We start from the raw sequence: 51528 nt of genomic DNA, 5'->3' as shown, positions 1-51528 counted from the left end.
TCCGCGCGCACCTCCCGAACCCGACCTCGCCCCAACAACAAACGCGGGCTGACCGGCGTCACCAATCAGCCCGCGTTTAGCACCAGTCACCTAGCTCCTGTCTTGTCGAGCAGGGGCGCCACGTCCGGCCAGGCGATGCGGTGCTTGTGCGGGGTGCCGTTGAGGCGGCCGGGGTTGCCGGTCACGGGTACCGTCTCCACGTTCGTGCCGCCGCAGGCCCGGTAGAAGGCCTGGGCGTTGGTGTTCTGCTGCAGCACCCACAGGTACAGCGCGCCGGTGGTGGTGCCGGCGCGCACGGCCTCTGCCGCATGGGCGAGCAGCCGGCGGCCGATGCCGCCCCGGTGGTGGTCATGGGCCGCGTGCCGAGCAGCGGGATGCCGGCGGCGGTCATCAGTTGCCGGCGCTCTCGTAGCGGGTCAGGCCGCGCCTGAAGATCCAGGCGGCCATCGCCAGGCAGTAGACGGCGACCAGCGGGGTGAGCAGGCCGACCCAGGCCTGCCCGTGGCCGAGCAGGAAGGTGACCGGGAAGAAGCTCACGAAGGCGAACGGCAGGGCGAAGCCCAGGGCCGCCTTCAGGGCCAGGGGGTACACCGAGATGGGGAAGCGGGCGAGGTCCCCCGCCTGGTGGACGGCGAACGCGAAGATCGGGCCGGGGCTCTGCATCCAGAAGGCGGCGGCGTTGGTGGCCAGGTTGATGGCGACCTTGATGGCGATGGCGGACACGATCACGACGGCGCCGAGGAGGATCCGCGGGGCGGACCAGGAGACGTCCACGTGGGACAGCGCGGCGCCGAGCATGAGCCCGCCGGTCAGGATGTTGCCCAGGCCGTTGATGCCGATGTTGGCGCTGCTGACCTGCAGGACGACGGGGTAGGGGCGCACCAGCATGTAGTCGAGCTCGCCCTGGTTGATCTGCCAGGCGAGGTTCCACATGCCCTCGAAGAACAGCGAGCCGACGCCCTCGGCGATGGCGACCATGGCGAACATGGCCACCACGGCCCAGAAGGTCCAGCCGTTGATGGCCGGGACCTTGGCGAAGATGGCGGAGAGGAAGACGACGTTGACGACCTGCATCACGATGGTGCCGCCCATCATGATCCAGAAGTCGCCCTCGTACTCCAGCAGCGCGCGTATGTGCGCGCCGAGCAGGCGGAAGTACATCCTTACCGTGCGCATGGTCATCCCCCGTGTACGGTGAGCCGGCGCAGCGCGCGGCCGAAGAGCGCCCGGGCGCCGAACCAGAGCAGCAGCAGCCACGCCAGCTGGGCCGCGACCAGCAGCACGGCCTGGCTGCCCGACGCCTGGCCGACGAAGATCAGCGCGGGCGTGGACGTCAGGCCGGCGAACGGCGACCACCGGGCGGCGGTGGCGAGCCAGCCCGGGAAGTACGCCAGCGGGACGAGCGCCCCGGAGAGCAGGCCGGTGATCGCCTGGCGGGCCCACATGACGCCGACGTAGTTCTCGGTCCAGAAGCAGGCGAGCGTGCTGACGTACACCATGATGAACTTCAGCGGCACCAGCAGGACCATCGACGCGAGGAAGAGCGCGAGCTCGGGGCCCGGCGGCAGGTCGGGCGCGCCGCTGACGGCGACGGAGACCCCCATCACGACGGCCACCACGACCAGCTCGATCCAGACCCCGCCGATCGTCTCCCACAGCCGCGCCCGCTGGTAGTCGACCGGCTTGACCAGGTCGAGCGCGACGAGCCCGGAGCGGATGCGGTGCGACATGCGGAAGTCGACGAAGGTGCCGACCAGCGCGCCGGAGGCGAACGCGACGAGCAGGTAGCTGCGCATGTGCGGCCAGTCGAAGCCGCCGATCTGCCCGCCGCTGCCGCCGCCGAGCAGCACCCGCCACACCGCCAGCAGGGCGACGAGCTGGAAGGCCACGCCGCCGAGGGACAGCAGGAAGCTGCCCCGGTAGGCGAGGGCGCTCAGGGCCGTGGCGCGGGCGTACGCCCGGTAGGCCCTCACAGGGCCTCCAGTTGGAGCTCACCGGAGTACACCCGGCGGATCACGTCCTCGATGGACGGCTCGTCGACGTGGAAGTCGACCAGGTTGGTGAGCGGGGCCAGCGCCGTCACCGCCTGGCCGGCCGTCATCGCGAAGCGGTCGAAGCGCACCGAGAACTGCGTCGGCGTCTCGCCCGCCTCGACCTCGGCGCCGGGCAGGGCCGCGCGGATGTCGTCCAGCGACAGCGCGGTCTCGGTCTCCAGGTTGAGGATCCGTTCGCGGGCGAAGGCGTCCTTGACCGCCTCGAGGTCGCCGTCGAAGATGATCCGCCCCTCGTCGATGATGACCAGCCGCCGGCAGAAGCCCTCGATGTCGCCGAGGTCGTGGCTGGTCAGCATCACCGTCGTGCCCTCGTCGCGGACGGTGCGGAAGAACTCGCGGACCCGGTCCTTGACCGCGAGGTCCAGGCCGATGGTCGGCTCGTCCAGGTACACCACCGGCGGGGCGTGCAGCAGCGCCGCCGCGAGGTCGGCCCGCATGCGCTGGCCCAGCGAGAGCTTGCGGCCCAGCACCGGCAGCACGTCGCCGAGGCCGAGCACCTCGTCGAAGCGGGCCAGGCGCTGGCGGTAGGTGCCGTGGTCGATGCCGTAGATGTCGCGCAGGACCGCCAGGGACTCCGAGACCGGCAGGTCCCACCACAGCTGCGTGCGCTGGCCGAAGAGCACACCGATGCGGTGCGCCACCGCCGTCCGGTCCCGCCGCGGCGACAGCCCGTCGATGCGCACCTCGCCGGAGGTGGGCACCAGGATGCCGCTGAGCAGTTTCACGGTCGTGGACTTGCCGGCGCCGTTCGGCCCGACGTACGCCACCGCCTCGCCCGCCTCGATGGACAGGTCGACGTGGTCCACCGCCATCTTGTCGGTGAAGCGGCGCGAGAAGAGATGTTTGACGGCCCCCCGTAGGCCCGGATCCTTGTCGGGCCGACGGAAGACCTTGGTCAGCTGTCGTGCCTCAACGAGTGCCATCGCGGCGAGCCTTGCAGCCCTCGATCGATGGCCGCAACCTTATTTCTCGATCTGAACTAATGTTTGGGCAATGAGCCCGGCGATGACCACGGTTCCCGCATCGCGTGAGGACGGGCACCCCCGGCGATCAGGCGGAGGCGCGCAGGATCAGGTCCGGGTTGAAGATGATCGAGCGGGGGGAGCGGTGCGGCTCGCGGATGCGGGTCAGCAGGATCTGGGCCATCTCGCCGGCCATCTCCTCGACCGGCTGGCGGACGGTGGACAGCGGGGGGTGGCACTCCGCGGCGACGGTGCTGTCGTCGAAGCCGATCACCGCGATGTCGTCCGGGACCCGGCGGCCCGACTCCTGCAGCACCCGCAGGGCGCCGTCGGCCATGAGGTCGTTGGCCACGAAGACGCCGTCGACGGCGGGGAGTTCCCGCAGCAGGCGCGCGGCCGCGCGCTCGCCGCCGCTGCGGGTGAAGTCGCCCTCGACGTGGGAGGGCTGCAGGCCGCGGGCGTGGGCGGCCTCCTCGAAGGCGGCCAGGCGGTCCTGGGCGGCCGGCATGTCGAGCGGGCCGGTGATGGTGGCGATGGTGCGGCGGCCGAGGTCGGCCAGGCGGTCCACGGCCAGGCGCACGCCGGCGCGCTGGTCGACGTCGACGTAGCTGATGGTCACCGGGTGGCCGGGGCGGCAGGACAGCACCACGGGGACGCCGAGCTCGACCAGCTGGGCCGGGAGCGGGTCGTCGACGTGGCTGGAGATCAGCAGGGCGCCGTCGACGTGGCCCTGCCTGAGGTACCGCAGCAGATGCGGCCGGGCGGGCGGGTCGGCCAGGAAGATGACCAGGTGGATGCCGAGCGGGCGGAGCACCTCCTGCGCGCCGGCGGTGACCCGGCCCAGGAACGGGTCGGTGAACATGCGGGTCAGGAACGGGGTCGAGTAGCCGCGGTTCTCCGGCTCCGAGACCACCAGGGCGATGGAGTCGGTCCGCCGGGTGACCAGGGAGCGGGCGGCCAGGTTCGGCACGTACCCGGTCGCGGCGATGGCCCGCTCGACCGTCCGGCGAAGCTCCGGGTCGACGGTCTGCACGCCGTTGATGACCCGGGAGACCGTGGCCCGGGACACCCCGGCGTAGTTGGCGACCTGCTCGAGGGTGGGCGGTCGCGAGTCGCTGCCCGTCATGGATGCCACGGTAGATCGTGCCCCCGCGCGTTGAGGAGCCGCGGGTGGACGGAATCGGCGTCACGTCCACCCGCGGCTGGATTTGGAGGGTCGGAACCCTTACTTGTAGACGCGGACGTAGTCGACGTACATCCGCGACGGGAACGGCGTGGTGGCGTCGATCGGGCCGGGGAAGTCACCGCCCACGGCCAGGTTGAGGATGATGTAGAACTGGTGGTCGTACACCCACGGGCCCTTGGTGGTCTCGACGGTGTTCTTGTCGGCCACGAGGATCACCTGGTTGTCGACGCGGAACGTCATGTGCTTGCTGTCCCACTCGACCGAGTACACGTGGTAGTCCAGCGACAGGTCGACGGTCGTGAGCTTCTGGCCGTAGCCGCCGCCGCCGTTGTAGGCCGGGGCGTGCAGCGTGGAGTACACGTCCGTGGTGCTCCTGCCGAGGATCTCCATGATGTCGATCTCGCCGTTGTACGGCCACGGGCGGCCCTGCAGGAAGTCGGTGCCCATCATCCAGAAGGCGGGCCAGAGGCCGTTGCCCTTGGGCACCTTGATCCGGGCCTCGACCCGGCCGTACTGCGTCGAGAACTTGGCGCTGGTGTTGATGCGGCCCGAGGTGTAGTCGCGGCCGCCCTGGGTCTCCTTGCGGGCCTCGATGACCAGCGAGCCGTTCTGGATGCTGGTGTTCGACAGGTTGGTGTAGTACTGGATCTCACCGTTCTGGCCGGTGCCGGGGTCGATCGTCCACTTGGAGGTGTCGACGTTGGTGCCGGAGTTGAACTCGTCGCTCCAGACCAGGTTGGTGGCCGGGAAGACCGGGTCGGCCGGCGGGGCCGGGGGCTGGACCGGGTTGCCGCCGGTGCCGTACACCTTGAACTCCCACAGCGAGTAGCCGTAGCCGTTGGAGCGCTGGGTGCCGTACATCCGCACGTAGCGGCCGTTGCCGTCGACGTTCAGGGTCTCCTTGAAGCCCTTGCCCGTCGTGGTCGAGTAGATGTTGGTCCAGTTGGTGGCGTCGGTGGAGGTCTGGATCTGGTACGCCACGGCGTAGGCCGGGTCCCACTGCAGGACGACCTGGGTGATGTGGGCCTGGGCGCCGAGGTCGACGTAGATCCAGCCCGGGTCGACCCAGCCGTTGGTCGGGCTGGTCGCCCAGCGGCTCGCCGGGTCGTTGTCGAACGCCTTGTCGGCCGTGCACGGGTTGCAGTTGGCGTCGTTCTGGTACGTCGAGGCCACGGCCGGCTTGTTGTAGGACAGCAGCACGGCGTTGCCCGGGTTGGTGGTGGGCGTGGTGCTCGGGCTGGTGGTGGGCGTGTTGCTCGGGCTGGTCGGGACGTCGTTGGTGGTCGACGGCGCGCCGTTGACCCGCACCTGGAACTCCCACAGCGAGTAGCCGTACTGGGTGGCCCGGGCGGTGCCGTACATCCGCACGTAGCGCCCGCTGCCGGTCACGCTGAGGTTCTGCGTGCCGCCGGTGCCCGAGGTGGTGCTGTACACCTGCGTCCAGTTGGTGCCGTCGTTGGACGTCTGGATCTGGAACGCGGTCGCGTAGGCCGTCTCCCAGATGAGCGTCACGCCGCAGATCTGCTGGACCAAGCCCAGGTCGACCTGCAGCCACTGCGGGTCGCCGACCGCGCTGGACCAGCGGGTGCCGTTGTTGCCGTCGACCGCGGACGAGGCCGGGGTGCCCGCGTTCTCGGTCGAGGAGGCGGTGGCCGTCTTGCCCTGCGCGGCGTTGGCGGTGCCGCAGCTGCCCGGGGTGCTCGGCGAGCCGCCGTACACCTGGAACTCCCACAGCGAGATGCCGTACTGCGTGCTCTTGGCCGTGGCGTTGAGCCGCACGTAGCGGCCGGTGCCCGACACGGTCAGGCTCACGTTGCCGCCGGCGCCGGTCGTGGTCGAGTAGATGTTGGTCCAGGTGGCGGCGTCGTTGGAGGTCTGGATCTGGAACGCGGTCGCGTATGCCGCCTCCCAGTTCAGCGCGACCCGGCTGACCTGCTGCGGGGAGCCGAGGTCGACCTGCAGCCACTGCGGCACCGAGAAGGCACTGGACCAGCGCGTGCCGGTGTCGCCGTCGGTGGCGCTGGAGGCCGGGGTGGCGGCGTTCTCGGCCGACGAGGCGGTCGTCGGCTTGCCCTGCGACAGCAGGGTCTCGGCGGCGTTGGCGCGGGTCACGACCACGACGATGTAGGCGCACAGCAGGGCGGCCACCGCGAGCGCGATGACGCCGTAGCGCAGGGTCCGATTGCTTGCCGGGGATCTGCCGGATCGATGGCCGGGGGCGGAGACCGACCAGTCCATAGGATGACTCCTTCGTGGCGGGGGTGTTACGGCGGAGTGAGAGAGCGCTCTCTCAGAAAACCCACAATGAGCCCTCGGTCTACCCGTGTCAATGGGATGGAATAAATGGGAGAGCGCTCTCCAGGACCGGGGAGCGCTCTCTGTAACAGGTTACGAGCGGGTGGGTGAGGGCAGCGGGCCGGCGCCCGAGCGGCCCGCCCGGAAGCCGAAGGTCGTCGATCCATCCGGGGGAATGCTGCCGTTGTACGACAGGTTCTTCGCCGTCACCGAGGAGCCCGACTGGGTCACGGTAGCGTTCCACGAGTTCGTGATGCGCTGGTTGCCGGAGAAGTCCAAGCGACGGTCCACGCGCTCAGCGCCGCGGTGCCCGTGTTGGGCGTGGCTGACCCACACCATGATCTCCGCCCGTGTTCTGCCCGTCGGTGCGCGCCGTCGGGTCGAACCAGATGTCGCACGCCGCGTCCCACTGCCCCGAGCCGGGGAAGCCCTGCTCAACGTCTTGGCCTGGACCGGTCCCGAGACGCTCCCGTCCAGTGCGGCATCTGAACCCCCAACGCTCATGGCCAACTGGGCGGTTCGAAGAGCAGCGCCAGATCCTCTCGGCCGATCGTCCGGAGCAGGGCGGGCAAGCGAGACAGCAGGCCGCGCACCTCCGCCCACTCCCAGACAGCGCGGACCTCGTCGCCCCGCCGGAATCGGGTCCGCTGATACGCGGGAATGTTGAGCTCGTCGGCCAGATCGCGCCAGTCATCGGCCAAACGGCGGCAGAATTCCCGTTTCACGGCGGGCGAATACTCCGCCGGTGATCCGGACGCGGCGGGCTCGTCCGAGGCGGCCGCGCCGAGCCCGCCGCCGAGGGCGATTGGGTGATCGGTCAGCAGCTCACGTAGCGCCAGGGCGGCCACCTCCAGATGCCAGAGCCGTTCGGCGTGGCGCAGTTCGGGACGGCCCACGGTTCGTAGCGCAGATGCCACGAGCACCAGCCGATGCTGCCGGGCGAATTCCGCGACGACTTGGCGCCGGCGGGCCCATGCCTGCGCCGCGGTATAGATGTACGTGGCGCAGGCGTACCGTCTGTCGGAAGTCGCCGCAGGTGCAGCCACCGCCTCGGCGGCTGGGGAGTTCGCCCCCGGATCGGCGGCAAAGTCGACGCTGGCGGCGACCGCGGACAGCGCCAGCTTCACCGGGTCCCGCGACACCGGCATGCTTGACGAGAACCGCCCGTAGTCGATGAGACGGAACCGGTCGGCCCGCACGCAGTCGTCGACCGGCACCAACACGTTGCCAGGGTGCAGATCGCCGTGGCCGTTGCCGCGGAACACCACCACCTCCGGCTGCGACGCCTCCGCGTCGAACAAGGCCAGCGGGTCTGGAAGCGTGTCCTGGCGGTGGGCGAACCGGATGCCCTCCGCCGGCTCGACGCCCATGCCGGCCGCCGCGACGAATGCTTGAACCTCACGAGCCCGATTGCCGAGATCATCCCGTACGAACTGGCCGGCGTTCACCAGCACTGGCGCCGAGTCGTCCGTACCTGGGTTCCAGCCGTTGACGATGCCCTCTATGACTGTCGCGCAGTAGTTGCCGAACGAGGCATCCCCGGAAAGCCGATCGAGGGGCCGGACGTCAGCCAGCTCGGCCTGCCCCATCTCCTGCAACTGCACCCACCACCGCTCGGTGCCGGCCAAGGGTCCCGTGTACCACGACCGCACGAGGTGCGCGGCGGCGAACGGCTTCGGGCTGAGCTGCCAGGCCAGATTACAGGCTCGTGCCTCCCGGCTGGCCAGGCTTGGAGGCAACAGCTTCAGTACGGCGCCGGTCACGCTGCCCCGCGCCGGGTGCACCAGCACCAAAGCCACGTACGACCCGCTGTGGCCGTCGGTCAGCCATCGCCGGTGCATCAGGTTGAAGCCCTGCCCCTGCACCCATTCAGACAGCCCGGCGAAGACCGCGGGCGGCAGCATGTCACGCCATGGGCGCTCGTCGGTGAACGCCCCGAACTCAGCCGTCGTCATCGCAGCCGCCTCTCCTTCGGTTTTCGCTGATGGTGGAACGAGACCGCTACGCTGGCGGCAGACGAGGAGGGGCATTGACTGACGCCATTGATCAAACAGTCGAAACGGCTGTCCAGCCGGCGCCTGAAGAGGCGCCTGCGGCGGCGCCCGCCAACAATGTAGAGCTGCTGCGGTGGCACCTCGACCGCTACGACCGGCTGCGGTCGTCGACCGCGAACCGGGCATCGGTGATCCTGAGCGCGGCGGCGATCCTGTCGGCGGCTAACGCGGTCGTTCTGTCGCAGCTGCTCTCCGGCCCGATCCTGGACCGCCGTTGGCTGTTCGCAGCTTTCGGTGCGGCCTTGGTGGCCAGCTCGACGCTCGTCGTGCTGTCGCTGATTCGGGCCGCGGGTGTGCTGGTGACCGGCCGCGACAGCCGGGAACTGTTCGGAGGCAGGGAAGAACTCCCGCCGGGCCTGGTTTTCAACGGCACCGACACGGTTCGACGGCTGCATTCCTTCGCCGAGTTCGCCGCGGTCGTCGACCGGCAGCAGGAGATCGATATCTATCGGGCGGCGCAGGTCGAGCTCTGGATCGGTATCCAGCAGCATCGCTACCGGTACGTGCGCTTGCGCAGCGCGGGCCGTCTGCTGCGGTGGGCCGCTGTGGCCGTGTTGTTGGTGTTGAGCTTTGCCGTGGTCACCCGCGTCGCGCTTATGTGATGGCATCGTCGTCTAGCCGGCGGACGAGATCCGAGCGGTCGATGCCGAGCAGCCCGCGACGGAGTTCGCCAAGCCGGTCGCGCTGCTCGAGCCACTCCCAGATGCCGGCCGCCTCCCGCCCCGGCTCGAAGCGGGATCGATCCGGAATCGGAATGTTCAGCTCGTCCGCGAGGTCGGGCCAGTCGTCGAGGAGCCTGATACAGATCGCGCGTTTGACATGACCAGAGAATCGCGCTGGCACCGTTTCCTCTTGAGGCAGATCGGCATTCTCTGCGCCCCAGGTGTTGTGCACCGAACCTGAGCCGAAGCTCGCGCCTCTCGCATCGATCTTGCCGTGGTAGATGTTCGTGACGTGATGTGATTCGTCGGGCATCGGCTTCTCCTGCCATCAGGACCGAGCGGCGCTACCTGTGTTTTCGATGGATCCGCTGCCGAAATGCGCTCCTCGCGCGTCGACCGGCGCCTGGAAGAAGTTGAAATTCGCGGTGATGATCTGCGCGGCCTGGGAGTGGTACTCGTCGGTGTCCAGGCCCTCTTCCTCCAGGAAGTCCAGCAGCGCGGCCAGTACGCGGCGCTCGATGATTCGCCAGTGCCGGATGACGTCACGAACCTGGAAGTAGTTGACCGCCCTGGCCGCCTGCCGAGTGAGCCGCTGCGCCTCGCGCAACGACTTCAGCGCATCGCGCTCCTGTTGCGGATCGGCCTCCTCGATCAGCAGGATCTCCCGCTGCGCCGGGGCGACGAGTTGCGTCGGCGGAATGGCGGCGATCTGCGCGACGTACCGGGACACGGCACCGTCCTCACGCACGCTGAATCTGGTGCCGGGGTCACGGGCGGTCGACGACGGCCCCAGCCGCCAGCAGCCGGCGAGCCGGCGGCGGAGGAAGACGGCCGCGGACCAGAGGTCGGACGGAAGACGGCGGACCTCCTGCGGCAGGTAGCCGAGTCGTTTGAGAATTCCGGGCAAATATGTGCGGCGCCATTGGATCCGCCCGGACTCCGACACGTGGAAGTCCGGGCGGGTGGGATAGAGCACCCAGGCCGAGAACTCCACGTAGAGTAGTCGCCCTTGCAGCGATACGTGCACGAAGACGTTGGTGACGATCTCACCGTCCCAGGCCTCCACCCGGCACGAGAGATAGTGCCGAGCGGGGCCTGTCGGATCGCGGCGCGTGACCTCGATTGCCTCGTCCGGCCGAGTGGGCACCGAACGGGCGGAACTGCCAACAACGAACACGCGATCAGCGATATCCAGTCCCTGTAGTTCCGCTTCGGGGTTGTCGTCGGCGCGTAGCTTTTCGAGGTGGTTCTTCATCTTCCGGATCAGCTTGCGGGTCGTGAAGTTGATCCGGTCGAGCTCGCGGTCCGCGGCGGCCGCCTCGGTACCGTCGCTGGATCTCGAGGGGCGACGTTTCAGTAGCCGCAGATTGAGGTTCCAGGTGTTCAGCTCCTCGCCGCTGCCGATGAATGGCCGAAGTCCGCATAGTAGGTAACCGGGCTTCGTTCCTCGATCGCGATGTGGCGCATACGTCGATTGAGCTGCCGGTCGGAGACTTCTCCGGCGCGAAGCATGTTGCCGAGCAGTGCCTGACGTGCCGCCGCGAACAACACGACCACGAGCGCCACCATGCTCAGGTCGGCGAAGGCCTCGAGCAATGTGGTGGTCACCGATCCGGCGACCGGCTTGTCGTCCCAAATGCTGGCCACGCTGCCGTACCCGAGCGAGGCAACGGCCGAAACGGTCATCACCGTCCAGGTGACCAGGAGCGCGATGAACGCCAAGCGGAGGCGCAGCCCGATGTCGGACAGTCGGTCGATCGACGGACCCTCGCGGAAGTACCTGGCGACGGCGCCGCCGATCTTGCCGAACATCAGCGCGACGTGCCAATGCATGAGCACGCCACCGGCCAGGACGATTGCGAGTGGCGAGCGGAGCGCTCCAATGCCAACCACGAACGCCACCAGCACGTGCTGGGCGGTGTCGAGCCACCACGCCCGTCGCGCATGGAATGCGACCTGCGCCAGTGAGAAGCCGTAGGACGGGGCAACGTATCGAGATCGGTCCGCATAGGCATCGAGCAGCACCCGTTGGCAGAAGTTGGCATCCAGGTACGTGCCCGCGCAAAGGGGGCGGGTGGCGAGCGTGAAACTCACGGAATCCCCGGCATCTCGATCCATCCATGGTGGTACTACGTGACCCGAATCGTACAATCGACAGGTTTCGTTGTCGATTCGGAACGACATCAATCTATCGGACAAATCGCGGTCGGCCGAACGGATCTTCATGGCCAGTGGTCGGTGCTTTCGCGGGCTGCCCGAAGGCGGGGCGACTGGGTGGGAAGTGCATTGGATCTGGGGCCGCATCATCTGCCGAGGCGAAGATGACAAGGGGCGACGCGGTGGATGCCGGTCGTTGTGTCGGTGCGGTGAGGACGCCGGCGTGACGTGCGGCGCGCTGGCTGCAAGCCGGACGGGGAGGGGCAATCGTCAGTCGGCGTCCCGGCCGCGATGCCCGCCTTGGCGGTGGCGATCAGCAGTTGACGGTGATCCATCTCGCAACGTGCCGTCACTCGATTGACACCCGGTTTTGGAATCGGACGGCCAGGGCAAACCGTGGATGTCAGCAAGGCAGCACCCGCAGAGCACCCAGGAGGCACCCAGTGACCGTCGCCGGCATCATCTCCGCGATCGTGGTCGGGCTCATCATCGGCGCGCTCGGACGGCTTGTCGTGCCCGGCAAGCAGAACGTCCCGATCTGGCTCACCATCGTCATCGGCATCGTCGCCGCGATCATCGGCACCGCGATCGCCCGCGCGATCGGCGTCGCGGACACGGCCGGCGTCGACTGGACCGAGATCGTCATCCAGGTCGCCCTCGCCGCGCTCGGCGTCTGGGCGGTCGCCGGCTTCTACGGCCGTCGATCGATCTGAGCCGCCGGAAGTTTCCGCACCGCATGACAAGGGCGCCCCGTGTGGGCGCCCTTTGTACACCTGTCGGTCCTAGCGTGCCGGGTCATGGCCAACGTCGATCGTCGTACATTTCTGCAGATGGCGGCGGCCGCCGCCGTCCCTCTCCCGTTCGAGCAGGCGCTGTCGATCCCCGCGCACCACCGGCACGGCTCGATCGAGGACGTCGAACACGTCATCTTCCTGATGCCGCCTTGGCTGGGCCGGTAGAGCGAAGCAGTCCGGGCCAGCCTTGGCGTTGGAGAACCGCTCGTTCGACCACTACTTCGGCACGCTGCGCGGCGTGCGCGGCTACGCCGACCCGCACCCGGCGAAGCACCCCGACGGGCGCAGCGTGTTCCACCAGCCCGACGGCGACGGCGAGGTGCTGCCCTTCCGCCCCGAGGTGCGCGACATGGGCAAGACGTTCCTGCCCGACCCGCCGCACGGATGGAACGACACCCACGGGGCCTGGAACGGCGGGCGGCACGACCGGTGGGTGCCGAACAAGGGCGTCACCACGATGACCCACCACACCCGCAAGGACCTGCCGTACCAGTACGCCCTGGCCGACGCGTTCACGGTCTGCGACAACTACCACTGCTCGCTGCTCGGGCCGACCGACCCCAACCGGTACCACATGTGGAGCGGCTGGGTGGGCAACGACGGCAAGGGCGGCGGGCCGGTGATCACCAACGCCGAGGCCGGGTACGACTGGTCGACCTACCCCGAGCGGCTCGAGCGGGCCGGCGTCTCCTGGAAGGTGTACCAGGACGTCGGCCTCGGCCTGACCGCCGAGAACTCCTGGGGCTGGACCAGTGACCCGTTCATCGGCAACTACGGCGACAACTCGCTGCTGTACTTCCACCAGTACCAGCACGCCGCCCCCGGCACCCCGCTGGCCAAGGCCAAGCTCGGCACCGAGGTCAACAAGCAGGGCCGCAGCCCCGACGCCCTGCTGGCCGACTTCCGGGCCGACGTCGAGGCCGGCCGGCTCCCGCAGGTGAGCTGGATCGTCGCCCCCGAGGCCTACACCGAGCACCCGAACTGGGAGCCGGACTACGGCACCTGGTACGTCTCGCAGGTCATCAACATCCTCGCCGCCCACCCCGAGGTGTGGAGCAAGATGGCCCTGTTCGTCACGTACGACGAGGAGGGCGGCTTCTTCGACCACCTCGTGCCGCCGACCCCGCCCGCGAGCCGGGCCGAGGGCCTGTCCACGGTCCCGGTGACGAACGAGATCTACCCCGGCTCGGCCGACCACCCGGCCGGCCCCTACGGCCTGGGCGTGCGGGTGCCGATGATCATCGTGTCGCCGTGGACCCGGGGCGGCTGGGTCAACTCGGAGCTGTTCGACCACACGTCGCTCATCCGGTTCCTGGAGCGCCGTTTCGGCACGGGCAACCCGGACCTCGTCGAGGCCAACATCACCCCGTGGCGGCGGGCCGTGGCCGGCGACCTCACGTCGGCGTTCGACTTCCGGACCCCCAACGCCTCGGTCCGCGCCGGCCTGCCGGGCACCGACGACCTCAAGCCGGACGATCTCACCCGCCGGCCCGACCAGGTCCCCGTGCCGCCCGCCGACGGCAAGCTCCCGGCCCAGGAGCGCGGGGTCCGGCCGGCGCGGGCCCTGCCGTACACCCTCCAGGTCGACGGCCGCCCCTCGGCCGGCGGGTTCGCGCTGGACCTGCGCAACACCGGCGCGGCGACAGGCGTGCTGCAGGTCCGCTCGAGCGACCCGGCCCAGGCCCCGCGCAGCTACACCGTGGAGCCGGCCAAGCAGGTCACCGACGTGTGGCCGGCCGACGCGGGCTTCGACCTGTCGGTGCACGGCCCGAACGGCTTCTACCGCCGTTTCGCCGCGGGCCGCCAGCACCCGGGCGTGGTCGCGCAGGCCCGCTACGACGCCCACCGCCTGAGCCTGACGCTGGAGGTGAGCAACCGCGGGGCCAAGCGGCTCGACCTCGTGCTCGCCGACCGCTACACCGGCCACCGCTCCCGGCTCACCCTGCGCCCCGGCGAGACGAAGGCCGAGACGTTCGGCCTGTCGAGGAGCCGGGGATGGTACGGCGTGACGCTGAGCCTCCCGGGCGACGAGCACTTCGCGGTGGAGTACGCCGGCCACCTCGAGAACGGTGAGCCCTCGATCAGCGACCCGCTGATGGGCGGTCTCCTGTAGGCACGCACACCGACGGCCCGGGACGCTGCGTCCCGGGCCGTCGTCTGTGCGGTACTGCGGTCAGCAGGCGCCGTTGTCGGTCCAGACGGCCTGGCTGTTGTTGCCGGGGATGTCGCCCTGGGTCCACCACTTGGCGGTCCACTTGTGCCCGGCGTAGGTCACCGACTGGCCGCCGGTGTACGGGGTGGTCGAGACCCACGCCAGCAGGCCCGCGCAGGTGCCGGTGCCGCCGGTCGGCGTCGGCGTGGTGCCGCCGCCGCAGACCCCGTTGTCGGTCCAGACGCCCTGGCCGTTGTTGCCGGGGATGTCACCCTGCGTCCACCACTTCGCGGTCCACAGGTGACCGCTGTAGGAGACCTGCTGGCCGCCGTTGTACGCGGTGGCCGAGTCCCAGGCCGGGGCCGAGCAGTTGCCGGTCGGCGTGGGGGTCGGGCTCTTGGTCGGCGACGGGCTCGAGGACGGGCTCGACGACGGGCTCGACGACCCGGTGGGCGACGCGGTGGGCGAGGACGTGGAGCAGCCCGCCGTGGCGCCGTTGGTCGAGTTGACGACCGCGTTGAACAGCGTCGCCGCGGGGTCGAGGGCCTCCAGCGAGTACATCATCGCCCCGCCGAGGCCGTTGCAGTGCTGGTAGTCGGCCTTGGCCTGGATCGAGGCCGGCGAGTCGCCGCTCCAGAACGTGGTGCCGTCGTAGAAGTAGGCGCCCTTGGTGGTCGGGTCCAGGTAGGTGTACGACGCGTTGTCCACGAAGCCGGTGAGCTCCTTGTAGAAGGAGACGCCGGCGACGTTGCCCGAGAGGGTGTGGCCGGTCGCCGGGCCGGTCGCGCTCTGGTACAGCCCGTGGTTGGCCCCGGCCGGGACGCCGGTCCAGCCGCGGTAGTAGAACGGGTACCCGATGGTGAGCTTCGCGGCCGGGAAGCCGCCGGGGATGCCGTAGCCGGAGTCACCGGTGGTCCAGGCCTTGATCGCCGAGTCGATCGAGTACTTGCCGTTGCCCGGCGGCACGGGGGTCGACGGGTCGTTCGGCGAGTTGTACAGCGGGGCCTGCAGGTTGGTCGGGCCCGTGCTCTCCCAGCCGCCGTGCATGTCGTACGTCATGGCGTTGGCGTAGTCGAGGTACTGGCCGACCTTGTTGGTCTCGATCTGCATGATCTTGTCCTGGCCGGCCGGCACCGCCGCGGTCAGGTACTTCTTGCCGGTCCCCAGCGCGTCGAGCTGGCTGCGGAACTCGGCCATCAGCAGGGTGTAGTTCTGTTTGTCGGCCGCGGTGTAGTGGTTGCCGGTGTGCCCGGCCGCGCCCGGGTACTCCCAGTCGATGTCGATGCCGTCGAAGACGCCCGCACCGGTGCCGGCGCCGCCGTAGCCGTTGCGCGAGGGCAGATTGCCCTTGATGAACATGTCGATGCAGGAGCTGACGAGGCTCTTGCGCGACGCGTCGGTGGCGGCGGCGTCGGAGAAGTACTTCGAGTAGGTCCAGCCGCCGATGGAGACCAGGATCTTCAGGTTCGGGTACTTCGCCTTGAGCTTCTTGAGCTGGTTGAAGTTGCCCACGATCGGCTGGTTGTAGGTGTCGGCGACGCCGTCGACGCTGATGTCCGCGCCGTAGGACTTGCCGTAGTCGGCGAACGAGTCGCCGGCCCCGTCGCCCGCGTTCGGGTTGTTCTCGTCCTGCGAGGCGGCCGAGTCGGCCTCGAAGCACTGGTGCGTCGTGGGGTTGATGTTCTCGAAGGCGTACACCAGATAGTCGAGCTTGCCCGCCATGCCGCTGGTGTCGAGGTTCTTCGGGTAGAACGCGTTCTGGTAGATGCCCCACTGCGTGAAGTAGGCGAACTTGACGCCCCCGTTGGTGGTGGCGGCCTGCGCCGGTGCGGTGCTGTTGAGGGCGGCGACCCCCCAGGCGGTGGCGGCCGCCAGGACGGTGGCCGCGAGGCCGGTGGCGAGTCTTCCGGGTCTGTGCATCTCGCTCCTCCTAAAACCGAGAGCATCCCGTAACAGTAAACATTCTTAACTGTTAACGGGGATTTTATAGCGACGGATGCCGATGGACAAGTGCGGCTTTCCCGCAACGCAAAGTGGGAGGCGCCCGGTCTCCGGGCGCCTCCCACCTGGGGTATCTTGCGATCTCGTCAGCCGATGAGATCTAACTTCTCCCATGGATCGATCGCGCCGCGGTTGGCGGCGAGCGACGACGCGCGCATGACGGGGAGTCGTCCGGGGGATCAGCAGGTGGAGTGGAAGAGGCCGCCCACCGGCGTGGTGCCGGCCAGCGCGTTGTAGAGCTCCACGGCCTCGGTCGTCTCCGCCACGTGGACCGTCACGCCCTGGGCCTCCAGGGCGGCCACGGTCTCGGGCGGCACGCCCAGGCGCAGCTGCATGCCGCGGGACAGCACGACCGTCGTGGCGCCGGCCTCGAGCAGTTCCTCGACGTCCGCGGGCTGGATGCCAGGGGAGTGGCGGGTGCCGGTCTCGTGCCAGTCCCACTCGCGGGCGCCGCCTGGCCAGGCCTTCAGGTCCTTCACCTCGCCCAGCGACTCCACCTCGATCGAACCCCACGAAACGGCAAGGATCCGGGGCGAACGTGGGAGCATCGGGTTACACCTGACCTTCGACGTGCAGGAGGACACCGTGCCGGATGGCGTGCTGGACCAACGGTACAGCGACCCCGAGGCCGAGGCGGTCCCGTGGGAGGTGGTGCGGGAGCGGCTGGCCCGCGCCGGGGTGTACTGGCTGACGACGGTCCGGCCGGAGGGGCGGCCGCACGTCACGCCGCTCATCGCGGTCTGGCTCGACGGCGCGATGCTGTTCACCGCCGGCGCCGAGGAGCGCAAGGCCCGCAACCTCACCGGCAACCCGGCGGTGGCGCTGACCACCGGGACCGACGCGCTCGACCGTGGGCTGGACGTGGTCGTGGAGGGTGAGGCGGTAGTGCTGCGCGACGACGCGACGCTGCGGCGCGCCGCAGCGTCGTGGGAGGCCAAGTACGGCGAGGCGTGGCGGTTCGAGGTGCGCGACGGCGCGTTCCACCACGCCGGCGGGGCCGCGGACGTGTACCGGGTCGCGCCGCGGGTCGTGTTCGCCTTCGGCAAGGACCCGTACTCGCAGAATCGCTACACGTTCTGAAAACACGGTATAGAGGTAGTCATGCGACTTTCGATCTGGCCCGGGGCCGGGCAGCGGTACGACGAGATCCTCGAGGTGGCCCGGCACGCCGAGGCGACCGGGTGGGACGGCGTGTACCTGGCCGACCACTTCATGCCCAACGCCGGGCCGGGGCGCGACCCGCACGAGCCGACGCTGGAGTGCGGCACGGTGATCGCCGCGCTCGGCGCCGCCGTGCCGCGGGTCGGGCTCGGGACGCTCGTCTACGGCAACACGTACCGGCACCCGGCCGTGCTGGCCAACATGGCGGCCACCGCCGACCACGTGACCGGCGGCCGGTTCACCCTCGGCGTCGGCGCGGGCTGGCAGGTCAACGAGCACGAGCAGTACGGCATCGAGCTGCCCCCGGTGAAGCAGCGCCTGGACCGCTTCGTCGAGGCCCTCGAGGTGCTGCACGGGCTGCTGCGCCGGCCCACGACCACCTTCGCCGGCGAGTACTACACGCTCACCGACGCGGTCTGCGAGCCCAAGCCGCTGCAGGAGGAACTGCCGATCCTCATCGGTGGCGGGGGCGAGCGGCGGATGCTCGGCATCGTCGCGAAGTACGCCGACGTCTGGAACACCTGGGGCCGCCCCGACGTCATCGCCCATAAGTCCGGCGTCCTCGACGGCTTCTGCGCCGAGCAGGGGCGCGACCCGCGGGCGATCCGGCGCACCGCCCAGGCCCTCATCGTGGTCGACGGCCCGCTGCCGGACGCGCCGATGCCGGTCATCGGCGGCTCGCCCGAGCGGCTGCGCGACACCGTCGCGGAGTACCGCGGCATCGGCCTCGACGAGCTCATCGTGCCCGACGGCCTGCTCGGTAAGGGCCCCGAGCGGCTCAAGGCCATGGACACGATCCGCGAGGTCGCTAGCGACGGGTGAACTCCAGCACCCGGTACTGCAGCAGGCCGCCGAGCAGGCACCACTGCAGCGCGTCGCCGCCGGAGAGCATCCGCCAGTATTCGCCGCTCAGGCGCAGCGGGCGGCCGGCGGCGACCAGCGCGGCGATGAACCGGTCGCGGGGGCGGCGCAGCTCCAGGTGCGGGGTCAGGTCCGTGTCGCGGGCGAGGGCGAGGCCGGCCCCGGCCGCCGCGGCGCGGACCTGCTCGACGCTCAGCAGCGAGCCGACCCGCCAGCCGTCGCGGAACTCGGCCAGGCGCCGGGCCTCGCGCGGCGGCAGGTCCGGGGCGGCCGCGGCCGGCGTGAGGAAGTCGTCGCAGACGAGGAGGCGGCCGCCGGGGCGCAGCACGCGGGCGGCCTCGCGGAAGTAGCCGCCGGCGTCGGGGCTGTGCAGGAACGCCTCGATCGAGAAGGCCACGTCGGCGCGGCCGTGCAGGTCCGCGGGCACGTCCAGGAAGTTGCCCTCGCGGCAGCGGACCCGGCCGGCCAGCCCCGCGCGGGCCAGCAGGCGGGTGGCCCCCTCGGCCTGGCGGGGGCTGATGGTCAGGCCCTCGCCGCGGATCGGGGCCCGGCCGGCCAGGTACATGAGGCTGGCGCCGAGGCCGCAGCCGAGGTCGACGACGGCCGGCTCGGTGACGTCGCCGGGCAGCGCGGCGAGGACGAGCTCGTCGACGTGGTGGAACGCCTCGGGGCGGGTCGTGACGCCCGGGGCCCAGACCGCGCGGTGGATCGACGCCCCTCCCTGGCCGAGCCGGTCGAAGGCGGCGGTGTTGCGGTCGTAGTAGCGCCGGACGGCCTCGGCGTGCGCTGCGGTCACAGCTGTACTAACTGCCAAAACGGCCGAACGGTTCAATGCGGCGGGCGCGTTACCCTGGTGGGCGATGAAACAAATGGGTGAAACAGCGGAGGCCCAGCGCGTCACGGTCCGGGACGTGGCCGCTCAGACCGGCCTGTCGATCGCGACCGTATCGCGGGTGCTCAACGGGCGGGCCAACGTGGCCCCGGAGACCCGCGACAAGGTCCTGCAGGCGATGGGCGGGCTCGGCCGGCGGGCGCCCCGGCGGCGCGGGGCCGGCGTGCCCAAGGCCGACAACGGGGTGTACGTGCGCTGCCCCTACGTGCTGACCGACTACTTCGGCCTGATCGTCTCGGCGGTCACCGAGGCGCTCGACGTGCACGGCATGCACGCCGTGGTCGACGCCGGCGAGTCGGCCTGGAACCGCACCGGGGTGCTGCCGACGCTCATGGCCTGGCCACAGGTGACCGGGGCGATCCTGATCCTGCCGCCGGAGCCGGAGGAGGAGCTGGAGCAGCTGCGCGACCAGGGCTTCCCGTTCGTGGTGGTCGACCCGCGCACCCCACCGCCGCGCAACATCGCCGCGGTGTCGGCGGCCAACTTCGCCGGGGCCCGGCGGCTCATGACCCACCTGGTCGAGCTCGGCCACCGCCGGGTCGGGGTGCTCGGCGGGCCGCTGGACTGGACCGCGATGAGCGACCGCCTGGCCGGGTACACCGCGCCGCTGGTCGGCGTGGGCGTGTACCCGGCGCCGGAGCTGCTGCGGACCGTGAACGACCCGACCGTGGAGGCCGGCCGCGCGGCGGCGGCCGAGCTCCTCGACCTCGCCGACCGGCCCACCGCGCTGGTCGCGTTCAACGACAAGATGGCGGTCGGGGCGCTGCAGGCGGCGGCCGAGCGGGGGCTGCGGGTGCCCCAGGACCTGTCGGTGGCCGGCTTCGACGACATCGACGTCAGCCGGGCCACGCACCCGCGGCTGACCACCGTGCGCCAGCCGCTGGGGGAGATGGGGCGGATGGCGGTGAGCCTGCTCGGCCGGATGCTCACCGGTCACGAGCTGGACGCCCTGCACGTGGAGCTGGCGACGGAGCTCGTGATCCGCGGCTCGACGGGTCCTGCGTAGCAGCCTGAAGGGGACGCTTCTGATCGCCGCTTGACGCGTGTTTCATAAACTCTCTCGCTGAAACTCGAAAATAGTTACAGCGATGCGTTGACATGCGCGCCGGGGTCCGTGTTTCGTTGCTGGTACCCGCACCCTCCGCCAAAGGGACCAAAGGACACCCATGCCAGCTACCGGACGAGTCCGGCGCTCGGCGCTGCTCACGATCGCGGTGACCGCCGCCGCCGTGGGCACCGTCGGAGTCTTCGCCGTGACCAGCGCCTCCGCCGCCAGCAGCGGCCAGATCACCAGTTCCGCCAACAACAAGTGCCTCGACGTCACCAACGGCTCCACCGCCGACGGCAACCAGCCGCAGATGTGGACCTGCTACGCGGGCAGCCAGAACCAGACCTGGACCCTCGCCGACAACGGCTCGGTGCAGGCCCTCGGCAAGTGCCTCGACGTGGCCAACGGGGCCACCACCGACGGGGCCGTGGTGCACATGTGGACCTGCTACGACTCGGTGACCAGCCAGAAGTGGACGCTCAACGCGAACCGCGACCTGGTCAACACCAAGTCCGGCAAGTGCCTCGACATCAAGGACAACAACCTCGCCGACGGGGCCAAGCTGCAGATCTGGTCCTGCGCCGGCGCCGCCAACCAGAAGTGGAACTTCAGCGGCGCGACCAGCCAGCCGACGGCCACCGCGACCGGGGTGCCGAACAACCCCGGCAACCCCGACCTCGGCCCGAACGTGACGGTCTTCGACCCGTCGATGGCCCAGGCCACCATCCAGAACAAGCTCAACTCGGTCTTCAACGGGCAGGTGAGCAACCAGTTCGGCAGCCAGCGCTATGCGCTGCTGTTCAAGCCCGGGACGTACAACGTCGACGCCAACGTCGGCTTCTACACCCAGGTCGCCGGGCTCGGGCTCAGCCCGGACGCCGTCGTCATCAACGGCGCGGTGCACACCGAGGCCGACTGGTGGCCGGACGGCTCGCAGAACGCGACCCAGAACTTCTGGCGCTCGGCCGAGAACCTGTCCGTCACGCCGACCGGCGGCCTGGACCGGTGGGCGGTGTCGCAGGCGGCCCCGTACCGGCGCATGCACGTGCGCGGCAACCTCGCCCTCTCCGACGGCGGCTGGTCCTCCGGCGGCTTCATCGCCGACAGCAAGATCGACGGGCAGATCCAGTCCGGCACGCAGCAGCAGTGGCTCACCCGCAACTCGGCGATGGGCAGCTGGACCGGCTCGAACTGGAACCAGGTCTTCGTCGGCGACACCGGCGCGCCGGGCAACACCTTCCCCTCCCCGCCGTACACCACCGTCGGCACCTCGCCGGTGATCCGGGAGAAGCCGTTCCTGTACGTCGACTCGGCCGGCGCCTACCAGGTCTTCGTCCCGGCCCTGCGCACCAACGCCTCCGGCACCAGCTGGTCGAGCGGCTCGCCGGCCGGCACCAGCCTGCCGATCAGCCAGTTCGCCGTCATCAAGCCCGGCGACACCGCGGCCACCATGAACGCGGCCCTGTCCGCCGGCAAGAACCTGCTCATCACGCCGGGCGTGTACCACCTCAACCAGACGCTCAACGTCACCCGCGCCGACACCGTCGTGCTCGGCCTCGGCCTGGCCACGCTGGTGCCGGACGGCGGCATCACCGCGCTGACGACCGCCGACGTGGACGGCATCAAGATCGCCGGCCTGCTCTTCGACGCCGGCACCACCAACTCCGCGGTGCTCGCCGAGATCGGCCCGGCGGGCTCCTCCGCCGGCCACGCCGGCAACCCGACCACGCTCTCCGACGTGTTCTTCCGCATCGGCGGGGCCGGCGTCGGCAAGGCCACCGTGAGCTTGCGCATCAACAGCAACGACGTCATCGGCGACCACTCGTGGATCTGGCGGGCCGACCACGGATCCGGCGTCGGCTGGACCTCGAACACCGCCCAGAACGGCCTGGTCGTCAACGGCAACAACGTGACGTTCTACGGGCTGTTCGTCGAGCACTTCCAGCAGTACCAGACCATCTGGAACGGCAACGGCGGCCGCACGTACTTCTACCAGAACGAGATGCCCTACGACCCGCCGAACCAGGCCGCCTTCATGAACGGCTCCACCCAGGGCTGGGCCGCCTACAAGGTCGCCGACTCGGTCACCACGCACGAGGCCTGGGGCCTGGGCAGCTACTGCTACTTCAGCGCCAACTCCTCGGTCGTCGCCGCGCGCGCGTTCGAGGTACCGGCGAAGTCCGGCGTCAGGTTCCACGACATGGTCACCGTCTCCCTCGGCGGCGTCGGGACCATCTCGCACGTCATCAACAACACGGGCGGAGCCGTGAACAGCGGCCACCAGGTCGAGTACCTGGTCAGCGGTCCGTGACCCGGGGAGGGAACATGCGACGCATCATGACCATCGCATCGACCGCGGCACTGTCCCTTGCGGTCAGCGCATCTTCTATTGGGCTGACGCCGGCGACCGCGGCGCCGGAGCACCAGCGCGGCGAGGCCGTCACCGGTAGCTACTCGACCGGCGCGGCGGCGGCCTGGAAGCCGCTGCCGACGGTCCGGGTCGGCGACAACGCGGCCGCCGCGGCCGATGTCACCGTGGTCGTCGACCCGAGCCATGCCCGGCAGCAGTACGCCGGAATCGGCTTCTCGCTCGACGAGACCAGCGTGTCGAACCTGTGGAAGCTCACCCCGCAGCAGCGCGAGGACGCCATCCGGCTCCTCGTCGACCCGCGGACCGGGGCCGGGCTGAGCCGCTTCCGGCTCACCATCGGCAGCCCCGACCTCATCGAGCACCTGCCCTTCTGGTCCGAGGACGACCTGCCGGCCGGCGTGGCCGACGACTTCGGCCTGAAGTACTTCTCCATCCAGCGCGACATCGACCTGCACATCGTCGACACCATCAAGCTGATCCAGAAGTACAACCCGAGGGCCACGTTCTTCGCCTCGGCCTGGAGCGCGCCGGCCTGGATGAAGACGAACAACAAGTTCCTCGGCGAGGTCGCCCTGAAGCCGGGCAGCACCACCGATCACTACCAGGCCGGCAAGCTGCGCGACGACTGCATCGACGTCTTCGCCCGCTACTACGCCAAGTTCGTCGACGCCTACGCCCGCAAGGGCATCCGCGTCGACGCGCTGACCCTGCTCAACGAGCCCGGCATGGACGTGGTCTACCCGGCCATGGACATCAGCGTCGAGCAGCAGCAGAAGCTGTCCGTGGCGATGCGGCGGTACCTGCCGCGCGACGTCGACGTCTACGTCCACGACTTCAACTTCTGGGACTGGAAGGACCCGAACAGCACCGAGACGAAGAACTACTACCGCATCCTGAACGACCCGGCGGCCCGCAAGGCGACCGGCGCGATCGCCTTCCACCCCTACTGGGGCGACCCGGCGGTGATGCGCGACGCCTACGAGCAGTACGGCAAGCCCGTGCACATGACCGAGACCAGCGACCTGTCGCCGGCCACGATCCTGAGCTACTTCCGGCTCGACGCGTCCTCCTACGTCATGTGGGCGCAGGCCACCGACCAGGACGGCGGCACCCTGCACTGGACGCCGCTGCGGGACAACAACGTCGACTGGGACCAGGTCGCCGCCACCACCAAGTGGCCCGACCGCCTGGTGAAGGTCAACACCACCACCCGCACGTTCACGGTGCGCGACGAGCTCTACACCATGGGGCAGTTCGCGAAGTACCTCACGCCGCGCCACACCCGGGTCGAGTCCAGCGCCACCGTGGGCGGCGTCGGCAACGTCGTCTACCGCGACGGCGAGGACTTCGTGGCCGTCGTGGGCAACGCCAACGCCGCGCCCCGCACGGTCCGGGTCGTCCTCGCCGGCCGGCAGTTCGTCGAGACCATCCCGGCCGGGGCCTACGCGACGCTGCGCTGGCGGGCCGACGTGCCCAGCCCGCGGCACAACCACGCGCCGGCCCTCGCCGCGGTGCCGGACGTGACCGCCGACCAGTACACGACCACCACGTTCCAGCTCAAGGCGACCGACCGGGACCGCGACGCCCTGGCCTACTACGCCGTCGACCTGCCCGACGGGGTCACCGTCGACGCGGCCACCGGCAAGGTCAGCCTGCACCCGACCACGGCCGGCAACCTGGACCTCAAGCTCCGGGTGACCGACGGCGCGGCGAGCGACGAGGTGACCGTGCACGTGACGATCCGCCCGCACGGCGCGCCGATCGGGGAGAAGGTCGAGGCCGAGGCCTACGTGGCCGAGCACGGCTGGACCGACGGCGGGTCGAACTTCGTCGAGAACAACCCGGCGGCCAGCGGCGGGAAGAACGTCGGGTGGACGGCGGCGGGCAACTGGCTGCAGTACCGCCTCGACGTGGCCCAGGCCGGCACGTACGACCTGGAGCTGCGGGCGGCCAACGGCACCGGCGCGACCGCCGCGAACGCGGTCAGCCTGCGCGACGCGGCCGGCACGGTGCTGACCACGGTCTCGGTGCCGGACACCGGCGGCTGGGCGGCGTACCAGTCGGTGCACGCCACCGTCACGCTCCCGGCCGGCGACCAGCTGGTCACCCTGTACTGCGAGACCGGCGGCTTCAACCTCGACTATCTCCGATTTACTGCCTGACGCTGTACGGCGTGACGCGGCCGGACCCGGGCATGCTCCGGGTCCGGCCGTGGTCGTCCGATTCGACCGGAAAACAGGGCGTCCAAGATCGGGTCCGTGCGCGTACCCTGGCACGTCGCGGAACCCCCAGGGAGGAATACGGACGTGGATCTCAACGGTACGGGCGGCGATGTGCTGCTCCTGGCCTACATCGTCGGCGGTCTCGCCACGGTGGGCAGCGCCCTGCTGCCGGGCAACTCGACCGGCTGGCGCATCTTCGGCGCCATCGCCGGGCTCGGCATGGCCATCTGGGCCGGCTGGGTGCTGCTCTTCGGCGGCTGGATCATCATCAGCTTGAAGATCCTGATCATGCCGGTGCTGCTGATCATCCAGGGTGTGCGCACGGCCATCAAGAGTAAGAAGGACGCGGCGCAGCCGCAGTACCAGCCGGCGATGGCAGGTGGTCCGGCGTTCGCCCCGCAGGCCCAGGGCGGCTTCCCGGCGCCGCAGGCGGGCTACCCCGCGCCCCAGCCGCAGGGCGGCTTCCCGGGCCCCCAGCCTCAGGGCGGTTTCCCGGCCCCCCAGCAGCAGGGTGGCTTCCCGGCTCCCCAGCCGCAGGCGGGCTATCCGGCCCCGCAGCCGCAGGGCGGTTTCCCGGTGCCGCAGGCGCAGGGTGGCTTCCCCGCGCCGCAGGCCGGCTTCGCACCGCAGCAGCCCGGTTACCCAGCGCCGCAGCAGCCGGGCTACCCGGCCCAGCAGCCCGGCTACCCGGCGCCGGAGCAGGGCGCGTTCCCACCCGCGCAGCAGGGCGCGTTCCCGCCCGCGCCGCAGTCGCCGGCCCCCTACCCGCAGCAGCCGCAGCCCGGTTACCCGGCGCCGCAGCAGGGCGGGTACCCGCAGCCGCCGTCGCAGGGCTGAGTCAGGGGCCCGGCGGGCGTTGCGCTCGTAGACCTTCGCCCGGCCCCAGGGCCAGGTGGCGTCGAATGGTGGCCGGTCCGCGGGTCGATCCTGCGGACCGGCCACGACCATCTCGCAGCCATGTCGCGGGGACTTGTCACACCTGCCTGATCGACCTTGACTTCAAGTGACGTTGAGGTTTTATCGTGGCTCCAGTGGTGGAACTGTTCAAGGCGGCCTTCCGCGGCTACCCGACCGGGGTCGCGGTCATCACCGTGTCCGGCCCGTCCGGCCCGGCTGGGCTGACCGCGTCGAGCGTGGCCTCGGTGTCGCTGGCCCCGCCCGCGCTGTCGTTCTCGGTGATGGACTCGCCGTCGGCCCGGCTGATCGCGTCGGCCGACCGGTTCGTGGTGCACCTGCTCGGCGCGGCCCACGCGGGCCTGGCGCAGGACTTCGCCCGGCCGGGCGGCCCGCGGTTCACGCCCGAGCAGGGGTGGCGATACCTGCCGACCGGGGAGCCGGTGCTCGACCAGGCGGCCGCGGCGCTCGTCTGCGTGCCGCTGCAGCGGGTCGCCGTCGGCGCGTCGACGCTGGTGGTCGCCGAGGTGCTCGACGTGGCGATCGGGCCGTCCGACGGCCGCCTCGTCTACCACGAGCGTCAGTTCGTCGTCGATCCGTCGTCCCTGGGCAGCACCCCCGCGGTCCCGATGCGCCCGTAGCCCCTGACGGTCGCCCGCTCCGGGCGGGACCGCGCTCCTCGCGCAGGTGGCGGCGCGTCGATCGCCGACCGGCCGGCGGAGCCGTGGGCGTGCGGGGCGAAGCCGGGCGTGCACTCGCCGCCGGGGGCATGCAGCCGGGCGGTGCGGTTCACGCCTGTTCCGCCTCCGGCTGCGCGGTCGGGCGGGGCAGTGGGACGACCAGGGGCGTGCCGGTCGCCGGGTCGGGTACCACCAGCGCGGCCAGGCCGAAGACCTCGGCCAGCAGCGGCGCGGTGAACACCTCGGCCGGCGGGCCCTGCGCGACGATCCGCCCGGCCCGCATCGCCACCACGTGGTCGGCGTAGCGGGCGGCCAGGTTGAGGTCGTGCAGCACCATCACGATGGTCCGGCCCCGCTCGCGGTGCAGCCGGGCGACGAGGTCGAGCACGTCGATCTGGTGGCTCAGGTCGAGGTAGGTGGTCGGCTCGTCGAGCAGCAGAATCTCGGTGCCCTGGGCCAGCGCCATGGACAGCCAGGCGCGCTGGCGCTGGCCGCCGGACAGGGCCTCGACCGGGCGGTCGGCCAGGTCGCGCATGTCGGTCCACGCGAGGGCCTCGGCGACCAGGGCGGCGTCGGCGGCGGACCACTGGCGCAGCCAGTTCTGGTGCGGGTGGCGGCCGCGCATGACGAGGTCGGCGACGGTCAGCCCGTCGGGGGCGACCGGGCTCTGCGGCAGCATCCCGATGATCCGGGCCACCTCGCGGGTCGGCATGCGCTCGATGCGCCGGCCGTCGAGCAGGACCTCCCCGGCCCGCGGGCGCAGCAGCCGGCCCAGCGCGCGCAGCAGGGTCGACTTGCCGCAGCCGTTGGGGCCGACGACGGCCGTGACCGCGCGGCCGGGCACGTCGAGGTCCAGCCCGTCCACCACGACGTCGTCGCCGTACCCGAGCCGCAGCCCGCGGGCCCGCAGCCGCACACCGTCCACAGTGGTCATGCCGTGCTCCTCCGGTTGTTGCGGACCAGCAGCCACAGCAGGTATGGCGCGCGGCGCGCCCGCAGCCGAACCGTCCACAGTGGTCATGCCGTGCTCCTCCGGTTGTTGCGGACCAGCAGCCACAGCAGGTATGGCGCGCCGGCGATGGCGGTGACCAGGCCGACCGGCAGTTCGCGGCCGGGCAGCGCGGTGCGAGCGGCGAGGTCGGCCGCGGCGACCAGCAACGCGCCGAGGGCGGCGGAGGCGAGCATCGGCGGCCGGGAGCCGCCGCACAGCCGCAGCGCGATCTGCGGTACCACGAAGGCGACGAACTCGACCGGGCCGGCCGCGGACACGGCCACCGCGGCCAGGGCCACGGCGACGAGGACCACCGCGAGGCGGGCCGCCTGCAGCCGCACGCCGAGCGAGCGGACCACGTCGTCGTCGAACTGCAGCGCCCGCAGCGTGAAGGAGGTGGCCAGCGCCGCCGGCAGCAGCACGGCCAGGGCGACCGCGAGCGGGCCGACCTGCGCCCACCCGGCCCCGGCGACCGAGCCGTTGAGCCAGATCGTGGCCTTGGCCGCGTCCACGATGTCGGCCCGGACCAGGAACCAGGACACGCCGCTGCGCACGATCTCGCCGACGCCGAGGCCGACGAGCACCAGGCGGTAGCCGTCCACCCCGCGCCGCCACGCGAGCAGGTACACGCCGGAGGCGGCGAGCAGGCCGCCGCCGAGGGCGGCCAGCGGTACCCCCGCGGCGGCCGAACCGGCGAGCACGATCAGCGCCACGGCGCCCAGCGAGGCGCCGCTCGTCACGCCGAGCACGTCGGGGCTGGCGAGGGGGTTGCGGGCGACGGTCTGGGTGAGCGCACCGGACACGGCGAGGGCCGCGCCGACGAGCAGGGCGGCGAGGATCCGCGGCAGCCGCAGGTCCATGATGATGAGCCGCTGCCCGGGTGTACCGCCACCCAGCAGCACGTCGACGACGGTACCCGGCGGGATGGCGAAGCTGCCCCGCCCGACGGCGACCACCGCCACCGCGAGCGCCGCCGCCAGCCCGGCCAGGCAAACCACCGCGGTGCGCAGCGCGCGAACCCGGGCCACGGCCGGACCACCCCCCGCCGGCGGATCAGAGCGATGAAGAAGGGCGCGAACCCCGGTCACAGCCGGACCACCCCTCGGCGGCGGCGGACCAGGGCGATGAAGAAGGGCGCGCCGACGACCGCGAGCACGATCCCGGTCTGCAGCTCGGCCGGGCGCACCACGACCCGACCGGCCACGTCGGCCAGCAGCAGCACGGTCGCGCCGGCCAGCGCCGAGGCCGGCACCAGCCAGCGGTGGTCGGGCCCGGTGAGCGCCCGGGCGGCGTGCGGCACGACCAGCCCGAGGAAGCCGATCGGGCCGCAGGCCGCGGTGGCCGCGCCGGTGAGCAGCACGATCGCCGCCACCCCGACGGCCCGCGCGGCGAAGACCCGCTGCCCGAGCGCCCTCGCCACGTCCTCGCCCAGCCCGAGCGCGTTGAGCGCGGGCGCGTTGAGCAGCGCCAGGACCAGGCCGGCGGCGATGAACGGGGCGACCTGCGCGGCCACGCCGGCGTCGCGGCCGGCCAGGGCGCCCACCACCCAGAACCGGTAGACGTTGAGGCTCGCGCGGTCGGCCAGCAGCAGCGACTGGGTGAACGCGGACAGCAGCGCGCTGATCGCCATGCCGGCCAGGGCGAGCGTGACCGGGGTCGGGCCGCCGCGCCGCCCGGAGGCGATGCCGAAGACGAGGACGCTGGCCAGCAGCGCGCCGGCGAAGGCGAACCAGATGTACCCCGTGAGCCCGCTCGCCCCGGCCTGGATGCCGATGACGACCGCGAACGAGGCGCCGGCCGAGATGCCGAGCAGCCCCGGGTCGGCGAGCGGGTTGCGGGTGTGCCCCTGCATGAGCGCGCCGGCCGCGCCGAGCGCCAGCCCGACCAGCAGCCCCAGGATCGTGCGGGGCAGGCGCAGGTCGCGCACGATCGCGGTGGCCTGCGCACCCGGGATCGGATCGGCGACGGCCCGCCAGACCGCGGCGGGGCTGAGGTCCTGCGCACCGACGGCGAGGCTCAGCACCACCGCCACGGCGACGGCGGAGCCCAGCCCGGCGAGGGCGGCTCCGCGCCGTACCGACAACGCCGTTCCTGGAGCGGCCATCGATCACCTCTATCGCTGAAAGTCGAAGAAAGGTTAGCCTTACCTGAGACTTGCCCGCGATCGGGGTGCTCCGTTAGCTTAGGTTAGCCTAACCTAACGACCGGAGTGTGAGCCCGACATGACCTTCTCCCTGCGCCCCGCCCGCCGGGCCCTGGCCGCCGGCCTCGCGCTCGTCGCGGGCGTCGCGCTGCTCGGCGCCTGCGGCGACGACGCGGCCGGCACCTCGGCCGACGCCGCCTCCTCCGGCTCCGCGCCGGCCGCGGCCGGCTACCCCGTCACGCTGACCCACAAGCTCGGCACCGCGACCGTCCCGGCCGCGCCGAAGCGGATCGTCGCTCTCTCCGACGCCGACCTCGACGCGCTGCTGATGCTCGGCGTCCAGCCGGTCGGCATCGCCGAGTCCTCCGGCGAGGACGGCGTCACCGCGTGGGCCAAGCCGCTGCTCACCGGCAAGCCGACCGTGCTGTCCGCGGGCGACAACGGCTTCGACGTGGAGAAGATCGCGGCGCTGGGCCCGGACCTGATCCTGGCCGGCGGCGACTACTACATCCAGGACGAGTACGCCAAGCTCAGCAAGCTCGCGCCGACCACCGCCTACGAGACCACCGGCGCCTTCGAGGACCCGTGGCAGACCACGCTGCGCCAGGTGGCCAAGGCCGTGGGCAAGGGCGCCGACGCGGAGAAGATCGTCACCGACATCGAGGGCAAGGTGCGCAAGGCCAAGGGCGAGCACCCGGAGCTGGCCGGCAAGAAGTTCTCGCTCAGCCAGGTCTGGGAGGCGGGCTCCATCGGCGTGCTGCGCTCCGACAAGGACGCCGGCGTGAAGATGCTCAACGACTTCGGCATGGTGCTCGCCCCGGGCGCGGCCGCGCTGCCGGGCGACGACTTCGCGGTGCAGCTGAGCCTGGAGAAGGTGTCCGTCATCGACGCCGACGTCACGCTCGTCTACTACGCCGAGGCCGGCCTCAAGCCCGCCCTGGAGGGCAACGCGCTGTTCAAGGGGCTCGGATCGGTGAAGCGTGGCGCGTACGCGGCGCTGAGCGACGCCCAGTTCTCGTCGCTGCGGACGCCGACGCCGCTGTCGGTGCAGTACATCATCGACAACGTCCTGCCGACGATCGCCACCGCCGCCAAGGCAGCCGGCTGAGTGTCCACGCGTGAGGTCACGGCCGGTCTCGCCGCGGCGGTGGTCGCGGCGGGGGCGCCGCCCGCCCCGGTGCCCGGTCCACCGTGGACGGTCCGGGGGCTGCGGCCGGCCGGCCCGGACCCGGCGCTGGTGAGCCGCTGGATGGGCGAGCCGCACGTGGTGCCGTTCTGGCAGGCGGCGTGGCCGGCCGAGCGGTGGGCGGGGGAGATCGCCGCGCAGCTGGCCGGCGTGCACTCCCGGCCGTACCTCGTCTCCCACGACGGCGCGCCGCTGGCCTACGTGGAGGTCTACCGCACCCCGCGGGACGTGGTCGGCCGCTGCTACCCGGCGGACCCGTACGACCTCGGCGTGCACCTGGCCATCGGCGAACGCGAGCGGACCGGCAAGGGCCTCGGCCGGGCCGTGGTCCGGGCGGTCGCCGAGGGACTGTTCCGCGCCGACCCGCGCTGCCGCCGGGTCCTCGCCGACCCGGACGAGCGGCACGTCGTGGCCCGCCGGATGTTCGCCGCCGCCGGGTTCCGGCCCATCGGCATCCACGACCTCGGCCACAAGCGGGCCGAGCTGCTGAGCTACGAGCGACCTCGGCCACAAGCGGGCCGAACTGCTGAGCTACGAGAAGGAAGGCCCATGACCGCACCCCTGAGCCGCGAGCGGATTCGCAGCGACGTCGCCGAGGCGCTGGGCGAGGAGCCGTCCGCGTTCGCCGACGACGACAACCTGATCGACCTCGGCCTCGACTCGATCCGGCTGATGAGCCTGGCGACCCGCTGGCGCTCGGCCGGCTTCGAGGCCGGCTACCTCGACCTGGCACTGGAGCCGACGGTCGCCGCCTGGTGGAACCTGCTGGAGGAGAAGCGTTGAGTACAACGGAGAACGCCGACGTCGTCGTGGTCGGCGGCGGGCCGGGCGGGTCGAGCGCCGCCACGCTGCTGGCCCGGCGCGGGCACCGGGTCGTACTGCTGGAGAAGGAGACCTTTCCGCGGTACCAGATCGGTGAGTCCCTCCTGCCGTCCACAGTGCACGGCATCGCCCGGATGCTCGGCGTCAGCGAGGACCTCGAGCGGGCCGGGTTCACCGTCAAGCGCGGCGGCAGCTTCCGCTGGGGGACCAACCCCGTGCCGTGGAACTTCCTCTTCGCGGTCGCCCCCGAGCTGTCCGGCCCGACCTCCTACGCCTACCAGGTCGAGCGGATGAAGTTCGATGACATCCTGCTGCGCAACGCGGCCAAGCACGGCGTGGACGTGCGCGAGAACAGCGCGGTCATCGACGTCCTCGCCGACGAGGAGCGGGTCCGTGGCGTCCGGTACGCCGGCCCCGACGGCGCCGAGCGCGAGATCCACGCCACCTTCGTCGTCGACGCCTCGGGCAACCGCAGCCGGATCCACCAGCACGTCAAGGGCGAGCGGGTGTACTCCGAGTTCTTCCGCAACATCGCGCTGTTCGGCTACTTCGAGGGGGGCAAGCGCCTGCCCGCCCCCGACTCGGGCAACATCCTCTGCGCCGCCTTCGACGAGGGCTGGATCTGGTACATCCCGCTGTCCGACACGCTGACCAGCGTCGGCGCGGTCATCAGCCGCGAGCACGCCGCCCGGCTGCAGGGCGACCAGGAACAGGCCCTGATGGGCTTCATCGACCGCTGCGCGATCGTCAAGGACTACCTGTCGGACGCCACGCGGGTCACCGACGGCGTCTACGGCGAACTGCGCACCCGCAAGGACTACTCGTACACCAACAGCACCTTCCACCGCCCCGGCATGGTGCTCGTCGGCGACGCCGCCTGCTTCATCGACCCGGTCTTCTCCACCGGCGTGCACCTGGCCACCTACGCCGGCCTGCTCGCCGCCCGCTCCATCAACACCGTGCTCTCGGGCGATCTGGCGCACGAGCGCGTCTTCACCGAGTTCGAGGGCCGTTACCGCCGCGAGTACCGCGTCTTCTACGAGTTCCTCTCCGCGTTCTACGACATGCAGAGCACGGAGGAGTCGTACTTCTGGAAGGCCCGCAAGGTCACCAACCTCGGCGCCACCGACCTCGAGGCCTTCGTGACGCTGGTCGGCGGCGTGCACTCCGGCGAGCAGGCGCTGACCGGCCTGGTCGCCTCGTCCGAGGCGCTGGCCGGCGCGGTCCGGCGTACCGGGGACATGCAGACCCCGTCGGGCGAGCGCATGCACCACCTCTTCGGCACGCCGGTGGTGCGCGAGGTCATGCAGGAGATGAACAACATCCAGGTCCGTGGCGTGCAGGGCGAGCAGGCCCGGGAGCTGCCCCTGCTTGCGGGCGGCCTCGTGCCGAGCGCCGACGGCCTGGGCTGGATCGAGCCGGAGGCGACGCGATGAGCACCAATCCCTTCGAGGACCCCGAGGGCCGGTACTACGTGCTGGTCAACGACGAGCACCAGCACTCGCTGTGGCCCACCTTCGCCGACGTGCCCGCCGGCTGGCGGATCGTCTTCGGCGAGGACGCCCGCGACGCCTGCCTCGACTACGTCGAACGGCACTGGACCGACATGCGGCCGGCCAGCCTCATCGCCGAGATGAGCGGCTGACCGCCGACCGGTCCCCGCCCGCCGCGCCAACCCCGGTGCGGCGGGCCCCGCCCTGCGCTGAGGAGAACCGCACCGTGCCCGATCGTCTCGACCTCACCGGAGCCCAGGCCGGCGTCTGGTATGCCCACCAGCTCGACCCCGGCCCCGCGTTCACCACGGCCGCCGGCATCGACATCGACGGCGATGTCGACCCGGAGCTGTTCGAGCGGGCCCTGCGCCGGGTCGTGCGCGAGGCCGAGGCGCTGCGGGTGCGCATCGACGACACCCCCAGCCAGGAGATCGCCGCGGACCTCGACTGGCGCCTCGAGGTGCGCGACGGGGACGTCGACGAGGCGTGGCTCTCGGCCCCGCTCGACCTCGCCGCCGGGCCGGTCTTCGCGCAGGCGCTGGTCCGGCGCGGGCCGGGGGTGTGGACGTGGTACCAGCGCTGCCACCACGTCGTCATGGACGCCTACACCTTCGCGCTCGTGGCGCAGCGCCTTGCCGCCGTGTACACCGCGCTGGCCGCGGGCGAGGAGCCGGCGCCGAGCCCGTTCGGCTCCCTCGCCGACGTCGTGGCCGAGGACGCCGCCTACCGCGCCTCGCCCCGCTTCGCCGCCGACCGCGAGTTCTGGGCCGCGCACCTCGACGGGGTCGAGGCGCCGGACCTCGGAAGCGGTCCGGTCCGGCCGAGCCCCACGTTCATCCGCCGCACGGTCGCGCTCGACCCCGCCGCCGGCATCGGCGTGGAGGCCGTGCTCGCCGCCGTCGCGCTCTACGTCCACCGGCTCACCGGCGCGGGGGAGGTGGTGCTCGGGCTGCCGATGATGGGGCGGCTCGGCTCGGTCGCCGCGCGGGTGCCGGTCACCGCCGTCAACGTGCTGCCGCTGCGCGTCGCGGTGCGGCCGGCCGACTCGGTCGCCGAGCTGGTCGCCCGGGTCAGGGCCGAGGTGCGCACGGTCCGGGCGCATCAGCGGTACCGCGGCGAGGACATCCGCCGCGACCTGGGCCTCGTCGGCGGCGAGCGCCGCCTGGTCGGCCCGTGGGTGAACATCAAGCCGTTCGCGGCCACGCTGTCCTTCGCCGGCCACCCGGGCACGCCCCGCTACCTCTCGCCCGGCCCGGTCGACGACCTGTCCGTCACCATCGACGACCGGCTCACGTCCATCGTGCTCGACGCCAACCCGGCCCGCTACACGGAGTCCACGGTGGACGCCCACGCGGCCCGCCTGGCCGCGCTGCTGACGTCGTTCGCCGCGCTCGACCTCTCGGCCCCGACCGGCCGGCTGAGCCTGGGTCGCGACCCGGAGCCCGTCGCGCCGCAGCCGCTGCCTTCGGCGGGCGTGGACGAGCTGTGGCGCGAGCAGGCGCGCCGGACGCCGCACGGCGTGGCGCTGGTGCACGACGACACCTCCCTGACCTACGCCGAGCTGGACGCGCGGGTGGAGCGGCTCGCGGCGGACCTGCGCACGCGGGGCGCCGCGCCCGGGCGGACCGTCGCCGTGTGCCTGCCGCGCACCGCGGAACTGCTCGTCACGCTCCTCGCGGTGCAGCGCACGGGCGCCGCCTACCTGCCGCTCGACCCCGACTTCCCGGCCGACCGGCTCGCCTTCATGCTCGCCGACGCCGCGCCCGCGCTGCTGGTCGACGCCGGCGGGGTGCACGAGCGCGAGCCGGGGCGCCCGCTGCACGACGCCGCCTACGTCCTCTACACCTCGGGCTCCACCGGCCGCCCCAAGGGCGTCGTGATCACCCGCGGCAACCTCGTCAACTTCCTGCTCGCCATGCGCGAGGAGGTGCCGCTGGCGCCGGCCGACCGCCTGCTCGCCGTCACCACGGTGAGCTTCGACATCTCCGGCCTGGAGCTGTACCTCCCGCTGCTGACCGGCGCGGCCGTGGTCCTCGCCCCGAAGGAGACGGTCCAGGACCCGCGGGCGCTGGCCGGCATGGTCCGGCGCACCGGCGCGACCGTCGTCCAGGCGACGCCCACCCTGTGGCGCGAGCTGGTCGAGGCCCCGGGCGGGCCGGCCGCCCTGTCCGGCCTGCGGGTGCTGGTCGGTGGCGAGGCGCTGCCGCCGGACCTCGCCGCCGTGCTGCGCAAGCACGCCGCCTCCGTGACCAACCTCTACGGGCCGACCGAGACTACGATCTGGTCCACCGCCCACCGCCTCACCGACGACACGGTCAGCGTCGGCGCCCCGATCTGGAACACCCGCGCCTACGTCCTCGACGCCGCGCTGCGACCGGTCCCCGACGGCTTCCCCGGCGAGCTGTACCTCGGCGGCGCCGGCGTCGCCCGCGGCTACCTGGGCCGCCCCGGGCTGACCGCGGCCCGCTTCGTGGCCGACCCGTACGCGCCGGGCGAGCGCATGTACCGCACCGGCGACCTCGCCACCCGCCGCCCGGACGGCACCTTCGACGTCCTCGGCCGGGTCGACCACCAGGTGAAGCTGCGCGGCTTCCGCATCGAGCCCGGCGAGGTCGAGGCGGTCCTGGCCGCCGATCCCGCGGTCCTGCGCGCGGTCGCGATCGTCCGCGAGGACCGGCCCGGCGACCGCCGCCTCGTCGCCTACGCCGTCCCCGCCCCGGGCGTCGCCGTGGACCCGGCCGGGCTGCGCCGCCGCGCGGCCGAGGCCCTGCCGGACTACATGGTGCCCTCGGCCGTGCTGGTCCTCGACGCGCTGCCGAGCACGCCCAACGGCAAGCTCGACCGGGGCGCCCTGCCCGCGCCCGACTACGCCGGGGGCGTGCACGAGGCGGCCCGCACGCCGGAGGAGGAGCTGCTCGCCGGGGTCTTCGCCGACGTGCTGGGCGTGGCCGCGATCGGGCCGCGCGACGACTTCTTCGCCCTGGGCGGGCACTCGCTGCTCGCGGCGCGCGTCGTCGCCCGCGTCCGCGCGGTCTTCGGCGCCGACCTGACCCTGCGCGACGTCTTCGACGCGCCGACCGTGGCCACCCTGGCCGCCCGCGTCGCCGCCGCCGGATCGGGGCCGGCCCGGCCGCCGCTGCGCCCCGCCGCCGGCCCGGACGCGCTGTCCGCGGCCCAGCGACGGCTGTGGGTAGTGGAGCGCCTGGAGGGGCCGAGCGCCACCTACAACCTGCCGCTCGCGCTCGACCTCGACGGGCCGCTCGACCGGGCCGCGCTGCGCGCCGCGCTGGCCGACCTGGCCGCCCGGCACGAGCCGCTGCGGACCGTCTTCGCCGAGCGCGACGGCGAGCCGCACCCGGTGCTGCGCCCGGCCGCCGTCGAGCTGGTCGCCGTGGACGTCGCGCCCGACGGGCTCGACGCCGCGCTCGACGCCGCCGTGCGGGTGCCGTTCGACCTTGCCGCCGAGATCCCGCTGCGGGCCCGGCTCTTCGCGCTCGGGCCGCGGCGGCACGTCCTGCTGCTGCTCGTGCACCACATCGCCGGCGACGAGTGGTCGCTGACCCCGATGCTCGACGACCTCGCCACCGCCTACGCGGCCCGCGCCGGGGGCCGGGCGCCGGCCTTCGCGCCGCTGCCGGTCCGGTACGCCGACTACGCCGCCTGGCAGGCCGCCCTGCCGATCGACGCACACCTGGAGCACTGGCGGGCCGCCCTGGCCGGCGCGCCCGAGGTCCTGCGCCTGCCCACCGACCGCCCCCGCCCGGCCCGCCCGGCGCCGGCCGGCGGCACGGTCGCCTTCCCGATCCCGCCGGAGCTGGAGCGCGACCTGCGCGCCCTCGCCCGCCGGCACGGCGTCACGCTCTTCATGACCGTCCAGGCCGCGGTCGCCGCGCTGCTGTCCCGCCTCGGCGCCGGCGACGACATCACCCTCGGCACCCCGGTCGCCGGGCGCGGCGACGACGCCCTGGAGCGGCTCGTCGGCTTCTTCGTCAACACGGTGGTGCTGCGCACCGACGTCTCCGGCGACCCGACCTTCGCCGAGCTGCTGAGCCGGGTCCGCGCCGCCGACCTGGCCGCCCTGGCCCACCAGGACGTGCCCTTCGACGAGCTGGTGGAGGCGCTCAACCCGGGCCGCACCCTGGCCCACCACCCGCTGTTCAGCGTGATGGTCTCCTACCAGGCTCAGCTGCCCGCCGTCGCCGGCTTCCCCGGCCTGCGCGCCGAGCCGCGCCTGGTGCCCACCGGCACCGCCAAGTTCGACCTCACCTTCGACGTCGCCGAGCGGGCCGGGGGGCTGGCCGGGTCGCTGGAGTACCGCGCGGACCTGTTCGACCGGGCCACCGCCGAGTCCATCGTGGACCGGTTCCTGCGGCTGCTGGCCGCGGTGACCGGATCGCCCGAGGCGCGCATCGGCGCGGTCGAGCTGCTGTCGCGGGCCGAGCGGGCGGCGCTGGCCGGCGCCTGGCAGGGGCCGCGCCGGGACGTGCCGCCGCGCACCCTGGCGGGGCTGTTCGCCGAGCAGGTGGCCGCGCGGCCGGGGGCCGTCGCGGTCGAGGACGGGGACCGCTCGCTCACCTACGCGCAGCTCGACGCGCTGGCCAACCGGCTGGCCCGCACGCTGATCGGGGCGGGGGCGGGGCCGGAGCGCTTCGTGGCGGTACGGCTGCCGCGCTCCGCCGACCTGATCGTCGCGCTGCTGGCGGTGGCCAAGTCCGGCGCGGCCCACCTGCCGCTGGACCCCGCCCATCCGCGGGCCCGGGCGGCCGGCCAGGTCGCCGACGCCGCGCCCGTCGCCCTCGTCGCGGCCCCCGGGACGCAGCCGTTCCCCGGCGTGCCCGTGGTGACCGTGGCCGAGCTTTCCGGCGACGCCAGCGATCCCGGCGTCGCGGTGCGGGCGGAGCACCCGGCGTACGTCATCTACACCAGCGGCTCCACCGGCCGGCCGAAGGGCGTGGTCGTCCCGCACGCGGGCCTGGCCACGCTCGTCGAGAGCGTCCGCGCCGCCTTCGGGGCCGGGCCCGGCAGCCGGGTGGCCCAGTACGTGTCGCCCGCCGTCGACGTGTCCGTCAGCGAGCTCGCCGCCTCGTTGCTGTGCGGCGGGACGCTGGTCGTGGTGCCGCCGGAGGCCCGGCTGGGCGCCGAGTTCGGCGAGTTCGCGCGGGCGCACCGGCTCACCCACGCCGACCTTCCCCCGGCGCTGCTCACCGCGCTGCCGCAGACCGCGATCCCGGCCTCGGTCACGGTCGTCGTCGGCGGCGAGGCCACCCCGGCCGGCACGGTCGAGCGCTGGTCGCGCGGGCGCCGCCTGGTGAACGCCTACGGGCCGACCGAGGCGACCGTCACCGCGACCGTCTGGGCCGCCGCGCCGGGCGCCGGCCGGGTCCTCATCGGCCGCCCCGACCTCAACCGCACGGCCCACGTCCTCGACGAGCGGCTGCGGCCGGTGCCGCCCGGCGTCCCCGGCGAGCTGTACCTCGGCGGCGAGGGCCTGGCCCGCGGCTACCTCGGCGCCCCCGCGCGCACCGCCGAGCGTTTCGTGCCCGACCCGTTCGTGACGGGCCGCCGGATGTACCGCACCGGCGACCTCGTCCGCCGCACGCCGGCCGGCGACCTCGAGTTCCTCGGCCGCACCGACGACCAGGTGCAGATCCGCGGCTTCCGGGTCGAGCCCGCCGAGGTCGAGGCGGTGCTCGCGGCGCACCCGGCGGTCAGCCGGGCCGTGGTGCTCGCCCGCGGCCACCGCCTCCTCGCCTACGTCACCGGCAGCGCCGACGGGCTGCGCGAGTGGGCCGCCGAGCGCCTCCCGGGCCATCTCGTGCCCGCCGCCGTCATGGCGCTCGACGCGTTTCCGCTCACCGCCGCGGGCAAGGTGGACCGCGACGCGCTGCCCGAGATCGAGGCCCCGGCGCCGTCCTCGTCCGCGGCCCCGCGTACCGCCAACGAGCGCATCCTGGCCGGCCTGTTCGCCGACCTGCTGGGCGTGGCCGCGGTCGGCGTCGAGGACGGCTTCTTCGCCCTGGGCGGCGACTCGATCCTGTCCATCCAGCTGGTCTCCCGGGCGCGGGCCGCGGGCCTGCACATCGCGCCGCGGCAGGTCTTCGAGCACCAGAGCGTCGCCGCCCTGGCCCGGGTCGCCGCGCCCGTCGCGGCGGCGGCCCCGGCGGCCCCGGGCGTGGGCGCGGTGCCCGAGACCCCGATCATCGCCTGGCTGCGGTCCCTGCGCGCCGACGTCTCGCGCTACTCGCAGGCCATGCTGCTGCGCACCCCGCCGGGCGCGACCCGCGAGACGGTCGCGCGCGCCCTGGCGGCCGCGCTGGCCCCGCACGACATCCTCCGGGCCCGCCTCGACGCCTCCGGCGAGCGCTGGGCGCTCGTCGTGCCCGAGGCGCCACTGGACCTCGGCCTGCGCGTGGTCGCCGGGACCGGCGACGACTCCCTCGCCGCCGCGGTCGCGGCCGAGCGCGAGGCGGCGGCCGACCGGCTCGACCCGGCGGCGGGCGCCATGGTGCAGGCGGTCTGGTTCGACCGCGGCGCCGCGCCCGGGCGGCTGCTGCTCGTGGCCCACCACCTGGTGGTCGACGGCGTGTCCTGGCGCATCCTGGCCGAGGACGTCGCCGCCGCGGCCCGGGGCGAGGCCGTCCCGCCCGCCGGGACGCCGTTTCGCGCCTGGGCCCTCGCCCTGCAGACCGTCGCCGCCGACCCGGCCCCGTGGCGCTCGGCCCTCGCCGGCCCGGTGACCCGCCTGGGCGGGGTCCCGCTCGACCCGGCCCGGGACACCGCCGCCACCCTGCGGACCGTCACGGTCACCGCCGAACCCTCGCTGGCCGGGCCGCTGCTCACGTCGGTGCCCGACGCCTTCCGGGCCGGCGTCCAGGACGTCCTGCTGGCCGCCCTGGTCCTGGCCCTGGCCCGGCGCACCGGGGCGGCGGCCGAGCCGCTGGTCGCCCTGGAGTCCCATGGCCGCGAGGAGCAGGCGGTGCCCGGCGCCGACCTGGTCCGCACCGTCGGGTGGTTCACCAGCGAGTACCCGGTCCGCCTCCCGTCCGCCGCCGGCGGCCCCGCCGCCGTGGTCCGCGGCGTCAAGGACCGCCTCCGCGCCATCGCCGACGGCGGCCTCGGCTACGGCGTGCTGCGCCACCTGCGCACCCCCGCCGAGCTGCCCGACGCCGAGCCGGAGGTCCTGTTCAACTACCTGGGCCGGTTCGCGGCCGCCGCGGAGGCGCCCTGGGGGCTCGCCCCCGAGCTGCCGGCCGCGCACGCCGTCGCCGCCCCGGGCATGCCGGTCCACCACCGCCTCGCCGTGAACGCGTCCACGGTGGACACCGCCGACGGGCCGGTGCTGCGGGCCGAGTTCTCCTACCCGGCCGCCGCCCTCACCGACGCCGACGCCCGGCGGCTGGCCGACGACTGGTTCGCCGCGCTCGTCGCGATCCGCGCCGCCGCCGCGGCGCCGGGCGCGGGCGCCCTCACCCCGTCGGACGTGCCGCTGGCCGGCCTGAGCGCGGCGGACCTCGCCGTGCTGTCCGCCCGCTGGCCGGGCCTGGCCGATGTGCTGCCGCTGTCGCCGCTGCAGGAGGGGCTGTACTACCTCGCCGAGGCCGGTGGCGACGGCCCGGACGTCTACACCGTCCAGCAGGTCTACGCCCTCACCGGGGAGGTCGACGCCGCCCGCCTCCGCGCGGCCGCCGAGGCGCTGCTGGCCCGCTACCCGAACCTGCGGGGCGGCTTCGACCGGACCGCGTCGGGCCGGCCCGTGCAGGTCATCGCGGCCTCCGTCACCGTCCCGTTCGCGGAGGTCGAGGCCGCATCGCTGGACGCGCTCGCCGCCGAGGAGCGGCGCCGGCCGTTCGACCTGGCGGCGCCGCCGCTGCTGCGGTTCGTGCTCGCGACCGTGGCGCCCGGCGAGCACCGGCTGCTGGTCACCCAGCACCACCTGCTCATGGACGGCTGGTCGGGGCCGCTGGCCATGCGCGACCTGTTCGCCCTGTACGCCGGGGAGCCCGGCCCGGCGCCCCGGCCCTTCCGCGACCACCTCGCCTGGCTCGCCGCCCGGGACCGGGCCGCCGCCGAGGCCGCCTGGCGGGGCGCCCTGGACGGCTTCGACGAGCCCACGCTCGTGGCTCCCGGCGCGCCCGCGGTGGCCGCGCTGCCGGAGGTCGCCGAGGTCATCCTCGACGAGGCCGCGACGGAGGCGCTCGCCGGTGCCGCCCGGGCGTGCGGGCTGACGCTCAACACCGTCGTGCAGGGCGCCTGGGCGCTGGTGCTGCGCGAGCTGACCGGGCGCGACGACGTGGTCTTCGGCGCGACCGTGTCCGGGCGGCCGGCCGACCTGGCGGGCGCCGAGGACATGGTCGGGCTGTTCATCAACACGGTTCCCGTGCGGGTGCGGCCCCGGCCGGTGGACACCTGGGCCGGGTTCCTGGCCCGCCTGCAGGGGGAGCAGGCGGCGCTGCTGGACCACCAGCACGTGGGGCTGGCGGCCATCCAGCGGCTCGCCGGGGTCGGGGAGCTGTTCGACACGCTGACGGTGTTCGAGAGCTACCCGACCGGGGCGGCGGTGACGGACGTGCCGGGGCTGCGCATCGGCGGCGGGATCCCGGTCGACGCCACCCACTACCCGCTCAGCCTGGTCGTGGTTCCCGGGGCCCGGCTTCGGCTGCGGCTGGAGTACCGGCCGGACCTCGACCTGGGGCCGGACCGCATCCTCGCGCGGTTCGCGGCGCTGGTCCGCTCCTTCGCCGACGACCCGGACGCCCGTCTGCTCGATCTGTCCGCGGTGTCATCGGCCCTCGAGGGTCCTTCGGTGGTGGTCGGCGAGGGCACGATCGTGGACCGCTTCTTGGCGACGGTCGCGCGGACGCCGGATGCGGTTGCCCTGGCTCCGTGGACGTTCGCGGAGTTGTCGTCCCGGGTGGACCGTTTGGCGCGGTCGTTGGTGGCGCATGGTGCGGGTCCGGAGAAGGTGGTGGCTGTCCTGCTGCCCCGGTCGCCGGAGGCCGTGGTGGCGTGGTTGGCGGTGCTGCGTGCGGGTGCCATCTATCTGCCGATTGACGTCGACTATCCGCAGGACCGCATCGACTTCATCTTGGCGGATGCGCGTCCTGCGGTTGTGGTGACGCCGGGCTTTCCGCTGCTGGATGGCGTGCTTCCGGCCGCGATCAGTCCCCGCTCGGGTGCGTATCTGATCTACACGTCGGGTTCGACCGGTCGGCCGAAGGGTGTGTTGGTTGAGCATGCGAGCTTGCTGAACCTGTTTGAGCATCACCGGTTGCAGTTGATGGGTGACCGTCGTGAGGTCCGGGTGGCGCTTTCCGCGGCGATGGTGTTCGACACGTCGTGGGAGGGCGTGTTGTGGCTGGTTGCCGGGCACGAATTGCACGTCCTGGACGATGAGACGCGCCGGGATCCATCGTTGTTCGTGTCCTATGTAGACGAGCATCGGATCGACTTCCTGGATGTGACACCGTCGTTGGCGGGTCCGCTGCTGGCGGCGGGTCTGCTGGATGAGGGGCGGCACCGTCCCGCGATGGTGGCGCTCGGTGGTGAGGCTGCTGATGCGCAGGTGTGGTCGGCGTTGGGTTCGCGTGGGGTGAATCTTTACGGGCCGACTGAGTGCACGGTCGACACGTTGATGGCTTGGGTTGGTGAGCACTCGCGGCCGTCGGTTGGGCGGCCGATCGGCAATACCCGGGCGTATGTGCTGGATGGCTGGTTGCGGCCGGTGGAGATGGGTGAGTTGTACCTGTCGGGGGCGCAGTTGGGTCGTGGGTATCTGGATCGGCCGGGGTTGACGGCTTCGCGGTTCGTTGCTGATCCGTTTGTTGCCGGGGGGCGGATGTATCGGACCGGGGATTTGGTGCGGGTGGGGGCTGATGGGGGGCTCGAGTTTGTCGGGCGGGTTGACGATCAGGTGAAGATTCGGGGGTTCCGGGTTGAGCCTGGTGAGGTGGCCGCGGTGCTGGCCGAGCATCCGGACGTGGCGCAGGCCGTCGTCGTGGCGGTCGACGGGCGGTTCGTCGCCTACGTGGTCGGGGACGTCGGTGGGTTGCGGGAGTGGGCGCGGGTGCGGCTGCCGGAGTACCTGGTGCCGGCGGCGGTCGTGGCGCTGGATCGCATGCCGTTGACCGTGGCCGGGAAGGTGGACCGGCGGGCGCTGCCGGCGCCGGACTTCGCGGCCCTCGCCGGGGACGGCGGCGCGCCGCGGACCGCCACCGAGGAGATCCTCTGCGGGCTGTTCGGGGAGGTGCTCGGCGTCGCCGTGGTCGGCACCGGGGACGACTTCTTCGCGCTCGGCGGGCACTCGCTCACCGCGACCGCGCTCGCCGCGCGAGTGCGGGCGGTGTTCGGGGCGGCGCTGCCGGTCCGGGCCGTGTTCGACGCGCCGAGCGTCGCGCTGCTGGCCGCCCGGCTCGACCGGGGCGACGGCGGGGACGGCGGGCCGCCGCGGCTGGAGGCGCGGGAGCGGCCCGATCCGCTGCCGGTCTCGCCCGCCCAGCACCGGCTCTGGCTGGACCATCAGCTCAACGGGCCGGGGCCGACCTACAACGTGGCGTTCGCGCTGCGGCTCACCGGGGCGCTCGACGCCGGCGCGCTGCGGCTGGCGCTGCTCGACGTGCTGGAGCGGCACGAGGGGCTGCGTACCGTGTTCCCGACCGTCGACGGGCGGCCGGTGCAGCGGGTGCTGTCCGCCGTACACCCGGAATGGACCGTTGCCGAGTGCACCGGCGGCGAGCTGTCCGGCCGGCTCGCCGCGGCCGCGCGCCATGCCTTCGACCTCGCGTCGGAGCTGCTGGTCCGGCCGCACCTGTTCACCGTCGGGCCGGACCGGCACGTGCTGCTGCTCCTGCTGCACCACATCGTCACCGACGAGTGGTCCGAGGGGCGGCTGGTGGCCGACCTCGGCGCCGCCTACGGGGCGCGGGCGCGCGGCGCGGCGCCGGACTGGGCGCCCCTGCCCGTGCAGTACGCCGACTACGCCCTCTGGCAGCGCGACCTCCTGGCCGCCGACACCGGCGCGGCCCGGCAGCTCTCGTTCTGGCGCGAGGCCCTCGACGGCGTCCCCGCCGAGCTGGCCCTGCCGGTCGACCGGCCGCGGCCCGCCGCGCCCACCTACGCCGGCGGCATCGTCACCTTCGACGTGCCGGCCGAGACGCACCAGCGGATCCGGGCCGTCGCCCGGCGGGCCGGGGCCACCGTGTTCATGGTCGTGCAGGCGGCGCTGGCCGCGCTGCTGCACCGGCTCGGGGCCGGCGACGACGTGCCGCTCGGCAGCCCGGTCGCGGGCCGGGGCGACCAGCGCCTCGACGAGCTCGCCGGGTTCTTCGTCAACACCCTGGTCCTGCGCGCCGACGTCGCCGGGGATCCGACCTTCGCCGAGCTGCTCGCCCGCGTCCGCGCGGCCGACCTGGCCGCGTTCGGCCACGCCGACGTGCCCTTCGACCGGGTCGTCGAGGCCGTCAACCCGCCGCGGGCGCCCGGGCGCAACCCGCTGTTCCAGGTCATGGTCGCCTTCCAGCACGTGCCGGCCGAGGCGCCGGGCCTGCCCGGGCTGCGGACCGAGCCGGTGCCGGTCGACACCGGGGTCGCCCAGTTCGACCTCGGCGTGGTCGTCACCGAGCGGCACGGCGAGGACGGCCTGCGCGGCGCCGTCGAGTTCAGCGCCGACCTCTTCGACCGCGCCACCGTGGTCGCGCTGGCCGAGCGGTTCGTGCGGCTCCTCGCCGGCGCGGTCGCCGCGCCGGACCGGCGGGTCGGCGAGCTCGACCTGCTCACCCCGGCCGAGCGGCGCGCGATCGCCGGGGACTGGCAGGGCGTGCGCGCCCCGGCCGGGCCACGGACGCTGCCGGAGCTGTTCGCCGCGCGGGTGGCGGCCGACCCCGGCGCGGTCGCGATCGAGGACGGCCCGCTGCGCCTGACCTTCGCCGAGCTCGACGCCCGCACCGACCGGCTCGCGCGGCGGCTGGTCCGGCTGGGGGCCGGGCCGGAGCGGATCGTCATGGTGCTGCTGCCGCGCTCCGCCGACCTGTTCGCGGCCGAGCTGGCGGTCGCCAAGGCGGGCGCCGCGTACCTGCCGGTCGACCCGGCCTACCCGGCGGAGCGGGTCGCCCTGCTGGCCGCCGACGCCGAGCCGGTCCTGGTCGTCGCCGCCCCGGGCACGACCACGCTGCCGGCTGGGCTGCCGGTGGTGGACCCGGGCGCGGGGGACGAGGGTGGCGGAGCGCTGCCCGCGGCGAGGCCCGGCAACGCGGCGTACGTCATCTACACCTCCGGGTCGACCGGGCGCCCCAAGGGCGTGGTCGTGCCGCACGCCGGGATCGCCGACCTCTCCGACACCTTCGCCGAGGCGTGGCACGTGCGGGCCGGCGACCGGGTGGCGCAGTTCGCCTCGCCGAGCTTCGACGTCACCGTGGCCGAGCTGGCCGCGAGCGTGCTGCGCGGCGCCACCCTCGTCGTGGTGCCCGAGGCGGCCCGGGTCGGCGCCGCGTTCGCCGAGTTCGTGCGCGACCACGGCGTCACGCACTTCGCGCTGCCGCCCGCCGCGCTGGCCGCGCTGCCCGACGGGGTGGTGCCGCCGGGCGTGCGGATCATCGCGGGCGCGGACCGGCTCGCCGGGGACCTCGTGGACCGCTGGGCCGGTCGGCACCACATGCTCAACGCGTACGGCCCGACCGAGGCCACCGTCAACTCGACCTTCTGGGCCTGCGCGCCCGGCGCGCCGGTGCGCATCGGCCGGCCCGACCGCAACAAGCGCGCCTACGTGCTCGACGGCCGGCTGCGGGCCGTGCCGCCCGGCGTCCCCGGCGAGCTGTACCTCGCCGGCGCCGGGCTGGCCCGCGGCTACCTCGGCCGGGCGGGCCTCACCGCCGAGCGCTTCGTCGCCGACCCGTTCGCGGCGCCCGGCGGGGTGATGTACCGCACCGGCGACCTGGTCCGCTGGGACGCCGGCGGGCAGCTGGAGTTCCTCGGCCGCGCCGACGACCAGGTGAAGATCCGCGGCTTCCGGATCGAGCCCGCCGAGGTCGCCGCCGCGCTCGCCGAGCACCCCGCCGTCCGCCACGCCGCCGTGGTGGCCCGCGACGGCCGCCTCGTCGCCTACACCGAGGGCGGCGCCGAGGCCGGCGAGTTGCGCGCCTGGGCCGCCAGGCGGCTGCCCGAGCACCTGGTCCCGGCCGTGGTCGTGTCCATGGAGGCGCTGCCGCGCACAGCCGGCGGCAAGGTCGACCGGGCCGCGCTGCCCGAGCCGGTCGTCGACCGGACCTCCGAAAAGCCGGCCACGGTACGCCAGGAGCTCTTCGCCACCCTCTTCGCCGAACTCCTCGGCGTCGACGAGGTCGGCGTCGACGAGGGGTTCTTCGCGCTCGGCGGCGACAGCATCGTCGCGCTGCAACTGGTCGCCCGGGCCCGCGCCGCCGGGCTCGAGCTGTCCGCCCGCCAGGTCTTCGAGCACCAGTCCGTGGCCGCCCTGGCCGCCGTCACCGAGGCCGCCGCGGCGCCCGCCGCCGAGGCCCCGGACGCCGGCGTGGGCGCCGTGCCGCTCACCCCGATCGTGGCCTGGCTGCGCTCCCATGCCGCAGACGCCCTCGACACCTTCGCCCAGGCGCTGCTGCTGCGCGTGCCGGCGGCGCTCACCCGCGACGGCCTGACCGCGGCGCTGCGGGCCGTGCTGGAGCGCCACGACGCGCTGCGGGCGAGCTGGACCGGCGACGGCCTGCTCGTCCCGCCGCCCGGCGGCCCGGACGCGGCCACGCTGCTGCGGATCGCGCCCGGCGGGCTGGGCGACCTCGCCGCCGAGCACGCCGCGGCCGTGCGCCGGCTCGCCCCCGCCGGCGGGCGCATGCTGCAGGCGGTGTGGTTCCCCGGCGAGCGGCGGCTGCTGCTCGTCGCGCACCACCTCGTCGTCGACGGCGTGTCCTGGCGCATCCTCGCCGGGGACCTGGCCGTCGCCGCCCGCGGTGGCGCGCTGCCCCCGGTCGGCACGTCCCTGCGCATCTGGGCAAGCGGCCTCGCGCGGGCGCGGACGGCGCAGCAGCTGCCGTACTGGCTGTCTACCTTGGACGGTGCCGACGAGTCTATCGGCACCCGGCGCGTCGAGCCGGGCCGCGACACCGTGGGCGGGCTGCGCGAGCGGGTCCTGCGGCTGCCCGCCGAGGCGACCCGGCCGCTGCTCAGCACCGTGCCCGAGGCCTTCCACGCCGGGGTCCAGGACGTGCTGCTCGCCGGCCTCGCGCTCGCGATCCGCCAGTGGCGCCCGGCCACGGCCCGGCGCGGCGTGCTGCTGCGGCTGGAGGGCCACGGCCGGGAGGAGCACCTCGTCCCCGGCAGCGACCTGAGCCGCACCGTCGGCTGGTTCACCATCGAGTACCCGGTCCGCCTCGACCCCGGCGGCGACGACCCGGCCACCGCGCTCAAGCGGGTCAAGGAGCAGCTGCGTGACGTGCCCGACCGTGGTGCCGGGTACGGGCTGCTGCGGTACCTCGACCCGGCCGCCGGCGCCGCCCTGGCCGCCGCGACCGGGCCGGAGATCCTGTTCAACTACCTCGGCCGGCTCGCCGCCGGGTCCGGCGACGACGGCGCCGACTGGGTCGCCGCGGCCGAGGGGGACGCGCTCGGCGACGGCCTCGACCCGGCGTTCCCGGCCGGGCACCCGCTGGAGATCAACGCCGGGACGCTGGACCTGCCGGGCGGGCCCGAACTGGACGTGCGCATCGCGTACCTCGACGGCGTCCTCGACGCCGCCGACGTGGACCGCCTCGGCGAGCTGTGGCTCGCCGCGCTGGACCGGCTGCGCGCCGCGGCCGCCGCGCCGGGCGGCGGCGGGCACACCCCATCCGACCTGAGCCTGGTCAGCCTGAGCCAGGACGAGATCGACGAGTTCGAAGACGAGTGGAGGACCGTGTGACCAGCCCGGGCGGACTGCAGGACATCCTGCCCCTGTCGCCGCTGCAGGAGGGCCTCTACTTCCTGTCGTCGTACTCGGCCGGCGACCCCGACGTCTACGTGGTCCAGCAGGTGCTGACCCTCGACGGGCCGCTGGACGCGGTCCGGTTGCGGGCGGCGGCCCAGGCGGTCCTCGACCGGCACGCCAACCTGCGCGCGGCGTTCCGCCCCCGCAAGGCCGGCCAGCCCGTGCAGCTGGTCCCGTCCTCGGTGCCGGTGGCCTGGTCGGAGGTCGACGCCGCCGACGCGGACGAGGTGGCCGAGGCGGAGCGCCTTCGCCCCTTCGACCTGGGCCGGCCGCCGCTGCTGCGGTGGGCGCTGGTCCGGCTCGGCCCGCAGCGGCACCGGCTGATCCTCACCGCGCACCACATCCTGCTCGACGGCTGGTCCGCCCCGCTGCTCGTGCGCGACCTGCTCACCCTCTACGCCGGGGCGCAGCCGCCGCGGCCCCGGCCGTACAAGGAGTACCTCGCCTGGGTGGCCCGCCAGGACCGGGCCGCGGCCGAGCGGGCCTGGCGCGAGGCCCTGACGGGCGTGGAGGAGCCGACGTTGGTACGGCCCCAGCCCGCCCAGCCCGTCGCGGCCGAGCCCGAGACGATCGAGCGGACCGTCGACGCGCGGCGCCTGGCCGCCCGCGCCCGGGCCCTCGGCGTCACCGTCAACACCGTCGTGCAGGGCGCGTGGGCGCTGGTGCTGCGCGAGCTGACCGGCCGCGACGACGTCCTCTTCGGCGCGACCGTGTCCGGGCGGCCGGCCGACCTGCCGGGCGCGCAGGACATGGTCGGGCTGTTCATCAACACGCTGCCGGTGCGGGTCCGGCCCCGGCCGGCCGATACCTGGGGCGCGTACCTGGGCCGGCTGCAGGCGGAGCAGGCCGCGCTGCTGGACCACCAGCACGTCGGGCTGGCCGCGGTCCAGCGCCTGGCCGGCGTCGGGCCGCTCTTCGACACGCTGCTCGTGTTCGAGAGCTACCCGCTGGACGCCGACGGGCTGCGCGCGCTGGAGCAGGCAGCCGGGCTGCGGCTGGCCGCGGTCACCGGACGGGACGCCACCCACTATCCGCTCACCCTGACCGTGGTGCCCGGCGAGGACCTGGTCCTCGGCGCCGAGTACCGGCCTGACGCGTTCGACCGCGCCGCCGCCGAGCGGGTCCTGGACCGCCTCGCAGCCCTGTTGTCCTCCTTCGCCGACGACCCGGACGCCCGCCTGCTCGACCTGTCCGCGGCGTCATCGGCCCTCGACGGCCCGGTAGTGGCGGTCGGCGAGGGCACGATCGTGGACCGCTTCCTGGCGACGGCTGCCCGTGTGCCGGATGCGGTCGCCTTGTCCCCGTGGACGTTCGCGGAGCTGTCGTCCCGGGTGGACCGTCTGGCCCGGTCGCTGGTGGCGCATGGTGCCGGTCCAGAGAAGGTCGTGGCTGTCCTGCTGCCCCGGTCGCCGGAGGCCGTGGTGGCCTGGCTGGCGGTGCTACGTGCGGGTGCGGTGTATCTGCCGGTCGACGTCGACTATCCGCAGGACCGCATCGACTACATCCTGGCGGATGCTGGTCCGGCAGTGGTGGTGACGCCGGACTTTCCGCTGCTGGATGGTGAGCTTCCGGCCGCGATCAGTCCCCGCTCGGGCGCCTATCTGATCTACACGTCGGGTTCGACCGGTCGGCCGAAGGGTGTGTTGGTCGAGCATGCGAGCTTGCTGAACCTGTTCGAGCATCACCGGCAGCGACTGATGAGGGACCGTCAGCGCATCCGGGTCGCGTTGTCGGCGGCTACCGTGTTCGACACGTCGTGGGAGGGCGTGTTGTGGCTGGTTGCCGGTCACGAGTTGCACGTGCTGGATGACGAGACGCGCCGGGACCCCGAGTTGTTCGTGTCCTATGTGGACGAGCATCGGATCGACTTCCTCGACGTGACGCCCTCGTTGGCGGGCCCGCTGCTGGCGGCGGGTCTGCTGGGGGAGGGGCGGCATCACCCGGCGATGGTGGCGCTCGGTGGTGAAGCGGCCGATGCGCAGGTGTGGTCGGCGCTCGGCTCGCGTGGGGTGAACCTCTACGGGCCGACCGAGTGCACGGTCGACACCCTGATGGCTTGGGTTGGTGAGCACGGCTCGCCGTCGGTTGGGCGGCCGATCGGCAATACCCGGGCGTATGTGCTGGATGGCTGGTTGCGGCCGGTGGAGATGGGTGAGTTGTACCTGTCGGGGGCGCAGCTGGGGCGCGGATATCTGGATCGGCCGGGACTGACGGCCTCACGGTTCGTTGCCGATCCGTTTGTTGCCGGTCAGCGGATGTATCGGACCGGGGATCTGGTGCGGGTGGGGTCCGATGGGGGGCTCGAGTTTGTCGGGCGGGTTGACGATCAGGTGAAGATCCGCGGGTTCCGGGTTGAGCCGGGTGAGGTGGCCGCGGTGCTGGCCGAGCACCCGGACGTGGCCCAGGCCGTGGTGGTTGTCGTGGACGGGCGGCTCGTCGCGTACGTGGTGGGCGCCGCCGGCGGGCTGCGGGAGTGGGTCTCGCGGCGGGTGCCCGACCATCTGGTGCCGGCGGCCGTCGTGGCGCTGGATCGCATGCCGTTGACCGTGGCCGGGAAGGTGGACCGGCGGGCACTGCCGGCGCCGGACTTCGCGGCGATGAGCGGGCGGCAGCGGCCGCGCACGGTGGCCGAGGAGGTGCTCTGCGGGCTCTTCGCCGAGGTGCTCGGGCTCGTGTCGGTCGGGGTCGAGGACAGCTTCTTCGGGCTCGGCGGCGACAGCATCGTGAGCATCCAGCTCGTCGCCCGGGCGCGGGGCGCGGGGCTGCGGATCACCCCGCGGCAGGTCTTCGAGCTGCGGACCGTCGGCGCGCTCGCCGCCGTGGCCGAGCCGATCGGGGATGCGCCCGTCGCCGACGGCAGCGGGATCGGGGCCGTGCCGCTCACGCCCGCGGTGGCCTGGCTGCTCGGGGCGGGGCCGCACCGGCGGTACAGCCAGTCCATGGTGTTCCCGGAGCCCGCCGGGCTCACGGTGGACGGCCTGCACAGCACCGTGCAGGCCCTGCTCGACCGGCACGACCTGCTCCGGGCGCGGCTGAGCGCGGCCGGGCTGGTCGTGCCGGCGCAGGGGGCGGTCGCCGCCGCCTCCGTGGTCCGGATCGGGGCCGGGGCGGTCGAGGACGAGGTGGCGGCCGCGGCCGACCGGCTCGACCCGGCCGCCGGGGTGATGCTGCAGGTCGTCTGGTGCGGCGCGCAGCTCGCGTTCGTGGCCCACCACAGCGTCGTGGACGCCGTGTCCTGGCAGATCATCGGGGCCGACCTGGCGGCCGGCGGCGCGCCGGAGCCGGCCGTCGCGGGCACGTCCTTCCGGGAGTGGGCGGCGGGGCTCGGCAAGGCCGCGGCGGGGGAGCAGCTGGAGCACTGGCTGGAGGTGCTCGGCGGGGATCCGGAGCCGCCGCTCGGGGCGCGGGCCGTTGACCCGGGCCAGGACACCGTCGCCACCGCGCGGACCGTCACCGTCGAGCTGGACGCGGCGCGCACCGCC

At 73.0% G+C, this 51528-nt stretch carries 33 protein-coding genes and 1 pseudogene; 17 read left to right on the top strand and 17 right to left on the bottom strand.

From position 1 onward, the window contains the following. Positions 1–86: 86 nt before the first annotated feature. From AB0M46_RS35445 to AB0M46_RS35410, 8 genes and pseudogenes are all read right to left on the bottom strand, one after another. Positions 87–341 (bottom strand): annotated as a pseudogene (locus tag AB0M46_RS35445) (GNAT family N-acetyltransferase); the annotation flags it as partial. Positions 342–390: 49 nt separating this feature from the next. Continuing rightward, positions 391–1176: an ABC-2 family transporter protein gene (locus AB0M46_RS35440; protein WP_363343398.1), complete on the bottom strand. Its 786-nt coding sequence runs from the start codon at positions 1174–1176 to the stop codon at positions 391–393. A gap of 2 nt (positions 1177–1178) precedes the next feature. Then, a complete protein-coding gene (locus tag AB0M46_RS35435; RefSeq protein ID WP_363343396.1) occupies positions 1179–1973 on the bottom strand; it encodes an ABC-2 family transporter protein in 795 nt (264 codons plus the stop codon). Further along, complete coding sequence (locus AB0M46_RS35430; protein ID WP_363343394.1) at positions 1970–2977, bottom strand: ATP-binding cassette domain-containing protein; 1008 nt, start codon at positions 2975–2977, stop codon at positions 1970–1972. The genes AB0M46_RS35435 and AB0M46_RS35430 overlap by 4 nt, the downstream gene beginning before the upstream one ends. Positions 2978–3104: 127 nt before the next feature. Then, positions 3105–4142 (bottom strand): LacI family DNA-binding transcriptional regulator, encoded by a 1038-nt coding sequence (locus AB0M46_RS35425; RefSeq protein ID WP_363343392.1) that lies wholly within the window; start codon positions 4140–4142, stop codon positions 3105–3107. Positions 4143–4241: 99 nt separating this feature from the next. Then, a complete protein-coding gene (locus AB0M46_RS35420; protein WP_363343390.1) occupies positions 4242–6440 on the bottom strand; it encodes a discoidin domain-containing protein in 2199 nt (732 codons plus the stop codon). Positions 6441–6590: 150 nt separating this feature from the next. Beyond that, positions 6591–6788 (bottom strand): cellulose binding domain-containing protein, encoded by a 198-nt coding sequence (locus AB0M46_RS35415; protein WP_363343388.1) that lies wholly within the window; start codon positions 6786–6788, stop codon positions 6591–6593. 209 nt (positions 6789–6997) lie between these two features. After that, entirely contained in the window at positions 6998–8452 is a 1455-nt protein-coding gene (locus AB0M46_RS35410) for a hypothetical protein (protein WP_363343386.1), read from the bottom strand. Positions 8453–8526: 74 nt separating this feature from the next. Between AB0M46_RS35410 and AB0M46_RS35405 the strand changes: the two genes are divergently transcribed. Further along, the gene (locus AB0M46_RS35405; RefSeq protein WP_363343384.1) at positions 8527–9153 is read left to right on the top strand and encodes a hypothetical protein; all 627 of its coding nucleotides are present in this window, start codon (positions 8527–8529) and stop codon (positions 9151–9153) included. Here the strand turns inward: AB0M46_RS35405 and AB0M46_RS35400 are convergent. From AB0M46_RS35400 to AB0M46_RS35390, 3 genes are all read right to left on the bottom strand, one after another. Then, a complete protein-coding gene (locus AB0M46_RS35400; RefSeq protein WP_363343382.1) occupies positions 9146–9526 on the bottom strand; it encodes a hypothetical protein in 381 nt (126 codons plus the stop codon). The two genes, AB0M46_RS35405 and AB0M46_RS35400, sit on opposite strands and share 8 nt — an antisense overlap. Before the next feature lie 15 nt (positions 9527–9541). Continuing rightward, complete coding sequence (locus tag AB0M46_RS35395; RefSeq protein WP_363343380.1) at positions 9542–10468, bottom strand: hypothetical protein; 927 nt, start codon at positions 10466–10468, stop codon at positions 9542–9544. A 128-nt stretch (positions 10469–10596) separates the two neighbouring features. Next, positions 10597–11307, bottom strand: coding sequence for a hypothetical protein (locus AB0M46_RS35390; protein WP_363343378.1), 711 nt, complete (start codon positions 11305–11307; stop codon positions 10597–10599). Between the two features lie 506 nt (positions 11308–11813). Between AB0M46_RS35390 and AB0M46_RS35385 the strand changes: the two genes are divergently transcribed. The 3 genes from AB0M46_RS35385 to AB0M46_RS35375 all read left to right on the top strand — a co-directional run bounded on the left by AB0M46_RS35385 (position 11814) and on the right by AB0M46_RS35375 (position 14277). Then, a complete protein-coding gene (locus AB0M46_RS35385) occupies positions 11814–12083 on the top strand; it encodes a GlsB/YeaQ/YmgE family stress response membrane protein (RefSeq protein WP_363343376.1) in 270 nt (89 codons plus the stop codon). An 84-nt stretch (positions 12084–12167) separates the two neighbouring features. After that, positions 12168–12329 carry a hypothetical protein gene (locus AB0M46_RS35380; protein ID WP_363343374.1) on the top strand — a complete coding sequence of 54 codons (162 nt, stop codon included), beginning with the start codon at positions 12168–12170 and terminating at the stop codon, positions 12327–12329. Between the two features lie 22 nt (positions 12330–12351). Continuing rightward, positions 12352–14277, top strand: coding sequence for a phosphocholine-specific phospholipase C (locus AB0M46_RS35375; protein ID WP_363343372.1), 1926 nt, complete (start codon positions 12352–12354; stop codon positions 14275–14277). Between the two features lie 60 nt (positions 14278–14337). Here AB0M46_RS35375 and AB0M46_RS35370 read toward each other — a convergent pair whose 3' ends face one another. Continuing rightward, on the bottom strand, positions 14338–16236 hold the full coding sequence (locus AB0M46_RS35370) for a glycosyl hydrolase family 18 protein (protein WP_363343370.1): 1899 nt from the start codon (positions 16234–16236) through the stop codon (positions 14338–14340). 260 nt (positions 16237–16496) lie between these two features. Beyond that, positions 16497–16865, bottom strand: a complete 369-nt coding sequence (locus AB0M46_RS35365; RefSeq protein ID WP_363343368.1) for an Mth938-like domain-containing protein — start codon at positions 16863–16865, stop codon at positions 16497–16499. Positions 16866–16902: 37 nt separating this feature from the next. Here AB0M46_RS35365 and AB0M46_RS35360 point away from each other — a divergent pair, with 37 nt between their 5' ends. Together AB0M46_RS35360 and AB0M46_RS35355 are read left to right on the top strand one after the other, a co-directional pair. Next, entirely contained in the window at positions 16903–17397 is a 495-nt protein-coding gene (locus AB0M46_RS35360) for a pyridoxamine 5'-phosphate oxidase family protein (RefSeq protein WP_363343366.1), read from the top strand. Positions 17398–17418: 21 nt separating this feature from the next. Then, entirely contained in the window at positions 17419–18300 is an 882-nt protein-coding gene (locus AB0M46_RS35355) for a TIGR03560 family F420-dependent LLM class oxidoreductase (protein ID WP_363343364.1), read from the top strand. Here the strand turns inward: AB0M46_RS35355 and AB0M46_RS35350 are convergent. Next, positions 18287–19135: a methyltransferase domain-containing protein gene (locus tag AB0M46_RS35350; protein WP_363343361.1), complete on the bottom strand. Its 849-nt coding sequence runs from the start codon at positions 19133–19135 to the stop codon at positions 18287–18289. The genes AB0M46_RS35355 and AB0M46_RS35350 overlap by 14 nt on opposite strands. 73 nt (positions 19136–19208) lie before the next feature. On the opposite strand from AB0M46_RS35350, the gene AB0M46_RS35345 reads away from it, so the two are divergent. The 5 genes from AB0M46_RS35345 (at position 19209) to AB0M46_RS35325 (ending at position 26407) form a co-directional block, all read left to right on the top strand. Continuing rightward, entirely contained in the window at positions 19209–20237 is a 1029-nt protein-coding gene (locus AB0M46_RS35345) for a LacI family DNA-binding transcriptional regulator (RefSeq protein ID WP_363343359.1), read from the top strand. Between the two features lie 160 nt (positions 20238–20397). Beyond that, positions 20398–22590, top strand: a complete 2193-nt coding sequence (locus AB0M46_RS35340; RefSeq protein WP_363343357.1) for an RICIN domain-containing protein — start codon at positions 20398–20400, stop codon at positions 22588–22590. A gap of 26 nt (positions 22591–22616) precedes the next feature. Then, positions 22617–24812, top strand: a complete 2196-nt coding sequence (locus tag AB0M46_RS35335; protein WP_363343355.1) for a carbohydrate-binding protein — start codon at positions 22617–22619, stop codon at positions 24810–24812. 144 nt (positions 24813–24956) lie between these two features. Continuing rightward, positions 24957–25709, top strand: coding sequence for a hypothetical protein (locus AB0M46_RS35330; RefSeq protein WP_363343353.1), 753 nt, complete (start codon positions 24957–24959; stop codon positions 25707–25709). Positions 25710–25903: 194 nt separating this feature from the next. Then, on the top strand, positions 25904–26407 hold the full coding sequence (locus AB0M46_RS35325; RefSeq protein ID WP_363343351.1) for a flavin reductase family protein: 504 nt from the start codon (positions 25904–25906) through the stop codon (positions 26405–26407). A gap of 148 nt (positions 26408–26555) precedes the next feature. Here AB0M46_RS35325 and AB0M46_RS35320 read toward each other — a convergent pair whose 3' ends face one another. From AB0M46_RS35320 to AB0M46_RS35310, 3 genes are all read right to left on the bottom strand, one after another. Beyond that, entirely contained in the window at positions 26556–27380 is an 825-nt protein-coding gene (locus tag AB0M46_RS35320) for an ABC transporter ATP-binding protein (RefSeq protein WP_363343349.1), read from the bottom strand. 83 nt (positions 27381–27463) lie between these two features. Further along, positions 27464–28465: an iron chelate uptake ABC transporter family permease subunit gene (locus tag AB0M46_RS35315; protein ID WP_363343347.1), complete on the bottom strand. Its 1002-nt coding sequence runs from the start codon at positions 28463–28465 to the stop codon at positions 27464–27466. 56 nt (positions 28466–28521) lie between these two features. Continuing rightward, positions 28522–29541, bottom strand: coding sequence for an iron ABC transporter permease (locus AB0M46_RS35310; protein WP_363343345.1), 1020 nt, complete (start codon positions 29539–29541; stop codon positions 28522–28524). Between the two features lie 118 nt (positions 29542–29659). Between AB0M46_RS35310 and AB0M46_RS35305 the strand changes: the two genes are divergently transcribed. From AB0M46_RS35305 to AB0M46_RS35280, 6 genes are all read left to right on the top strand, one after another. After that, entirely contained in the window at positions 29660–30688 is a 1029-nt protein-coding gene (locus tag AB0M46_RS35305) for an iron-siderophore ABC transporter substrate-binding protein (RefSeq protein ID WP_363343343.1), read from the top strand. Continuing rightward, positions 30689–31549 carry a GNAT family N-acetyltransferase gene (locus AB0M46_RS35300; protein WP_363343341.1) on the top strand — a complete coding sequence of 287 codons (861 nt, stop codon included), beginning with the start codon at positions 30689–30691 and terminating at the stop codon, positions 31547–31549. After that, entirely contained in the window at positions 31546–33024 is a 1479-nt protein-coding gene (locus AB0M46_RS35295) for an FAD-dependent oxidoreductase (protein WP_363343339.1), read from the top strand. The genes AB0M46_RS35300 and AB0M46_RS35295 overlap by 4 nt, the downstream gene beginning before the upstream one ends. Then, on the top strand, positions 33021–33233 hold the full coding sequence (locus AB0M46_RS35290) for an MbtH family protein (protein ID WP_363343337.1): 213 nt from the start codon (positions 33021–33023) through the stop codon (positions 33231–33233). The genes AB0M46_RS35295 and AB0M46_RS35290 overlap by 4 nt, the downstream gene beginning before the upstream one ends. Positions 33234–33307: 74 nt before the next feature. Further along, positions 33308–47980: an amino acid adenylation domain-containing protein gene (locus AB0M46_RS35285; RefSeq protein WP_363343335.1), complete on the top strand. Its 14673-nt coding sequence runs from the start codon at positions 33308–33310 to the stop codon at positions 47978–47980. Next, positions 47977–51528: amino acid adenylation domain-containing protein (locus AB0M46_RS35280; RefSeq protein ID WP_363343333.1), on the top strand; the 3552-nt coding region annotated here is incomplete at its 3' end. The genes AB0M46_RS35285 and AB0M46_RS35280, both read left to right, overlap by 4 nt.

The organism is Dactylosporangium sp. NPDC051485 (genome assembly GCF_040682015.1).
Classification (GTDB): domain Bacteria; phylum Actinomycetota; class Actinomycetes; order Mycobacteriales; family Micromonosporaceae; genus Dactylosporangium.
Note: the sequence above shows the minus strand (reverse complement) of the source record. Positions and strands in the feature narration are given on the sequence as shown.

Excerpts from the sequence above, each read along its gene's own strand:
- AB0M46_RS35440 (WP_363343398.1), bottom strand. The coding sequence starts at position 1,176 with ATGCGCACGGTAAGGATGTACTTCCGCCTGCTCGGCGCGCACATACGC.
- AB0M46_RS35430 (WP_363343394.1), bottom strand. The coding sequence starts at position 2,977 with ATGGCACTCGTTGAGGCACGACAGCTGACCAAGGTCTTCCGTCGGCCC.
- AB0M46_RS35425 (WP_363343392.1), bottom strand. The coding sequence starts at position 4,142 with ATGACGGGCAGCGACTCGCGACCGCCCACCCTCGAGCAGGTCGCCAAC.
- AB0M46_RS35420 (WP_363343390.1), bottom strand. The coding sequence starts at position 6,440 with ATGGACTGGTCGGTCTCCGCCCCCGGCCATCGATCCGGCAGATCCCCG.
- AB0M46_RS35410 (WP_363343386.1), bottom strand. The coding sequence starts at position 8,452 with ATGACGACGGCTGAGTTCGGGGCGTTCACCGACGAGCGCCCATGGCGT.
- AB0M46_RS35400 (WP_363343382.1), bottom strand. The coding sequence starts at position 9,526 with ATGCCCGACGAATCACATCACGTCACGAACATCTACCACGGCAAGATC.
- AB0M46_RS35395 (WP_363343380.1), bottom strand. The coding sequence starts at position 10,468 with ATGAAGAACCACCTCGAAAAGCTACGCGCCGACGACAACCCCGAAGCG.
- AB0M46_RS35380 (WP_363343374.1), top strand. The coding sequence starts at position 12,168 with ATGGCCAACGTCGATCGTCGTACATTTCTGCAGATGGCGGCGGCCGCC.
- AB0M46_RS35370 (WP_363343370.1), bottom strand. The coding sequence starts at position 16,236 with ATGCACAGACCCGGAAGACTCGCCACCGGCCTCGCGGCCACCGTCCTG.
- AB0M46_RS35365 (WP_363343368.1), bottom strand. The coding sequence starts at position 16,865 with ATGCTCCCACGTTCGCCCCGGATCCTTGCCGTTTCGTGGGGTTCGATC.
- AB0M46_RS35355 (WP_363343364.1), top strand. The coding sequence starts at position 17,419 with ATGCGACTTTCGATCTGGCCCGGGGCCGGGCAGCGGTACGACGAGATC.
- AB0M46_RS35345 (WP_363343359.1), top strand. The coding sequence starts at position 19,209 with ATGGGTGAAACAGCGGAGGCCCAGCGCGTCACGGTCCGGGACGTGGCC.
- AB0M46_RS35340 (WP_363343357.1), top strand. The coding sequence starts at position 20,398 with ATGCCAGCTACCGGACGAGTCCGGCGCTCGGCGCTGCTCACGATCGCG.
- AB0M46_RS35335 (WP_363343355.1), top strand. The coding sequence starts at position 22,617 with ATGACCATCGCATCGACCGCGGCACTGTCCCTTGCGGTCAGCGCATCT.
- AB0M46_RS35320 (WP_363343349.1), bottom strand. The coding sequence starts at position 27,380 with ATGACCACTGTGGACGGTGTGCGGCTGCGGGCCCGCGGGCTGCGGCTC.
- AB0M46_RS35310 (WP_363343345.1), bottom strand. The coding sequence starts at position 29,541 with ATGGCCGCTCCAGGAACGGCGTTGTCGGTACGGCGCGGAGCCGCCCTC.
- AB0M46_RS35305 (WP_363343343.1), top strand. The coding sequence starts at position 29,660 with ATGACCTTCTCCCTGCGCCCCGCCCGCCGGGCCCTGGCCGCCGGCCTC.
- AB0M46_RS35290 (WP_363343337.1), top strand. The coding sequence starts at position 33,021 with ATGAGCACCAATCCCTTCGAGGACCCCGAGGGCCGGTACTACGTGCTG.